The sequence below is a fragment of the Fusicatenibacter faecihominis genome (genome assembly GCF_020686945.1).
GTDB classification, from domain to species: Bacteria; Bacillota; Clostridia; order Lachnospirales; family Lachnospiraceae; genus Limivivens; species Limivivens faecihominis.
Window position 1 is genome coordinate 1 of sequence record NZ_JAJEPR010000016.1, and the last position, 57,671, is coordinate 57,671.

At 49.3% G+C, this 57,671-nt stretch carries 48 protein-coding genes, 2 tRNA genes and 1 pseudogene (1 of these 51 running past the window's edge); 35 read left to right on the plus strand and 16 right to left on the minus strand.

Annotation, left to right across the window (positions count from 1 at the left end):
* Positions 1-89: 89 nt before the first annotated feature.
* Positions 90-1,493 (minus strand): AI-2E family transporter, encoded by a 1,404-nt coding sequence (locus tag LKD71_RS10285; protein WP_178045555.1) that lies wholly within the window; start codon positions 1,491-1,493, stop codon positions 90-92.
* Positions 1,494-1,732: 239 nt separating this feature from the next.
* Between LKD71_RS10285 and LKD71_RS10290 the strand changes: the two genes are divergently transcribed.
* Positions 1,733-1,805, plus strand: a tRNA-Lys gene (locus LKD71_RS10290).
* 344 nt (positions 1,806-2,149) lie between these two features.
* Here the strand turns inward: LKD71_RS10290 and LKD71_RS10295 are convergent.
* Entirely contained in the window at positions 2,150-3,505 is a 1,356-nt protein-coding gene (locus tag LKD71_RS10295; RefSeq protein ID WP_227615329.1) for an MATE family efflux transporter, read from the minus strand.
* Between the two features lie 279 nt (positions 3,506-3,784).
* Here LKD71_RS10295 and LKD71_RS10300 point away from each other — a divergent pair, with 279 nt between their 5' ends.
* The 9 genes from LKD71_RS10300 to LKD71_RS10340 all read left to right on the plus strand — a co-directional run bounded on the left by LKD71_RS10300 (position 3,785) and on the right by LKD71_RS10340 (position 15,983).
* A complete protein-coding gene (locus LKD71_RS10300; protein ID WP_227615330.1) occupies positions 3,785-4,705 on the plus strand; it encodes an ArsR/SmtB family transcription factor in 921 nt (306 codons plus the stop codon).
* A 549-nt stretch (positions 4,706-5,254) separates the two neighbouring features.
* Entirely contained in the window at positions 5,255-6,580 is a 1,326-nt protein-coding gene (locus LKD71_RS10305) for an ABC transporter substrate-binding protein (RefSeq protein ID WP_227615331.1), read from the plus strand.
* Between the two features lie 101 nt (positions 6,581-6,681).
* A complete protein-coding gene (locus tag LKD71_RS10310) occupies positions 6,682-7,572 on the plus strand; it encodes a carbohydrate ABC transporter permease (RefSeq protein ID WP_227615332.1) in 891 nt (296 codons plus the stop codon).
* Positions 7,572-8,399 (plus strand): carbohydrate ABC transporter permease, encoded by an 828-nt coding sequence (locus tag LKD71_RS10315; RefSeq protein WP_227615333.1) that lies wholly within the window; start codon positions 7,572-7,574, stop codon positions 8,397-8,399. Before LKD71_RS10310 ends, LKD71_RS10315 begins: the two co-directional genes overlap by 1 nt.
* A gap of 7 nt (positions 8,400-8,406) precedes the next feature.
* Positions 8,407-9,399, plus strand: coding sequence for an acyltransferase family protein (locus LKD71_RS10320; protein ID WP_227615334.1), 993 nt, complete (start codon positions 8,407-8,409; stop codon positions 9,397-9,399).
* Positions 9,400-9,437: 38 nt separating this feature from the next.
* Positions 9,438-11,252, plus strand: a complete 1,815-nt coding sequence (locus LKD71_RS10325) for a glycoside hydrolase family 2 protein (protein ID WP_227615335.1) — start codon at positions 9,438-9,440, stop codon at positions 11,250-11,252.
* A gap of 219 nt (positions 11,253-11,471) precedes the next feature.
* Positions 11,472-13,490, plus strand: coding sequence for a glutaminase domain-containing protein (locus LKD71_RS10330; protein WP_227615336.1), 2,019 nt, complete (start codon positions 11,472-11,474; stop codon positions 13,488-13,490).
* 174 nt (positions 13,491-13,664) lie between these two features.
* Positions 13,665-15,509, plus strand: a complete 1,845-nt coding sequence (gene ftsH, locus LKD71_RS10335; RefSeq protein WP_227615337.1) for an ATP-dependent zinc metalloprotease FtsH — start codon at positions 13,665-13,667, stop codon at positions 15,507-15,509.
* Between the two features lie 12 nt (positions 15,510-15,521).
* Positions 15,522-15,983: a MarR family winged helix-turn-helix transcriptional regulator gene (locus LKD71_RS10340; protein ID WP_227615338.1), complete on the plus strand. Its 462-nt coding sequence runs from the start codon at positions 15,522-15,524 to the stop codon at positions 15,981-15,983.
* Between the two features lie 83 nt (positions 15,984-16,066).
* On the opposite strand, the gene LKD71_RS10345 is transcribed toward LKD71_RS10340, so the two are convergent.
* A tRNA-Gly gene (locus LKD71_RS10345) sits at positions 16,067-16,139 on the minus strand.
* Positions 16,140-16,340: 201 nt separating this feature from the next.
* On the opposite strand from LKD71_RS10345, the gene LKD71_RS10350 reads away from it, so the two are divergent.
* The 8 genes from LKD71_RS10350 to LKD71_RS10385 all read left to right on the plus strand — a co-directional run bounded on the left by LKD71_RS10350 (position 16,341) and on the right by LKD71_RS10385 (position 23,359).
* Positions 16,341-18,050 carry a B12-binding domain-containing radical SAM protein gene (locus tag LKD71_RS10350; RefSeq protein WP_227615339.1) on the plus strand — a complete coding sequence of 570 codons (1,710 nt, stop codon included), beginning with the start codon at positions 16,341-16,343 and terminating at the stop codon, positions 18,048-18,050.
* Between the two features lie 18 nt (positions 18,051-18,068).
* Positions 18,069-18,782: a 3'-5' exonuclease gene (locus LKD71_RS10355; RefSeq protein ID WP_227615340.1), complete on the plus strand. Its 714-nt coding sequence runs from the start codon at positions 18,069-18,071 to the stop codon at positions 18,780-18,782.
* 5 nt (positions 18,783-18,787) lie between these two features.
* Positions 18,788-18,895 carry a synaptobrevin-B gene (locus tag LKD71_RS18535; protein WP_227615341.1) on the plus strand — a complete coding sequence of 36 codons (108 nt, stop codon included), beginning with the start codon at positions 18,788-18,790 and terminating at the stop codon, positions 18,893-18,895.
* Positions 18,896-18,916: 21 nt separating this feature from the next.
* A complete protein-coding gene (locus LKD71_RS10365) occupies positions 18,917-20,560 on the plus strand; it encodes a VanW family protein (RefSeq protein ID WP_227615342.1) in 1,644 nt (547 codons plus the stop codon).
* Positions 20,561-20,636: 76 nt separating this feature from the next.
* The gene (locus LKD71_RS10370) at positions 20,637-21,212 is read left to right on the plus strand and encodes an AIR synthase-related protein (RefSeq protein ID WP_227615382.1); all 576 of its coding nucleotides are present in this window, start codon (positions 20,637-20,639) and stop codon (positions 21,210-21,212) included.
* Positions 21,209-21,691, plus strand: a complete 483-nt coding sequence (locus tag LKD71_RS10375; RefSeq protein WP_178045570.1) for an Lrp/AsnC family transcriptional regulator — start codon at positions 21,209-21,211, stop codon at positions 21,689-21,691. Before LKD71_RS10370 ends, LKD71_RS10375 begins: the two co-directional genes overlap by 4 nt.
* Positions 21,688-22,857: an aminotransferase class I/II-fold pyridoxal phosphate-dependent enzyme gene (locus tag LKD71_RS10380; protein ID WP_227615343.1), complete on the plus strand. Its 1,170-nt coding sequence runs from the start codon at positions 21,688-21,690 to the stop codon at positions 22,855-22,857. The genes LKD71_RS10375 and LKD71_RS10380 overlap by 4 nt, the downstream gene beginning before the upstream one ends.
* Before the next feature lies 1 nt (position 22,858).
* A complete protein-coding gene (locus tag LKD71_RS10385; protein ID WP_227615344.1) occupies positions 22,859-23,359 on the plus strand; it encodes a tRNA (cytidine(34)-2'-O)-methyltransferase in 501 nt (166 codons plus the stop codon).
* A gap of 47 nt (positions 23,360-23,406) precedes the next feature.
* Here LKD71_RS10385 and LKD71_RS10390 read toward each other — a convergent pair whose 3' ends face one another.
* Genes LKD71_RS10390 through LKD71_RS10400 form a run of 3 tightly spaced genes read right to left on the minus strand, consistent with a single transcriptional unit; the run spans position 23,407 to position 27,924 of the window.
* A complete protein-coding gene (locus LKD71_RS10390; RefSeq protein WP_178045573.1) occupies positions 23,407-24,825 on the minus strand; it encodes a sensor histidine kinase in 1,419 nt (472 codons plus the stop codon).
* Positions 24,822-25,526: a response regulator transcription factor gene (locus tag LKD71_RS10395; protein WP_178045574.1), complete on the minus strand. Its 705-nt coding sequence runs from the start codon at positions 25,524-25,526 to the stop codon at positions 24,822-24,824. The genes LKD71_RS10390 and LKD71_RS10395 overlap by 4 nt, the downstream gene beginning before the upstream one ends.
* A 16-nt stretch (positions 25,527-25,542) precedes the next feature.
* Complete coding sequence (locus LKD71_RS10400) at positions 25,543-27,924, minus strand: endonuclease MutS2 (RefSeq protein WP_227615345.1); 2,382 nt, start codon at positions 27,922-27,924, stop codon at positions 25,543-25,545.
* A 203-nt stretch (positions 27,925-28,127) separates the two neighbouring features.
* Here LKD71_RS10400 and LKD71_RS10405 point away from each other — a divergent pair, with 203 nt between their 5' ends.
* From LKD71_RS10405 to LKD71_RS10440, 8 genes and pseudogenes are all read left to right on the plus strand, one after another.
* Complete coding sequence (locus LKD71_RS10405) at positions 28,128-29,360, plus strand: S1C family serine protease (RefSeq protein ID WP_227615346.1); 1,233 nt, start codon at positions 28,128-28,130, stop codon at positions 29,358-29,360.
* A 23-nt stretch (positions 29,361-29,383) separates the two neighbouring features.
* Complete coding sequence (locus LKD71_RS10410; RefSeq protein ID WP_227615347.1) at positions 29,384-30,331, plus strand: 3'-5' exoribonuclease YhaM family protein; 948 nt, start codon at positions 29,384-29,386, stop codon at positions 30,329-30,331.
* Entirely contained in the window at positions 30,328-31,686 is a 1,359-nt protein-coding gene (gene rlmD, locus LKD71_RS10415; RefSeq protein WP_227615348.1) for a 23S rRNA (uracil(1939)-C(5))-methyltransferase RlmD, read from the plus strand. Before LKD71_RS10410 ends, rlmD begins: the two co-directional genes overlap by 4 nt.
* 239 nt (positions 31,687-31,925) lie before the next feature.
* On the plus strand, positions 31,926-33,005 hold the full coding sequence (locus LKD71_RS10420; RefSeq protein WP_331466440.1) for an ROK family transcriptional regulator: 1,080 nt from the start codon (positions 31,926-31,928) through the stop codon (positions 33,003-33,005).
* A 363-nt stretch (positions 33,006-33,368) separates the two neighbouring features.
* Complete coding sequence (locus tag LKD71_RS10425) at positions 33,369-34,397, plus strand: zinc-dependent alcohol dehydrogenase (RefSeq protein ID WP_227615349.1); 1,029 nt, start codon at positions 33,369-33,371, stop codon at positions 34,395-34,397.
* Positions 34,398-34,406: 9 nt separating this feature from the next.
* Positions 34,407-34,799, plus strand: a complete 393-nt coding sequence (locus LKD71_RS10430; RefSeq protein WP_227615350.1) for a VOC family protein — start codon at positions 34,407-34,409, stop codon at positions 34,797-34,799.
* 19 nt (positions 34,800-34,818) lie between these two features.
* Positions 34,819-36,183, plus strand: a complete 1,365-nt coding sequence (locus LKD71_RS10435) for an MFS transporter (RefSeq protein WP_227615351.1) — start codon at positions 34,819-34,821, stop codon at positions 36,181-36,183.
* Positions 36,167-36,316 (plus strand): annotated as a pseudogene (locus LKD71_RS10440) (carbohydrate kinase); the annotation flags it as partial. The gene LKD71_RS10435 and the pseudogene LKD71_RS10440, both read left to right, overlap by 17 nt.
* A 605-nt stretch (positions 36,317-36,921) precedes the next feature.
* Here LKD71_RS10440 and LKD71_RS10445 read toward each other — a convergent pair.
* The 5 genes from LKD71_RS10445 to LKD71_RS18350 form a co-directional block, all read right to left on the minus strand.
* The gene (locus LKD71_RS10445) at positions 36,922-38,592 is read right to left on the minus strand and encodes a glycoside hydrolase family 13 protein (RefSeq protein WP_227615352.1); all 1,671 of its coding nucleotides are present in this window, start codon (positions 38,590-38,592) and stop codon (positions 36,922-36,924) included.
* A 230-nt stretch (positions 38,593-38,822) separates the two neighbouring features.
* Positions 38,823-39,788, minus strand: coding sequence for a helix-turn-helix domain-containing protein (locus LKD71_RS10450; protein ID WP_227615353.1), 966 nt, complete (start codon positions 39,786-39,788; stop codon positions 38,823-38,825).
* Positions 39,785-41,452, minus strand: coding sequence for a glycoside hydrolase family 13 protein (locus tag LKD71_RS10455; RefSeq protein WP_227615354.1), 1,668 nt, complete (start codon positions 41,450-41,452; stop codon positions 39,785-39,787). The genes LKD71_RS10450 and LKD71_RS10455 overlap by 4 nt, the downstream gene beginning before the upstream one ends.
* Before the next feature lie 313 nt (positions 41,453-41,765).
* On the minus strand, positions 41,766-42,269 hold the full coding sequence (locus LKD71_RS18345) for an MATE family efflux transporter (RefSeq protein ID WP_331466438.1): 504 nt from the start codon (positions 42,267-42,269) through the stop codon (positions 41,766-41,768).
* Positions 42,250-42,768 carry an MATE family efflux transporter gene (locus LKD71_RS18350; protein ID WP_331466439.1) on the minus strand — a complete coding sequence of 173 codons (519 nt, stop codon included), beginning with the start codon at positions 42,766-42,768 and terminating at the stop codon, positions 42,250-42,252. The genes LKD71_RS18345 and LKD71_RS18350 overlap by 20 nt, the downstream gene beginning before the upstream one ends.
* A 197-nt stretch (positions 42,769-42,965) precedes the next feature.
* Here LKD71_RS18350 and LKD71_RS10465 point away from each other — a divergent pair, with 197 nt between their 5' ends.
* Together LKD71_RS10465 and LKD71_RS10470 are read left to right on the plus strand one after the other, a co-directional pair.
* The gene (locus LKD71_RS10465; protein WP_227615355.1) at positions 42,966-43,214 is read left to right on the plus strand and encodes a M28 family peptidase; all 249 of its coding nucleotides are present in this window, start codon (positions 42,966-42,968) and stop codon (positions 43,212-43,214) included.
* A 197-nt stretch (positions 43,215-43,411) separates the two neighbouring features.
* Positions 43,412-44,761 (plus strand): MATE family efflux transporter, encoded by a 1,350-nt coding sequence (locus tag LKD71_RS10470; RefSeq protein ID WP_227615356.1) that lies wholly within the window; start codon positions 43,412-43,414, stop codon positions 44,759-44,761.
* 52 nt (positions 44,762-44,813) lie between these two features.
* Here the strand turns inward: LKD71_RS10470 and LKD71_RS10475 are convergent, their stop codons facing one another.
* Together LKD71_RS10475 and LKD71_RS10480 are read right to left on the minus strand one after the other, a co-directional pair.
* Entirely contained in the window at positions 44,814-45,467 is a 654-nt protein-coding gene (locus LKD71_RS10475; RefSeq protein ID WP_227615357.1) for an SDR family NAD(P)-dependent oxidoreductase, read from the minus strand.
* Between the two features lie 18 nt (positions 45,468-45,485).
* Positions 45,486-46,232 (minus strand): VUT family protein, encoded by a 747-nt coding sequence (locus LKD71_RS10480; RefSeq protein WP_227615358.1) that lies wholly within the window; start codon positions 46,230-46,232, stop codon positions 45,486-45,488.
* Between the two features lie 305 nt (positions 46,233-46,537).
* On the opposite strand from LKD71_RS10480, the gene LKD71_RS10485 reads away from it, so the two are divergent.
* The gene (locus LKD71_RS10485) at positions 46,538-47,032 is read left to right on the plus strand and encodes a nitroreductase family protein (RefSeq protein WP_227615359.1); all 495 of its coding nucleotides are present in this window, start codon (positions 46,538-46,540) and stop codon (positions 47,030-47,032) included.
* 219 nt (positions 47,033-47,251) lie between these two features.
* Here LKD71_RS10485 and LKD71_RS10490 read toward each other — a convergent pair whose 3' ends face one another.
* Positions 47,252-49,366, minus strand: coding sequence for a helix-turn-helix transcriptional regulator (locus LKD71_RS10490; protein WP_227615360.1), 2,115 nt, complete (start codon positions 49,364-49,366; stop codon positions 47,252-47,254).
* A gap of 299 nt (positions 49,367-49,665) precedes the next feature.
* On the opposite strand from LKD71_RS10490, the gene LKD71_RS10495 reads away from it, so the two are divergent.
* The 6 genes from LKD71_RS10495 to LKD71_RS10520 all read left to right on the plus strand — a co-directional run bounded on the left by LKD71_RS10495 (position 49,666) and on the right by LKD71_RS10520 (position 56,195).
* The gene (locus tag LKD71_RS10495) at positions 49,666-50,604 is read left to right on the plus strand and encodes an ABC transporter permease (RefSeq protein WP_227615361.1); all 939 of its coding nucleotides are present in this window, start codon (positions 49,666-49,668) and stop codon (positions 50,602-50,604) included.
* A gap of 12 nt (positions 50,605-50,616) precedes the next feature.
* On the plus strand, positions 50,617-51,516 hold the full coding sequence (locus tag LKD71_RS10500) for a carbohydrate ABC transporter permease (RefSeq protein WP_227615362.1): 900 nt from the start codon (positions 50,617-50,619) through the stop codon (positions 51,514-51,516).
* 52 nt (positions 51,517-51,568) lie between these two features.
* Complete coding sequence (locus LKD71_RS10505; protein WP_227615363.1) at positions 51,569-53,173, plus strand: extracellular solute-binding protein; 1,605 nt, start codon at positions 51,569-51,571, stop codon at positions 53,171-53,173.
* A 239-nt stretch (positions 53,174-53,412) separates the two neighbouring features.
* Positions 53,413-54,636 (plus strand): peptidase T, encoded by a 1,224-nt coding sequence (pepT, locus tag LKD71_RS10510; protein ID WP_227615364.1) that lies wholly within the window; start codon positions 53,413-53,415, stop codon positions 54,634-54,636.
* A gap of 2 nt (positions 54,637-54,638) precedes the next feature.
* On the plus strand, positions 54,639-55,124 hold the full coding sequence (gene ybaK, locus LKD71_RS10515) for a Cys-tRNA(Pro) deacylase (RefSeq protein WP_227615365.1): 486 nt from the start codon (positions 54,639-54,641) through the stop codon (positions 55,122-55,124).
* Between the two features lie 60 nt (positions 55,125-55,184).
* Positions 55,185-56,195: a helix-turn-helix transcriptional regulator gene (locus LKD71_RS10520; protein WP_227615366.1), complete on the plus strand. Its 1,011-nt coding sequence runs from the start codon at positions 55,185-55,187 to the stop codon at positions 56,193-56,195.
* 56 nt (positions 56,196-56,251) lie between these two features.
* Here LKD71_RS10520 and LKD71_RS10525 read toward each other — a convergent pair whose 3' ends face one another.
* Complete coding sequence (locus LKD71_RS10525) at positions 56,252-57,058, minus strand: ABC transporter ATP-binding protein (RefSeq protein WP_227615367.1); 807 nt, start codon at positions 57,056-57,058, stop codon at positions 56,252-56,254.
* A protein-coding gene (locus LKD71_RS10530) for a FecCD family ABC transporter permease (RefSeq protein ID WP_227615368.1) crosses the window boundary here: on the minus strand, positions 57,058-57,671 show its 3' portion. Its footprint extends 430 nt past the window's final position; 614 of the gene's 1,044 nt are visible here — the last part of the coding sequence; the start codon falls outside the window, past its right edge — the gene reads right to left on this strand; it ends in the stop codon at positions 57,058-57,060. Before LKD71_RS10530 ends, LKD71_RS10525 begins: the two co-directional genes overlap by 1 nt.

The window sequence follows — 57,671 nt, forward strand, 5'->3', positions numbered from 1 at the left end:
GCCCAGATGGGGGAGTTTGAGGGGGCCTGCGGGCTCGCTGACTCGGAGCGGGCCCCCTCAAGTTTGCCTCGTCCCGCTTTCCCAAAGCGTTAATCTAAATGAAACCGTTCAATATCTTTGACTTCCCGTTCCTCAAGTCTCTGCTTGAGTGTCCTCATCACGAGATATCGCAAAACGGCCATAATCGGCACTCCAAGAAACATGCCGAGCACTCCGGCAATGCTTCCGCCGATCGTGATCGCCACGATAATCCAGAGCGGCCGCAATCCCACGGACTGTCCCAGAATCTTGGGTCCAAGATACAGTCCATCAAACTGCTGAAGCGCGAAGATCATAATAATGAAGATCACCGCTTTCAGCGGACTGACCATCAGCATAACAATCGCTCCCGGAACGGCTCCGATGAAGGGACCGAAATAGGGAATCATATTCGTGATACCAACAATCAGGCTGATCAGTAGCGTATAAGGAAGCCGGAGAATCGTCATGACAATGAAGCACAGCACGCCGATAATCAGGGAATCGATGGCTTTTCCGATGACGAAACCACCGAAAATGTCATTACATTCCTTCAGAGTATCCATAATATACGGAATCCTTTTCTGGGGAAGGAAAGCGTAGATGCTTGCTTTCACCGTGCCCAGCAGAATCTTTTTGTCCATCAGAATATAAATGGAAACGATCAGCGCAATGACCAGATTCAAAAGAAGCTGCATGATGGACATGGACAGAGAATACAGGGTCGGGACGATGTTTGATGCAAAATCCCTGATATAATTGAGGATCGAGGGCAGCATGTTGTCCATGGCATCCTGAATGGCACTGATATCCAGGCTGGGGAACCGCTCGTGCAGCTGAGTCAGGAACTGGTTAAATTCCGACGCGGACTGCGGAATGACCGTGAGAGCGGAGTTGATGAGGTCTGTTAAACTGTTTACGATCTGCGGAACCACGCCGAAAACGGAAACCAGTACCAGACCCAGTAAAATGATATAGGTGATTGCAATGGCAATGCCCTTGATGACGCCTTTTTTCTTGATTTTCGTGTGCTTTTGCAGAAGCCGGCAGAACATTTTCACTGCGGGATTCAGGATAAAAGCAATCAGAAAGCCGATGATAAAAGGCATCAGGACGTTCAGCACATTTTTGATCCAGGTAATGGTCTGATCCAGAGAAATAATAGCCTTAAAGATCACGGCGGCGATGGCGACGACGGCGATCACATAGATAGCGATGGTAAAATACTGGCTGTTGGCTAGAAAACGGGTGGTTGCCTGACGGTTGGTCCTGAAAGTATTCGCACTCTCGACGGCTTTCGCCTGCTCCTGGGTACTTTCCTGCGTCTGAGAGCCCGCTTCTGCCTCGCCGGAAGCTTCTTCTTCATTCTGCTGGAGGCTCTTCCATTGGGAAGCGAGCTGTTGATTTTCACGTTGTTCTTCTTTTTTCCGGTTCTTCTGCTTCCGGACACTTACATTGCTGCGGCTGGGTGACAATTTTCTGATACTCCTTTTCAAAAAAATAGATAAAAAAGTTACGCTGTTTTTTATTATAATGTGTGGCAGGAAAGGAATCAAGGAAATAAGAGTCGGAAAGTTCTGAAAAAAATATAAACACTCATTGGGTCAAATGTCGTGGTTGTTAAAAAAATTTGAAAAAAATCGAAAAAACCTCTTGCATTTTGGGAGGAGCTGTATTATAATACTTTTTGTCTTGAGAGAGACGAACTGAATATGCGCTTTTAGCTCAGCTGGTAGAGCACCTGACTCTTAATCAGGGTGTCCAGGGTTCGAGCCCCTGAAGGCGCACTTAAAGGTACCATTTTTGAAGCCATAGGAGCTCCGGGGATGGTGCTTTTTTTGTGTAATAGGAAATTCTTTTGGAATTACCTATTACACAAAAAGCCTTCCGGGCAGGATTCTTTAAGTGCTTGCAAATCTGAAAAGCCTGGGCTACAATGATTTCAAATACGTTTCCCTATGGCGGTTACAGAAAGTCGGAAGATGCAGATATGATGGACAAAAAGGCAGCAGCAGAGTATCAGCAGGAAAAGAAAGATTTCACACGTTATCGCTGCGTGCAGTATACATTTCAATGGTAAGATAAAAAATAGCAGGGGGCAGGTTCAAAACGAACCTGGCCCCTGTATTTTTCAGGAATAAATCTTCTCTTTTTTCATAATCCGTATGTAGGAAAACAGCAAAAACAGCATGCACAGCAGCCAGGAAAACGGCTCGGCGACGGAGGCTCCCGCGTAGCCCCAGAGGGGGACAAAGACGAAAGAAGCAAGGATCTTGATGACAAGCTCCATGGAGCTGGAGATCAGCGGAATGGTCTTGTAGTTGATTCCCTGGAGGGTCATGCGGAGCGTCAGCAGGACACCTAAAGGGAAGAAAAAGATCATATTAATATGAAGGTTCATCAGGGCGTTGCTCATAATCACGGAATCGTCGGTTCCGGCGAGGGCCTTTACCAGCGGTTCAGCGAGAGTCAGGATCATAATCAGGAACATGGCAGACCAGATGAGGCAGAGGATGGAAGATTTCCTGATACCGTCCCGGATCCGGTCCATACGGCCTGCGCCGAAGTTCTGGCTGACGAAAGTAGCGTTGGCACTGGCGATGCTGGCAAGAGGCATGTTTCCAATCATGACGATTCTACGGGCTGCCGTGTGGGCGGCGATGATGGAGGTTCCCAGCGTATTGATGGAGCCCTGCAGGATGACGGAGCCGATGGAGAAAATGGAGTTCATCAGGCCCATGGAAAAACCGGTGGTGACAAGCTCGCTCACGAGTTTCTTATTATAGGAAAAATGTCTTCTGGAAGGAATCAGAAAACGGAAATTCCGGTAGAGATACAAAAAGCAGAGCACACTGGAGATCAGCTGGGCCAGAACGGTCGCTCCTGCGATTCCGGCCACACCGAAACTGAAGACGGTCACGGCAAGAAGATCCAGAAGAAGGTTAAGGCTGCAGGAGAAGATCAGGAAATACAGCGGGATCTTGCTGTTTCCCACGGCTCTTAAAAGGCCGGAGCCCATGTTATAGAAGAGGGCCGTGGCCATACCCGCCATGACGACGGTGAGATAAGTACGGGATTCGCTGAAAACATCCTCCGGCGTCTGGATGAGCCGGAGTACGGGCTCGGCAAAGAGCAGCGTCGCTACGGTGATGAGCACCGAGATGGCCACGTTCAGGATCAGAGTCCAGGCAACAACGGATTTCATCTGCTCCTCATTTTTCGACCCGAAGGCCCTGGCAAGAAGAATGCCGTAACCGCTGTTGATGCCGTTGGCAAAACCGATGACCAGACCGGTGATGGAGCCCGTAAGACCGATGGCGGCGAGAGCCGACTGCCCGAGATTGTGGCTGGCGATCATGGTATCCCCGATGTTGTAACATTGCTGGAAAAAGTTACTGATAAAAAGTGGGATGGCGAAGATCAGGATGTTGGACAGGGCACTTCCCTGCGTCATATCCCTGGTCTGCCCCTGTTTGGCAGAACTCATGTTGTAAAAACCCCCATTTCATTTGTTGGAATGCATATCGCTTGTCAGCATACACCTTGAAGCAGACTCAAAGTCAAGAAAAATTTTGCCGCATTTTTCCTTTTTATGAGCGCACATGTTCTTATTGTATTACCCCGCCGGGATCGTGTCAAACAGAGATTTCAAGTTGCAATCGCCGGGCCGGAATGTTATTATCAGTATAAGAGTTGGATCACAGGCCGGCAGAACCGGCAGCTGCTGATGGACGGGGAAAAACAGCAGCAGGGAGAGAAATGAAAGATGTCAAAATTTAAAGAATATGATGTGGAGGAGATCGATGCCCTCTGCAGTCTGGGGAAAGCTTTGTCTTCACCTATACGAATAGAAATCATGCAGCTTCTGTATGAAGAGGGAATGATCATCGGCGATATTGCAAAAAAACTGGATCTTCCTGCCTCCAGCACGGCGTTTCATCTGAAAATTCTGGAGGAAGCGGGACTGATCCGCATGGAAAAGCAGCCGGGAACGAGAGGAACTGTAAAATTCTGTATCCGGAAAGTGGACTATATTACAGTCAGTCTGATCAAGAAAAATACGGACGTTTCGGAGATTTTCAATGCAGAGATGCCTGTGGGAGCCTTCAGCAGCTGCCAGGTGACGCCTACCTGCGGTATGTTCGGGCCGGACGGCTATATTGGAAATGAAGACACGGAGTACTGTTTTTATTATCCGGAACGGATGAAGGCCGGCATTCTGTGGACCTCCTCCGGCTATGTGGAATACAAATTTTCCAATGGCGTCCCAAGAAAAAGAAAGATCAAAAGAGCGAGCATTTCCATGGAGATCTGCTCGGAGGCGCCCGGTTATAAGGAAGACTGGAAATCCGATCTGACGCTCTGGGTCAATGATGTGGAGGTGGGAACCTGGACCTGCCCGGGAGATTTCGGGGGCAGAAGAGGACGATTGAATCCCCCGGCTTGGCCAAATGGAAGCACACAGTATGGGATGCAGGTGGTCTGGGAGATCCGGTCAGACGGCAGTTATCTGAACGGGGAAAAGATCAGTGAAGTGACGGTGAACCAGCTCAGTATCATGGATCGGGCCTTTGTGTCTGTGAAAATCGGAAATAAACCGGGAGCGAAATACGAAGGAGGGTTCAACCTCTTCGGAAAGCATTACGGAGATTACAATCAGGATATCGTCCTGACAATGGAATACTGAAAGCGAAGCGCTGTGGATAAAAACGTCCGCGGCGCTTTTTTGTGTGATTACGAAAACGTTTAAGACAAAAAGCACAGAAATTTTGAAGCCGTGTTTCTTGTCGGAATGCACAAAACAAACAAGATTGTTGGAATATAAATGGCGAAGAATGTAAAACAAACAGCAAAACTGTTACAATAAAGAAAAATAATGGTAAATCTGCCCGTAAAATACAAAAAAACCATTGACAAATAGTCAAAGTGTGGTAGAGTATAGGTATCAGCAACAGGGATTGTGTTATAAACAACAAGTTCATTTGAAAGAATGGAGAGATTATAACAGAAAAACTGTTAGAAACTATCTCGGCCGGATAGATCAGAAACGAAAGCAAAAACAAACAAACAAAAGTGAATCCAACTACCCCGGAAAACAGAACGTGTACAGACCGTCAGAAGAAACCAGAATGAAGGGCGCGGCATACATAAAAGGGTCTGTTTTCACAAAAGATACGGGCGACCGTATCAGGCAGCAAGATTGAAAGAGCAGATTTTGACAAGGAGGATTTCAGGGATGAAAAGAAAATTATTGTGTGCGTTACTGACTGGTGCTATGGTACTTTCCGCTGGAAGCGCTGTTATGGCAGATGAAACAGAGAGCGAAACTTCCAATGTAAACGAAGATGGTTCTGTAAATGACCCGAGTCAGGTAGAAGTAGATGAGAACAAGCTTGTTATGTGGTCTCTGTTCACCGGTGGTGACGGCGAGTACATGACCAAGATTATCGATGACTATAATGCAACCAGCCCCAGCAAACAGGTTCAGTCCATTACCCTTGTATGGGCAGACTACTACACCAAACTGCAGACCGCAGTAGCAGCTGACAAAGGACCGGACGTAGGACTTTCTCATGTATCCAAACTTCCGGAGCTCGTTGATCAGGGCGTTGTAGAGCCGCTGAACGATTACCTGGATGAGCTGGGCGTAGACCTTTCCTCCATGTACACGCAGAACTCTCTTGATTCTGTAACCTTTGACGGTGAGATCTACGCAATTCCGCTGGATACTCATGCTGAGGTTATGTACTACAACAAAGATATCCTTGAGAAAGCCGGCGTTGAGCTCAATGCAGACGGCAAACTGGATATCAGCAGCCTGGATGATTTTAAAGCAATGCTGGATAAGGTAAAAGCTGTTATGGGCGATGGCGAGTCTCCCCTTTCTCTGCCGAATACCGGTGATGATCCTTACCGTGTATGGTGGGCAACTTATTACCAGCTGGGCGGAACTCCGATCGTTAACGATGACGGAACAGAAGTTACTCTGGATAAAGACAAAGCTGTTGAAGCAGCTGAGTTTGTAAAATCTCTCTATGATGACGGCTATGTAGCAACCGGTATCGATGACCATCAGAAACTCTTCCAGTCCGGAAAAGCAGGCTTCCTGTTTGGCGGAACCTGGGCAGTAGGCGTTATGGAGTCCACCGATGGACTGAACTTCAACGTTCAGAGCTTCCCGCAGCTCTTTGATGAGGATCACTGCTGGGCAGATTCCCACACCTTCATCCTTCCGGTAAACGGCGACAGAGACGAGGACGAGACCAAAGCAGCTGTTGAGTTCATGGTTGCAGCCTGCAAAGACGGCGGTCTGACCTGGGCAGGTTCCGGCCAGATCCCGGCAAATACCGAAGTTACCGGCAATGAAGAGTACGCAGCACTTCCGTACAGAAGCAACTATCAGGATGAAGTTGAAAAGGCTGTTCTGCCGGCTAAGAACCCGCACTTCTACGCTATGAAGGATGGCATGATCCAGAGCCTGGATACCATCTGGACCGGCACTAATGATGCAGCAACCGGTATTGATGCACTTGTTGACGAGCTGTCTTCTAACCTGGAATAAAGCATAGTCAAGAAAGGGGGAGCTTTTCAAAGCTTCCCTTTTCTTTTTAAAAAAGCTCATAGAAAACTGTCTGGTTTCAGGCAGAAAAAGGAGGTAAAACGATGAGCAAACAGAGAAAAAGAAAACTGTTTTTTACTGCCCTGGCTTTCATGCTTCCCTTCTTGATTCTCTATACAGTTTTTACCATTTGGCCTGTTATCCAGGGATTTTATGTGAGCATGCACAAATGGGGACTGATGGGAAAGCAGAAGTACATCGGCTTTGACAACTATATCAAATTCGCAGGAGACAAGAAATTCTGGTCGGCTCTTGGAAACACCTGTAAATTTGTAGTGATCACAGCTCCCATGCTGGTGATCATCGCCCTGATCCTGGCGCTTCTGGCCAACCGGCAGACAGTCATGAAAAAAGGGTTGCGGATTTCCTATTATCTTCCCAGTATCCTCTCCGTTTCCGTGGCATCCTTCATTGCGAAGAACACCTTCAGTCCGTACAATGGACTCTTAAACGGCGTACTCCATCAGCTTCATATCCTGCCGGCAAATACGGAACTGCAGTTTCTCCTGGATCCAAAACTGGTCTGGGTGGTGATCTCTGTTATGACCGTCTGGTGGACCATTGGTTTTACCATGATGCTTTACATATCGGCCTTACAGGATATTGATATGGGGATCTATGAGGCAGCCTCCATCGACGGAGCAACCTCCACACAGCAGCTTTTCCGTATCACACTTCCGCTGCTTCGTCCTACCACAGAGCTGGTCGTTCTTCTTCAGCTGATCGCCTGCTTTAAGGTATTCGGACAGATCCAGCTGATCACCGGCGGCGGCCCGGCAGGAAGCACAAAACCCTTGATCCAGTATATTTATGAGACTGCATTCAGCAAGAATAACCTGGGTTATGCGGCAGCCATGTCCTATGTGCTCTTTGGAATCCTGCTGGTACTTTCACTGGCACAGCTGATCATGCAGAAACGGGGAGGTGACAAGTGATGAAAACAAAGAAAACCGCAGGGCGTATTGCTCTTGATATTCTTTCCATCTTTTTTGTTGTGGTCTTTCTTGCCCCTGTGATCTGGGCACTGTTTGTATCACTGCAGCACGAAGGAAAACAGATCTCCAGTATCGTAAGCTGGTTTACGCCTCCTTACACCATCAGCAACTACTCTGACATTATCAAAAACTCATCCGTTCCGCTCTGGTTCATGAACAGCCTTTTTATCGCTGTGATCGTGACGGTTGCAACAGTTCTTGTGACCGGAATGGCAGCTTATGCGCTGGCACTGATCCCCTTTAAGGGAAGTCAGCTGTTTATGATCTATGTACTGATCGGTATGATGGTTCCCGGCGAGGCAACGATCGTTCCGCTGTTCATCACCGTAAAGGATCTGAAGCTCATCGACAGCTATGCCGGTATGATCCTGCCAAGCATTGCGGGCTCTATGAATCTGATCATCATGACAACGTTCTTTAAAGGACTTCCGAGAGAACTGATCGAAGCAACCGAGATCGATGGCGGTGGAAAACTGACGGTATTCTTCAAGATCGTTATGCCGTTGTCAAAATCCATCATTGCAACGATCTGTATCTTCTCCTTTGTTGGAAGCTGGAACAACTACCTGTGGCCTCTGCTTTGTGCCATGAGCAATGAGATGTTTACGCTTCCGGTAGGTATTCCGACGTTTACCAGTACATATACGGTGGACTATGTAAAGCCCATGACGGCAAGTATGGTGGCTTCTCTGCCCATGATCATTCTCTACATTATCTTTGAGCGCCAGATCGTGGCAGGTATCACCCAGGGTGCTGTGAAAGGCTGAGTTTCCTATGGTAAAAAAGGAAAGAAATCAGGAAATCGATATTATGAAGGGGCTTCTGACCCTGGCTATGATCCTCTGCCATTGTCTTCAGTTCTTCGGAAAAGAGGATGCCGGGATCGAGAAGATCCTGGTAAATGTGATCAACCTCACGACCTTTTCCGGTTTTCTGTTTTGCTTTGGCTTTGTGTGCTGTCTGGCTTATTTTCAGGGGGACACAAGGCGTGGAATCGTCCATATGCTTCGGAATATGATCAGGCTTCTGCTGGCGTTCTATATTTCCGGTCTCGCTTATATGGCATTTAAGGAGCAGAAGATCTTCAGGAAGGATTTTATCCGGGAGGTCCTGACTCTCCGCCGTTATCCTGGCTGGTCGGAATTTCTGGCTTCCTTTGCGGCGGTGCTCCTGGTGGGAGCGCTCCTGCTCCCGGCTCTCCGGAAAACGAACGGCTGGGTGGTGATAGGGGCAGCAGTGGTCAGCCTTGCGAGCTGCTTTATCCCTTATGAAAAAATCACCAACCCCTGGCTGGCTCTTTTCATCGGTTCCGGAAGCTATACGACTTTTCCGGTATTGCAGTACGGTGTCTACTTTGTGGCGGGCGTCTGGGCGGCCAAACGAAAAAAATGGCCGGACTGGAAGCTGTTTTTCGGAGCAGCGATCTTAAGCACCCCTTGTATCTGGTATTGCTGGAAATATAACGGTCTTCCTGGCCGTTTTCCTCCGACGGCTCTTTTCATCGGAGGTGGAGCCCTTGGAGTGTGGATCTATCACCTGCTGGCCGGGGCGCTTGGAAAAATCAAAAGCGTCACGATCATCGGAAAGCCGGTGGAGGTCCTCTCTTTTATAGGAAGAAACTCGTTATACTATCTTCTCATGAGCAACATTCTGATCTTCGCTGTGGCAGGAAGCAAATTCAGCTACCGGGCAAACGGATATGCCTATGGTTTCTACATCGTGCTTCTGGTAATCCTTACCTATCTGGAGCGGCAGATTAGAAAATAAATAAAAAAAACACACTACATAACATGGAGGACAGAGATATGAAATGTTATAAGAAAGATTATCCGAGACCGCAGTTTGTCCGCGACAACTGGGTAAACCTCAATGGAACCTGGGATTTTGGCTTTGACGATGCAAACCAGGGCGAGAAAGAAAAATGGTATGAGAAATTCCCGGGCGAGCTGAAAATTGAGGTGCCCTTCACCTATGAGACGAAACTCAGCGGAATCCAGGATGAGAGACGTCACGACAATATCTGGTATCACAAGACCATCACCGTAGACGCTTCCAAACTGACCGACAACCGTCTGCTGATCCATTTCGAGGGCAGCGATTTCCACACCAAACTATGGGTGAACGGCGCTTATGCCGGAGACCACAAGGGTGGCTATGCACGTTTTTCCTTTGATATCACAGAGCTTGTGAAGGATGGCGAAAATGAGCTGACCGTCAAGGTCGAGGACTCCTTCAACACTCAGCAGCCCCGTGGAAAACAGCGCTGGATTGACGAGAACTTCGGCTGTTGGTACGTTCAGACCACCGGTATCTGGAAGACCGTATGGACCGAGTATGTGCCCGACATCCGTCTGGATTATGTGAAAATGACCCCGAACCTTCATGATATGGCACTGGAGATCGAGTATCAGATCGACGCTCCGGAAAGTGCAATGGCTGGAGGAAATCTCATGGTAGTTGCCACTGTTACCTTCGGTGATATGCTCATCAGCAAGACCATGACGGTTATGACTTCTGACCATACAAAGACGAAAATCGACGTTTTCCACAAGACCAATGGCCAGGCCAACTGCGGCATGGAGTGGGGCGTTCGTACCTGGAGCCCGGAGAGCCCGGATCTGTACGATATCACTTTTGAGGTTGTATCTGACGGCAAGATTCTCGATACCGTTGGTTCCTATTTTGCAATGAGAGAGATCCGCATTGACGGCTCCAATATCCTCTTGAACGGCCATCCGCTGTATCAGAGACTGATCCTGGATCAGGGCTACTGGAAAGATTCTCATCTGACACCGCCCAGCGAGGAGGCTTTGATCGAGGATATCGACAAGATCCATGCCCTGGGTTACAACGGCCTCCGGAAACATCAGAAGATTGAGGACGAGCGTTTCCTGTACTGGTGCGATGTGAAGGGCATGCTGGTATGGAGCGAGATGGCTGCCGCCTATGAGTATTCCGATTATGCAGTAGAAGAGTTTACCAGAGAATGGCTCGAGATCGTTCATCAGAACTACAATCATCCCTGCATCATCACCTGGACCCCGTTCAACGAGTCCTGGGGCATAAGCCAGGTTGAGACCGAGCCCATGCAGCAGCATTTCACCGAGATGATTTATCATCTGACCAAGAGTATAGACCGCTATCGTCCGGTTATCGTCAACGACGGCTGGGAGCATACTGTTTCCGATATCATTACTCTTCATGATTATGAAGAGGTTGGCGAGACCTTCTATAAACGTTACATGGAGTTCAAGGAGCAGATCCTGACCACTGAGGTTTACCACAGCAGCAGTAAATCTGCTTTAGCAAACGGCTTTGCCTACAAAGGACAGCCGATTATCATCAGTGAGTACGGCGGAATCGCCTTCAACAACGATGATTCCGGCTGGGGCTACGGAAATAAAGTAAACACCAAGGAAGATTTCATCCGTCGTTTCGATGAGATCACGACCGCTGTCAAAGAAGTTCCCTATTGCTGCGGATTCTGCTACACCCAGGTATCCGATGTTCAGCAGGAGATCAACGGCCTTATGGACATGGACCGCAACTTCAAAGTTGACCCGAAAGTGATCAAAGAGATCAATGAGCGGAAAGTAGGCTATTGGAGATCATACATGTGATACCAGGGTCAAAAGCCAGGAATGCCTTATTCTGCAAGCAGATAAGGCATTTCGGCTTGGGACCCGCCCGGACATGAGGAAGAAGCGATTTACAAAGTAAATCTGCGGATTCTGAATGGCTGAAGGTTTGTGAGAGCTGCGAGGCAGCGGAGCAAGCCGGGGGGTTAGCGGCGTGTGCCTGACGTCCGGTACCACAACATTCGAAAGGAGCATAATGCAATGGCAGCGAAAGATTTTCTTCCCAGAGCGATCCCTCTGGTAACGGTAGACCCTTATTTTAATATCTGGTCGTTTTCAGACCATCTTTATGATGACACACCGCGCCACTGGACCGGACATCAGAATTCCATGACGGGAATCATCCGCGTGGATGGAAAAAATTACCGTTTTATGGGACTTGTGGAAACGGAGCGGGAGATGTATTATCTGGAGCCGGAGCCGCTTAGGCAGCTTTCCGTAAAGCTTACTCCCACCCGGACGGTCTATACGTTTGGAAATGAAACAGTTGAACTGAGGGTGACCTTCACCGGTTCCCTTCTTCTGGATGATCTGGATCTTATGAGCCGCCCGGCTTCCTATGTTTTTTATGAAGTGCGGTCTGTGGATGGACAAGCGCATGAGGTAACGGTTTATCTGGATATTTCTTCCCAGGCAGCAGTCAACGAAAGCAGTCAGACCGTACTCTTCGGAAAAGACGAAAACGGTATTTACTGCGGCCGCGGCGAGGAGGGCATGCTGACCAGATCCGGTGATGATCTGCGCATCGACTGGGGCTGGCTCCACCTGGCAGCACCGGATCATCAGTATGTGATCGTAAATACAAAAGATAAAAAGAATGCACTGAGCGGCAGTCCTTATCTTCACCTGCCGAAATTTACAAAGCTGGACGGGTGTTTATCCGACCGTGTTCATCTGGAGCAGGAAGTCCGTGAGGGCATCCCGTGTCTTGGCTGTCTGAAAACTTCCGGAGTAGATGGAAAAGAAACGATGACCGGGCTTGTGATCCTCGGATATGACGACATTCATTCCATCGAATATTTTGGAAAACAGGCAGATGCTTACTGGAAAAGAGATGGCAGGAGCTTTGATGAAGTATTCAAAAAAGCCATTGATGAGTACGAAGCCGTTTCAGCCAGAACGCAGGCTTTTGACGAAGAGCTGAAAAAGGAAGCGCTCGTTTACGGAGAAGAGTACTATGACATTCTCTGTGTTGCCTACCGGGAGTCCATTGCCGCCCATAAGCTTATTGAGGTGGACGGCGAGATCAGATTTTTCTCCAAGGAATGTTACAGCAACGGCTGCATCGGTACGGTGGATGTGACCTATCCGTCCATTCCTCTTTATCTGAAATATCAGCCGAAGCTGGTGGAGGGGATGATCGATCCCATCTTCCATTATGCAGCAGGAGATGACTGGAAATTCCCCTATGCACCTCATGATGTAGGGCAGTATCCGCTGGCAAACGGACAGGTTTATGGTTATGACCGGAAGACACGGGTGATGCAGGACTATTATCAGATGCCTGTGGAAGAGTGCGGAAATATGATCCTCTGTGTGGCAGCCCTGTGCAAGGCAGAAAATTCTCTGAAATATGCGAAAAAGCACAAAGAGGTCCTGAACGGCTGGACCGACTATCTGGTAAGCGTGGGCTGGGATCCGGAAAATCAGCTTTGTACAGACGACTTTGCCGGTCATCTGGCACATAACTGCAATCTGGCGGTCAAAGGAATTTTAGGAATTGCTGCCTGGGCAGAGCTCTTAAGAGGACTGGGAGAAACGGAAAAAGCGGATTCTTATCGGAAAACAGCTCTTTCTCTGGCAGAAACCTGGAAAGAAAAAGCTTTTGACGGCGACCATTACCGCCTGACCTTTGACGGGGAGGGCAGCTGGAGTCTCAAATACAACCTGATCTGGGACAAACTGCTGGATCTTCGCATTTTTGATCCGAAGATCGCGAAGACGGAGGTGGCTTATTATCTGACCCGCATGAATCCTTACGGCATCCCCCTGGATTCCCGTTGCGATTACACCAAGAGCGACTGGGAGATGTGGACCGTTATGCTGGATGACAATGAGGAATACCGTAATCAGATCATCCACACAATGTGGGAGGCTCTCTGCAGCCTGGACCGCAGAGCTCCGTTCCCGGACTGGTATCACACGGAAACGCCCGTCGCAGAGTGCTTCCAGAACCGGACCGTTCAGGGCGGTCTCTTCATTCCTCTGTTAAACTGGTAAAAATCAATGCTTTTCATGACCTCCCGTATCGGAATTTTCCGGCAGCGGGAGGTTTTTTATACAAATTTTATGACCTTTACAGACTCTCTTTATTGTATTTTCCGGCATTGGGGATATAATAGTTGAAAAAGAAACAGTTTCAAATGGAACTTACTTTTACAGGAGGAAAAATCTATGGAAGTGAAAAAACCAAACAAATCATTGCTTTTCTATGCTTTTGTAGTGATGATCATTCTGATTCTTCTCAATGCCCTAGTCATTCCTAAAATTTCAGAGAGAAGCGTCACAGAAACTACCTACGATGAGTTCCTGGCTCTTCTGGATGCCAAGTATGTCAAGCAGGTAGAAATTGATAACAGTTCTGAGGTTATCTATTATGAGGCCTCTAAGGACGGCATGACCCGGATCTGCAAGACCGGTCTTATGAACGACCCGGATCTGGTCAATCGTCTGCAGGCAGCAGGCACAAAATTCGGAAATGTGATTCCCACCACTCAGTCGCCGCTGATTACATTCCTGGTAGGCTGGATTCTTCCCATCGCGATCTTCGTTGTCCTGGGTCAGTGGCTCAGCAAACGGATGATGAAGAGCATGGGCGGACCGGGAGCCATGTCTTTCGGAAAGAGCAATGCAAAGATCTATGTAAAATCTTCCACAGGTATCAAATATTCAGATGTAGCAGGTGAGGATGAGGCGAAGGAGCTTCTGCAGGAGATCGTAGATTTCCTTCACAATCCCGAGAAATACCGTGAGATCGGTGCTGAGATGCCTAAAGGAGCCCTTCTTGTAGGCCCTCCGGGAACAGGTAAAACCCTTCTTGCAAAAGCTGTAGCCGGTGAGGCGGAGGTTCCCTTCTTCTCCATTTCCGGTTCTGAATTCGTAGAGATGTTCGTTGGTATGGGCGCCGCCAAGGTTCGTGATCTTTTTAAACAGGCCCAGGAAAAAGCGCCCTGTATCGTATTCATCGATGAGATCGATACCATCGGTAAAAAGCGTGACGGCCAGATCGGCGGAAACGACGAGCGTGAGCAGACCCTGAACCAGCTGCTGACCGAGATGGATGGTTTCGACGGTTCCAAGGGCGTTGTTATTCTGGCAGCCACCAACCGTCCGGATTCCCTTGACCCGGCTCTTCTTCGTCCGGGCCGTTTCGACCGCCGGATTCCAGTAGAGCTTCCGGACCTCAAGGGCCGTGAGGAGATTCTGAAGGTTCATGCGAAAAAGATCAAGATCGCAGATAACGTAAACTTCTATAACATTGCAAAAGCTGCCTCCGGAGCCTCCGGAGCAGAGCTTGCAAACATCGTCAACGAGGCAGCGCTTCGTGCAGTCCGTGACGGCAGACGTTTTGCCACTCAGGCAGACCTTGAGGAGAGTATCGAGGTTGTCATCGCCGGCTATCAGAAAAAAGACCGCGTCCTTTCCGAGAAAGAGAAACTCATCGTTTCCTATCATGAGATCGGACATGCCCTCGTGGCAGCCAAACAGACCGAATCTGCACCGGTTCACAAGATCACGATTATTCCCCGTACTTCCGGAGCTCTGGGCTACACCATGCAGGTGGAAGACGGTGAGCATTATCTGATGACGAAGGAAGAGCTGGAGAACAAGATCGCTACTCTTACCGGCGGCCGTGCAGCTGAGGAGCTGATTTTCCACAGCATCACGACAGGAGCCTCCAACGATATCGAGCAGGCCACGAAGCTTGCCAGAGGCATGATCACCCGCTACGGTATGAGCGATGACTTTGATATGGTAGCCATGGAGCAGATGAGCAACCAGTATCTGGGCGGCGACAGCTCCCTGACCTGTTCCTTTGAGACCCAGACCCTCATCGACAAGAAGGTTGTGGATCTGGTGCGCCGGGAGCATCAGAAAGCCTACAAGATTCTGGAGGACAACATCGGCAAGCTTCACGAGCTGGCCAAATATCTGTACGATCATGAGACCATCACCGGAGAAGAGTTTATGAAGATTCTCAACAGCGCTCCGGCAGAACTTCCGGAACAGGAACAGTAAAAAGGAGATAAGATGCTGAAAGCAGCGGAGTTTTTTGTGGGCGGACAGCAGCTTGTCCGACTGAATGAAAAAGTGATCGGCGAGGTGTCGAGGGATCACGGGATCAACGCCACGGAGATGAGTATCCTTCTTTTCCTCGCCGGAAATCCGGATCTGAATACGGCAAAAGATATCGTGGAGAGCCGGCTTATGACAAAATCATCGGTTTCCCGGGCCGTGGATTCCCTGGTGCGCCAGGGCTATATCCACACCCGGGAGGATGATTCTGACCGGCGGATCACCCACCTGGTTCTGGAGGAAAAGGCTTCCCCGGTCATCGAGCTGGGAGTTCAGGCCCAGCAGGAAATGCTCTGCTTTCTCTGCCAGGGCATTTCCGAAGCCGAGCTGGAAAATTTCTGCCGCATCCACACCCGGATCCGGGAAAATGCCCGGGAAGCCATGAAGGTTTATGGAACAAAAAATGAAAAGTTGTGAAAAAGACGCTGCGAAAGCAGCGTTTTTTCGTGTGATAAAAAGACAACAAAAAAGCCCTGGAACCAATTCCAGGGCATAAGAAAAGCGCGAGACGGGACTCGAACCCGCGGCCTCGACCTTGGCAAGGTCGCGCTCCACCAACTGAGCCACTCGCGCATTTGTTTTTGAGACGTTTTCGCTTTCTTTAAGCCGTTGTCTCAAGCACAGGTCATATATTACAATATAATTTCCGTTTTGTCAACAGGTAAAATGAAAAAAATTGAAAAAATTTTTAAAGTGAGATATAATGGGCCTCGACGATGTGGAAAGCCCCGTGAAAACGGGGGCAAAAGCGAGAAAGGATTCATTTAACGATTTATGAAAACATTACTGATTGCAATCAATGCGAAATACATTCATTCCAATCTGGCGGTTTATAGCCTTAAGGCCAGCGCCGGCCAGTGGAAGGATGAGGTGGAGATTGCAGAATATACGATCAATCATTTGCGGGAAGATATTCTGGCGGATATTTACAGGAGGAAACCGGATGTGGCGGCCATTTCCTGCTACATCTGGAACATGGAATACGTCCAGTCTCTTTTGAAGGACTTAAAAAAGGTCCTGCCGGAGGTCGATATCTGGCTGGGAGGCCCGGAGGTTTCTTACGACTGCGAGGAGGTCCTTGTCCGGGAACCTAGCGTGCGGGGAATCATGGCCGGAGAAGGGGAGACCACCTTCCGGGAACTTCTGGGCTGGTATCACGGGGAGGGCAGTCTTGCTGAGATTAAGGGACTGGTCTACCGGGATGAGGCGGGAAAGTTCTGCCGCACCGGCGTGCGGGAGTATGAAAAGCTCGATGAACTGCCTTTTGTCTACGGAGACATGACAAAATTTCAGAACCGGATCATATATTATGAAAGCAGCAGAGGCTGCCCTTTTTCCTGCAGCTACTGTCTTTCCTCGATTGACAAACGGGTGCGCTTCCGGAGCCTGCCTCTGGTGAAAAAAGAGCTGGCCTTTTTCCTGGAGCAGAAGGTTCCCCAGGTGAAATTTGTGGACCGGACCTTCAATGTGAACCATGCCCGGACCAAGGAGCTTCTCCGTTTCATAAAGGAGAACGACAACGGTATCACGAACTTCCATTTCGAGATCTCGGCGGATCTTCTGGATGATGAGGAGATCGGGCTTCTGAACAGCCTCAGGCCGGGTCTCGTGCAGCTGGAGATCGGCGTCCAGTCCACCGACGGGCAGGTGCTGACGGCCATTCACCGGGCGGTGGATTTTGATGTGATCGTCGATAAGGTGAGACGGATCCAGAAGGGCAGAAACGTGCATCAGCATCTGGATCTCATCGCCGGCCTTCCCTATGGCACGCTGAAAGAGTTCCGGAGCTCCTTTAACGATGTCTACAGCTTACGGCCCCAGCAGTTCCAGCTGGGCTTTCTGAAGGTCTTAAAGGGCTCGGAGATGGGCAGAAGAGCCGAGGAGTTTGGCGTGGTGAGGACGGACCGGCCTCCCTACGAGGTCCTTTCTACCGACTGGCTGAGCTACGGCGAGGTGCTGAAGATCAAAGGCATCGAGGAGATGGTGGAGGTCTATTACAACAGCTGGCAGTTTGCTCGGACTGTGGAGCTTCTGACGGAGGAGTTCGAGGACTATTTCGGGCTCTATGAGGCGCTGGCGGACTTTTATGAGGAGCAGGGCTACAATGGACGGAGCCATTCGAGGATGGAGCGGCTTCTGATCCTCCGGGAATTTGCCCTTTCGCTTAATCTGGCCCGCCAGGCCGCCTTCGACCAGGCCCTTCTCATGGACCTTTACGCCCGGGAGAAGAGCAAGAGCCGGCCGGCTTTCGCTCCGGATCTTTCCGGCCGGAAGAACGAGATCTACGAATTTTACAAAAAAGAAGCCGGGGAGCATCAGTATCTCACCGGCGATACCTACGAAGCCATGAACGCCCGGCAGCTTCTGAACCAGACCCACCTGGAGATCCTTTCCGAGGAGACGGAAAAATGGTATCTTTTCGATTATCAGAAGCGGGACCCGCTGACCGGGGACGCCAGAATCATTCAAATACAGAACATCTAAAGAGATAAGGAGACGAAAATGACAGATGAAATCATAGCCCTGGACCTTGAGACCACAGGCCTGAATCCCCGTACCGACTCCATTCTGGAGATTGGCGCGGTCCGGATCAAAAATGGCCGGGTGGAGGACACCTATGCGGCTTTTATCAATATCGGAAAAAAGATCCCGGAATTTATCGTAGGGCTCACCGGCATCACGGACGAGATGGCGGCGGGGGGCCTTTCCCTTCCGGAGGCCCTGGAAGGCTTCCTTGATTTTGCCGGGGAGGCGCCGGTTCTGGGCCACAACATTACCTTTGATTACAGTTTCCTGAAGCAGAATTTTGCAAACCTCGGCCGGAATTTTGACCGGGAGGGCATAGATACTCTGGCCATCGCGAAAAAGTTTCTGCCGGAGCTTCCGAGCCGTTCCCTGGAGGCCCTCTGCCTTCACTATGGCATCGGTCAGGAGAAGAAACACCGGGCCTATGAGGATGCGGTTTCGGCCTACCGCCTGTACGAGTGTCTGGGCCGGGAATTCCAGAGTGTGAGCCCCGCAGCCTTTGACCCGAAGCCCCTGTTTTATCAGGTAAAGAAGGAAAGCCCCATCACGATTTCACAAAAACGGTACTTGAATGATTTGATAAAATATCATAGAATAGAAACGGACGCTGTCCCTGAGAAACTGACCAAAAGCGAGGCGTCCCGGATGATCGATAACATTATTTCCCGGTACGGAAAAATCAAGAGGTGAAAACTATGATGAATTTTAACAATAAAAAAACACAGAAAACCATTGCAGCAGTGATCTGCGTTCTTCTGGTGATCGCTATGATTCTGCCCATGGTTTTGAGTTATCTGGAGTAAGTCGGCAAGAGGAGTGACTGAATGAAAAAAAGTAAGAAAGCAGGCCTGATCCTGACCGTCGGCGCGGCTCTTTTTCTGGTAGCAGGAGCCCCGGCCCTGGCGGATGAGACAGACACCATCAGCAAGAATGTCTACATCGGAGGCGTGAACGTTTCCGGGATGACGGAGGAGCAGGCGACAAAAGCAGTAGAAGAGAAGCTGGGAAAAGGAACCGGCGGAAATTATACCGTAAAAATCGGAGATGAGACCACCACTGCCACGGCGGAGAATTTCGGTATGGAGTGGACCAACCGCGAGGTGGTTCATGAGGCCATGGAAGTAGCCAAGGGCGGCAACCTCATCAAACAGTACAAAGACAAAAAAGATCTGCAGGTGGAACCGAAAAACTTTGAAGTGGCCTACGCTCCCAACGAGCAGGCTGTGAAAACCTATGTGGAGAAGCTTGCGGAAGAATATAACAGAGATGCAGAGGAAGGCGATATCACCTTTGCCAACGGTTATCCGGAAGTGACCGGCGGAGAGACCGGCATCGCCGTCAACGTGGACCAGTCGGTTTCCTCCATCATGAAAGCGCTGGAGGGCGACGGTACGGAGCTCACAGTCGTGGCGGAGGTTCAGAAGCCTTCGGTGACAAAAGAAGAACTGAGCCAGGTAAAAGATGTGCTGGGAACGGCCACCACCTACTATGGTTCTTCCTACGAGAGAAATACAAACGTGGAAGTGGGAGCATCCAAGATCAACGGCACTCTCATTATGCCGGGAGAGACTTTCTCCGTGACGGCGGCGGTAACGCCTTTCAATGCGGACAACGGTTATTATCCGGCGCCCTCCTACGAGAGCGGCCAGGTGGTGGACACCTACGGCGGCGGTATCTGTCAGGTTTCCACGACCCTCTATAACGCGGTGCTGAAAGCGGAACTCCAGGTGGATGAGCGTCATAACCATACGATGCTGGTTTCCTATGTGGACCCTTCCAAGGACGCAGCCATCGCGGAAGGTCTGATGGATTTCATTTTTACCAATAATACCGATGCGCCGATCTATATTTACGGCGTGGGGTATCAGGGAACGCTGAACTTCACGATTTACGGTCATGAAACGAGGGATCCGAACCGTTCCATTTCTTTCAGAAGTGAGACTTTAAGCCAGACCGATGCCAGCACAAACGTCAAGCTGGTGGCAAAGTCTGACCAGAACATCGGTTATCTTAATCAGACCCAGAGCGCGCATCAGGGACTGGAAGCGGTACTCTGGAAGGATATCGTCAATGCGGACGGCACCACCGATACGGTTCAGGTCAATTCCAGCAGCTATCAGGCGTCACCGGCCATCTACGAGGTAGGTATTGTTTCACCCAATACCCAGGCTTCAGCGGCGATCCAGACTGCCATCGCCAACAACGATCTGGCGACGGTTCAGGCAATCATCAACGGAAGCTACGGTTCCACGAGCACAGCTCAGACAGAAGCGCCTGAGACCAGCGCTCCCGAAACGAATGCACCGACAACCGATACGCCGGAAACCAGTGCGCCTGAGACGAATGCTCCCGAAACGGATGCACCGACAACGGACGCACCGACAACGGACGCACCTGTCCAGGATCCGTCAGGAGACATGGATGATAATATACCTGCGGATTCAGGCGAAGTAACGGTTATCGGGTAAACATAAGGGCGCCGTATGACAGCGAAAGCGTACGGTGCCCTTTCTGTATATAAAGGAGGATGAAGATTTGCATACCATGGTGACAGACGGCAGTTCCCGTCTCAAACCGGGCATGGAACTGGTGCTGACCAGATGGATTGCCCTTTCGGGAACGGCGAAGCTGGCCGAAGAGAAGGAAGCGGAGCTTCTGAAACGCTTTCCGGAGACTTTGGTGCGGGAAGCCCGGCATTTTTCCGAGCTGGAAAACACGGAAGAGACGCTGAAGCTTGCCAAAGAGGTGGGAACAGATCCGAAGACCGGCGAGGATGAGAATGAATATTACCCCCTGGGGGAGGGCGGCATCTTAAAAGCCCTCTGGGAGATCGCGGACCGCGCAGGCCTGGGCTTAAGCGCGGAGCTTCGCAAACTTCCGATCCGCCAGGAAACCATAGAGATTACGGAACTTTTTGACATTGATCCCTACCGGATGGACTCGAAAGGAGCCGTACTCATCGGCACCTTCCACGGCATGGAGCTCACGGAAAGACTGAACCGGGCCGGAATCCCGGCGGCAGTGATCGGAAGAGTCAGCAAAGGGCCGGAGCGGATCCTCTACAATCAGGAAATCAAACGATACATCGAAAAATCAGTAAAAAAGGAGAAAGAAGCATGAGAGAAGCAATTTTAACATTTCTGGAAAAAAACAGCCGGATCGATCTTCAGGAATTGGCAGTGATCCTGGGCACCGACGAGGCTACTGTGGCCAATGAGATCGCAAAAATGGAGCAGGAGCACATCATCTGCGGCTATCATACCCTGATCGACTGGGACAAAACCTCAGCAGACAAGGTGACGGCTCTTATCGAGGTGCGGGTGACTCCCCAGAGAGGCCAGGGCTTTGATTCCATCGCGGAGCGGATCTACAATTATCCGGAAGTCCGTTCCGTCTATCTGATCTCCGGCGCTTACGACCTGATGGTGATCCTCGAAGGAAAAACCCTGAAAGAGGTTTCCGGCTTCGTGTCAGACAAGCTTTCCACGCTGGATTCTGTCTTAAGCACAGCGACCCACTTTATTCTGAAAAAATACAAAGACCACGGAACGATCTTTGAGAGAAAAACAAGAGATGAAAGGATGCCTGTGACCTTATGAGAGACCCTCTGACAAAAAAAGTGGTGGATATTGCACCCTCCGGAATCCGGAAATTTTTTGATATTGTAAGCGAGATGGATAACGTGATCTCCCTCGGTGTGGGCGAACCGGACTTTGACACGCCCTGGCACATCCGTGACGAGGGTATCTACAGCCTGGAAAAAGGCCGGACCTTCTACACCTCCAATGCGGGCTTAAAGGAGCTCCGGGAGGAGATCTGCAAATACCTCAAACGGCGTTTTGCGCTGGATTATGACCCGATTACCGAGACACTGATTACGGTGGGCGGCAGTGAGGCCATCGACCTTGCGATGCGCGTCATGCTGGATCCCGGCGATGAGGTGCTGATCCCGGAGCCCTGTTATGTTTCCTATGTTCCCTGCTGTATTCTGGCTGGCGGAAAGCCCCATGTCATTGAGCTTCAGGCGAAAAATGAGTTCCGTCTGACGAAAGAAGAGCTCCTGGAACATATCACGGAAAAGACGAAGATTCTCGTCCTTCCTTTCCCGAACAACCCCACTGGCGCCATCATGAGCCGGGAGGATCTTAAGGCTATCGCGGAAGTGGTGGAGGAAAAAGACCTCTTTGTGCTCTCTGATGAGATTTACGCAGAGCTCACCTACGGCGGAAACCATGTTTCCTTCGCTTCCCTGCCGGGCATGAGGAAGCGGACCATCACGATCAACGGTTTTTCCAAGTCCCATGCCATGACAGGCTGGCGTCTGGGCTATGCCTGCGGACCGGCACCCATCATCAAGCAGATGACAAAAGTTCATCAGTTTGCGATCATGTGCGCTCCCACCAACAGCCAGTATGCGGCTGTGGAGGCTCTCCGGAACGGCGATGTCGATGTGGAAGAGATGCGTCAGGCTTACAATGGCCGCCGCCGCTATCTCCTTCATGCCTTTGAGGAGATGGGTCTGCCCTGCTTTGAGCCGAAGGGCGCGTTCTATGTGTTCCCCTCCATCCAGAAATTCGGCCTCTCCTCAGATGAGTTTGCCGAGCGGCTTCTTAGGGAAGAACGGCTGGCTGTGGTGCCCGGAACGGCTTTTGGAGAGTGTGGAGAAGGATTTTTAAGGATTTCCTACGCCTATTCTCTGGAGGACCTCAAGAAGGCTCTGGAGCGCCTGAAACACTTCATCAGGAAACTGGAGGCGGAAAAATAAAATGGCAAACTTAAATATTGTACTTCTGGAGCCGGAAATTCCCTCCAATACGGGAAATATCGGCCGTACCTGCGTGGCCACGGGCACGAGACTTCACCTCATCGAACCCCTGGGCTTTCGCCTCACTGAGAAGAACCTCCGGCGGGCCGGCATGGACTACTGGAAGGACCTCGATGTGACCACCTACATCAACTATGAGGATTTCCTGGAGAAAAACCCCGGAGCCAAGATCTATATGGCTACCACGAAAGGCCCCCAGGTCTACACCGACGTCTCCTACGGGCCGGACTGCTATATCATGTTCGGAAAAGAGAGCGCCGGCATCCCGGAGGAAATCCTCCTGGAAAATCAGGAGCGGGCCGTGCGGATCCCCATGATCGGCGACATCCGCTCCCTGAACCTGGCCAACTCCGTGGCCATCGTCCTCTATGAGGCCCTCAGGCAGAATAATTTCGACCACATGCGCCTGGACGGGCATTTGACGAAATACGACTGGAAATAAAAAAACGGCAGAAAACAGACGGTTAAAAATCTGTTTTCTGCCGTTTTTTATTTTCCTGCGCTCTGCAGTGTGAAGGTAAACTCAGTGCCTACTCCTTCGGTGCTCACAACGTTGATATTTTCGCCGTGGGCCTGGATGATCTCTTTTACGATGGCAAGGCCGAGGCCTGTGCCTTTCTTGTCTTTTCCGCGGGAGAGGTCCGTCTTATAGAAACGTTCCCAGATCTTCGGGAGGGAGTCCTGGGGGATTCCAAGGCCGGTGTCCTTGACAGAGACGAAGATTTTTTCTCGTTTCTGCAGGGTCTCAATGTAGATCACGGAATCGTCTCTGCTGAATTTCACCGCGTTGTCGATGAGGTTATAGAGCACTTGCTGGATTTTTTCCATATCCGCGTGGACTGGAAGGCTCGCCTCGTCGAAAAGCAGGGAAAAACGGATGCCGCGTTCATTGCAGCGGCCCTCGAAAGTTTCCAGCGTCCTGCGGATGACTTCGTTGATGTCAAAATCGCTCATCTCCATGAGATAGCCGTTATCGTCGAAGGTGTTCAGAGTCAGAAGACCTTTCGTGAGTTTTTCCAGGCGTTCCGTCTCCGAGAGGACGATATGGAGGTACCGATCCTGGATTTCCACAGGAATCGTTCCGTCGAGAATCGCCTCCACATAGCCTTTGATGGAGGTCAGGGGCGAGCGGAAATCGTGGGAAATGTTGGAGATAAATTTTCTCTGGGATTCTCCACCCTTTCCGGCCCGGCCGGCCAGATACTGGAGGCTGGCTCCGATGTATTCAAGCTCGTCAGTGGGCTCTTTGATGAAGGTATAATCGAGGTTTCCGGCGGCATATTTTCCGGCAGCGTAGATGAGCCGGTCTAAGGGGCGGCTGATGAGACGCCAGAAGCCGAAGACCGGAATCAGGGAGAGGCCTAAAATCACCAGAAGCGTGAAATAGGAAATATTCAGGACGGAATTGCACTCCCGCTCGATCTTCGAGAGATAGCAGTGAATGACGATGTAGCCTTTCACGGCATCGCCGGAGGTGACAGGGCTGACCACACTCAAAACGTCTTTGGAATAATAGTCGAAAAAGGTCCCAATCTGATAGTAGCTCCCCGTAAATTCTCCGGGATCCATCTCCGGAAGTTTCTCCGGGTCCTCGCTCTCCTCAAAAGGAAGAGAGGTGTTGATGAGGATATTTCCGCTGGTGTCCATGAGCCAGATGGTGGAATTCTGATAAGCTGCCGCGGCGGAAAGGAAGTTGTAGAGATCCTTCCGGGAGCTTGAGGATTTCGTGTAGGACTGGATCAGGGAGGCGGAGGCGATGCGGCTGGCATCCTGATAAAGGCTGTCCGCCACCTTTTTTGTCTCATATTTTCTCGTGAGAGACATCGTAAAGGTGGAGACAGCGATGAAGCTTAAGAGGGCAAACAGGCCGTAAAGGACTGCAAATTTCACGCGGAGGCGTTTTTTCATGGATGTTTCACCTCAAATTTGTAGCCGATGCCCCAGACAGTGGAGATGGCCCAGTCCTCGTGGTCTTTGATTTTTTCACGGAGGCGCTTGATGTGAACGTCCACCGTCCGGGTATCGCCCATGTATTCATAGCCCCAGATGTGATCCAGCAGCTGCTCCCGGGTGAAAACCTGATTGGGAGAGGCTGCGAGGAAATAGAGAAGCTCCAGCTCCTTTGGAGGCATATCCACGGTCTTGCCGCGGTAGATTACGGAATAGTTGGTCTGGTTGACGATGAGATCCGGGTACTCCACGATCTTTCCTTTCGGTTTGTCCGCGCCGTTTTTGTCCGGCTGGAAACGGCGGAGCACCGCCTTGACCCGGGCTACCAGCTCCTTGGAATCAAAGGGTTTGATCATATAATCGTCCGCACCCAGCTCCAGTCCCAGGACCTTGTCGAAAATCTCGCCCTTGGCGGAAAGCATGATGATGGGGACGTTGGAGCGCTGGCGGATTTCCCGACAGACCTGGTAGCCGTCCATGCCGGGAAGCATCAGGTCGAGAAGGATCAGGTTCGGGGCGAAGGAGTCGAAGCTCCGAAGAGCCGCCTCGCCGTCGCCAACGATCCGGGTGTCGAAACATTCTTTGGTGAGATATAGGGAGATGAGCTCTGCGATATTGCTGTCATCGTCCACAATCATGATTTTCTGTTTTGCTGCCATTTTCCTGCACCTCGCTTTACTTCTTGAAGGTTACGATGGTAACGCCTGCGTCTCCCTCGCCAAACTCGCCCAGATGGTACTCATCCACGATCTTGCAGCGGCGGAGATAGTTGTGTACGGCTTTCCGGAGGGCACCGGTGCCTTTTCCGTGAACGATCCGCACAGAGGGAAGGTGGGCAATGTAGGCGTCGTCCAGATACTTATCCAGCTCGGAAATCGCCTCGTCGGAGGTTTTTCCCAGAAGGTTCAGCTCGATGCCGACGGAAGAAGACTTTGCCATCTTGATTTTTCCGCTTCCTGTGCGGTTGAAGTTGGAAGCGGTGATCACAGGCTCGTCGATGGGCTCGATATCCCGCAGGTTGACCTGGGAGCGGAGGATACCCATCTGTACGAAAAGGTTTCCTTTGGCATCCGGCAGGGTGCTGACGGTTCCCTTGAGATTCAGGCTTAAGACCTTCACACTGTCACCCACGCGGAGCGCTTTGGGATCGACGGCCTTTTTGACTTTGGCCGGGGTCTTTTTCGCCATATTTTTCTCGGCGGCGTTCATTTTTTCACGGAGACGGGTACGCTCGCGTTCCATATCGCTGATGGAGACGCCGGCGGCCTTGCCGTATTTGTTGAAATTCTTGATTGTCTCGTCTGCGTATTCCTTGGCTTCCCGGAGGATGGTGTGGGCCTTCTCGTTGGCCTCGGCCAGAATCCGCTCTTTGGCGGAATCGAGGCGCTCCTGTTTCTTCTCCAGCTGAGCCTTGAGTGAAGCGGCCTCTGCCTTGTAGCGGGCCAGTTCTTCCTGCTCTTTTTCGATGGTGATGCGGCTGTGCTCCAGGTCGCTTAAGAGATCCTCGAAGCTCTCATCCTGCTCGCTGATACGGCTCCTGGCGTCCTCGATGATGTGTTCCGGAAGGCCGAGCTTGCCGGAAATCGCGAAGGCGTTACTTTTTCCGGGAACGCCGATCAGGAGGCGGTAGGTGGGACGAAGGGTCTCCACGCTGAACTCGCAGCAGCCGTTTTCCACACCGGGAGTCGTGAGGGCGAAGACCTTCAGCTCGCTGTAATGGGTCGTGGCCATCGTGCAGGTGCCGCGGCTGTGAAGCTCGTTCAAGATGGCGATGGCGAGGGCTGCTCCCTCTGTCGGGTCCGTACCTGCACCCAGCTCATCGAAGAGCACGAGGGAACGGTTGGTTGCCTCTTTTAAAATAGAAACCGTATGGGTCATATGGGAAGAGAAGGTACTCAAGGACTGCTCGATGCTCTGCTCGTCTCCGATATCGGCGAAAACCTCGTCGAAAACGGAAAGCTCCGAGTGGTCGAAGGCCGGAATGTGAAGACCTGCCTGGCCCATCAGGGTGAAAAGGCCGACAGTTTTCAGGGAAACGGTCTTACCTCCGGTGTTCGGTCCGGTGATGACCAGAAGGCGGAAATCCTTTCCGAGCCAGATATCGATGGGAACCACGCTTTTCTTGTCCAGCAGGGGATGGCGGCCTTTTTTGATGTTGATGTGGCCTTTTTCATTGAAGATCGGCTCGGTTCCGTTGTAGGATTTGCTGAGCATGGCCCGGGCAAAAATGAAATCCAGTTGGGTCAGGATCCGGAAGTTATCGGCGATGTTTTCATTTTCCGCAGCGGCCATATTGCTAAGTTCGGCAAGAACCGCCTCGATGGCTTTCTGCTCCTGAAGCTCCAGTTCGCGAAGCTCATTATTGAGTTTTACGATGGCCATGGGCTCGATGAAAAGGGTGGAACCTGTGGAAGACTGGTCGTGGATCATGCCGGGAACCTGTCCCTTGTACTCCGATTTGACAGGAACGCAGTAGCGGCCGTTTCTCATCGTGATTACGGCGTCTTGAAGGTAAGTTCTGGAAGAGCCGTTCACCAGGGAAGCCAGCTGGGTGTGAACCCGGTCGTTGGTCTGGCGGATGGAGCGGCGGATCTTGGCGAGAGCCGGGCTTGCGTCGTCGGCGATCTCATCCTCGGAAAGGATACAGCGGTAGATCTCGTTGTAGAGGTTCGCAAGGGGCTGGAGGCCGTCAAACATATCGTCCAGGGAGTCTTTTTCCCGGTCGGAATTTTCCAGCCGGCCAAAGGATTTTACCCGGGAGGTAGTCTCGAGAAGCTTGGCGATCCGAAGGAGTTCCAGGGCGCTTAGGGAACCGCCGATCTCCAGGCGTTTCAGGGAACCGCGGACGTCCTGAACGCCGGAAAAGGAGATGCTTCCTCTCTGATAAATCCGGCTTAAGGCGTCAGAGGTCTGCTTCTGGGCAGCCTCGATCTCGGCAAGGTTGGAAGAGGGCTTTAAGTTCCGGCAGAGCTCTTTTCCGATGGAAGAACCTGCCAGCTCCGTGAGCCGTTCGATGATTTTTGTATATTCCAGTGTGCGTAATGCTTTTTCGTTCATGATAAATCTCCGTTCTTAAAGATACAGCGATCCAGGATTCGCTGCAGGCACGCCCGGAACAGTGGGCGGGGTGCGTTATTCTTTGCCCCTCCATTCTATCCTATATTCCACGGATTGCAAAGAAGAAATTCATAAAATGTTCATATCTTTCTGATAAACTATTTTCCAAAACTGCGCTAACTTTTGACGAAGGAGTTGTAAGGATGTCAGAAGACGAAAAGAAAAAAGATTCTTTTATTCAGGAACAGATCAGAAAAAAGCCTTTTTACCGGAGAAAAAGTTTCCGGCGGACGGTGCGCGGCGTGGCGGTCACCGTGATTTTCGGCGTTTCCGCCGGCGGAACTTTTGCGTTTCTTCAGCCTTTTGCATTGCATTATATGAAGGAAAAGGATAAAATGGTCGTTGTGGGCGGCGAGACAGAGAGCGAAACCGCCGCGACGGAGCGGGAAACGGCAGCGCCTCTTGAGGAGGCGGCGGCCCAGAAACCGGATCTGAATGATTATGAGCAATTTTATACGGAGATGGCGGAGATCGCCGACGAGACGAAGCGCTCCATCGTCACTGTCACCGGCGTCACCAGCGAGCTGGATCTTTTTAACGATGTCAGCGAGAGCCACAGCAGCACGGCGGGCGTTATCATCAGCAAGACGGAAGGGACGCTTCTGATTCTCACGGAGAAAAATACCATTTCCGACGCGGACAGCATCAAAGTGACTTTTGAGGACGGCTCTATTGCGGACGGCTGGCTCCAGGCTTCAGATGAGATCTCGGATCTGGCTGTGGTAAAGGTTTTTTCGAGAGAGCTTGGCGAGACGACGGCGGCCTATGTGGAGGCGGCGGAGTTTGCGGATTCCGGCGAGACGAAGATCGGCGATCCCATCATTGCCCTGAGCGCGGGATATGTCTCCTTTGGCATGGTGACGGCCCAGCCCTATCTCTATCTCTGCGACGGCAGCTATCAGCGGATCAATACGGATATCATCGGAAAAAACGAGAACGGCGGTATCCTCATGAACCTTGACGGACAGGTCGTGGGCATTCTGGGACCGGATACAAAAAATGCCGATTCTTCCACCTTAAATGGCGTGGGAATCTCCGAGATCGGCGGTCTGGTCAATGCGCTGGCGAGCCGGACGAGCCTGCCTTATTTTGGCATCCTCGGGAAAGACGTGACGGATGCGCTCTCGAAGGAGCTAAATATGCCGAAGGGCGTCATCGTCATGCAGGTGGAGGAAGGTTCCCCTGCCATGGAAAACGGCATTCAGGCCACCGATGTGATTACGTCCCTTGACGGCAGCGAGGTGGAATCCATGCAGGACTATATGGCCATCCTACGGGACAGGAAGCCGGGAGACACCATTTCCGTGAGCCTTTGGCGGAAAGGGAAGAGCGAGTACAAAGAGACAAAGGTAAATATTACACTGGCAAAACGTTGAATATAGAAAGACGAGGAAAAAGAATGAAGTATATTGAAACATTGAGGGAAGGCGAGAAGCTGGGAGATATTTATCTCTGCAAATCCAGACAGTCAGCCCTGACCAAGAGCGGAAAATCCTACGAAAACGTGATCCTGCAGGATAAGACGGGCACGCTGGACGCCAAGATCTGGGATCCGGGTTCACCGGGAATCGGCGATTTTGACGCTCTGGACTATGTCTATGTGGTGGGCGATGTGACGAGCTTCCAGGGTTCCCTGCAGCTTTCCATCAAACGCGCCACCCGGGCGGAGGAGGGAGAGTACGATCCGGCGGATTATCTTCCCATGAGCCGCAAGGACATCGACGAGATGTACGAAGAGCTCCTGAAATATATGAGAAAAGTCAAAAATCCGTACCTTCTGAAGCTGGCGGAGAGCTTTTTCGTGGAAAATGAGGCCTTCATCCGTCTTTTCAAAAAACATTCCGCGGCAAAAAGCGTTCACCACGGCTTTGTAGGCGGCCTTCTGGAGCACACCTTAAGCGTGGTAAAACTCTGCGATTTCTATGCGGACCAATATGATTTCCTGAATAGAGACCTCCTCATCACGGCGGCCATGTTTCATGACATTGGAAAAACCAAGGAACTTTCCGCCTTTCCGGCCAACGATTACACCGACGACGGCCAGCTTCTGGGCCATATCGTGATCGGTGTGGAGCTTGTGGGCCTGGGGATTCGTCGGATTCCGGATTTCCCGAAACGTCTGGCCAGCGAGCTCAAGCACTGCATCGTGGCTCATCACGGCGAGCTGGAATACGGTTCCCCGAAGAAACCGGCTCTCGCAGAGGCAGCAGCCCTGAATTTTGCGGACAACACGGACGCGCGGATGGAGACCTTCCGCGAGATTCTGACGGGCTCCGCTACTACCGACGAGTGGCTGGGCTATAACCGCTTTGTAGACTCCAACGTGAGGAGGACCACAGAATTTTGAAAAAAGATGATCTGATCGAAGTTACCATAGAAGATCTCAGCGAAGAAGGCACCGGCATCGGAAAATTTGAAGGAATGACCTTCTTTATCAAGGACGCGGTCATCGGCGACCGGGTTCGGGCCAAGATCATGAAACTGAAAAAGACCTACGGTTTCGCCCGTCTCATGGAGGTGTTGACCCCCTCCCCTGACCGGGTGGAGCCCCTCTGCCCGGTGGCCCGCCAGTGCGGCGGCTGCCAGATCCAGGCCATGAGCTACGAGGCCCAGCTGGCCTTCAAGACCAGAAAAGTCGAGAGCAACCTCAAACGGATCGGCAAATTTGAGGAGATCCCCATGGAGTCCATCATCGGCATGGAGGATCCTTTTCATTATCGGAACAAGGCCCAGTTCCCCTTTGGAAAAAACCGGGACGGGAAAATCATCACCGGCTTTTACGCCGGTCGGACCCACAGCATCATCGAGAATACGAGCTGCCATCTGGGAAAAGAAGTCAACGAGGAGATTCTGGAAAAAATCCTTGCCTGGATGAACGCTTTCCATGTGGAACCCTACAATGAAGCCACCGGAAAAGGCCTCATGCGCCACAGCCTGATCCGCTGCGGTTTCCGTACCGGGGAGATCATGGTCTGTCTCGTCATCAACGGCCGGAAAATCCCGGGAGAGGAGGCTCTTGTGGATTCTCTGAAAATCATTCCGGGCATGACCAGCATTTCCCTCAATGTAAATAAGGAAAAGACAAACGTGATCCTCGGAAGAGAAGTCATCAATCTCTGGGGCCGCCCCTACATCGAGGACTATATCGGAGAGGTCAAATACCAGATCTCCCCGTTATCCTTTTTCCAGGTGAACCCGGTCCAGACCGAGCGTCTTTACGGAAAAGCCCTGGAATACGCCGGCCTTACCGGCGAGGAGACGGTCTGGGACCTCTACTGCGGTATCGGCACGATCTCCCTCTTCCTGGCCCGGAAAGCCAGAAAAGTCTACGGCGTGGAGATCATCCCCGACGCCATCGAAGACGCCCGTCGAAATGCCTCCTTAAACGGCTTTACCAACACCGAGTTCTACGTCGGCAAAGCCGAAGAAGTCCTCCCTGAAAAATACGAAAAAGAAGGCGTCCGCGCCGATGTCATCGTCGTCGACCCACCCCGCAAAGGCTGCGACGAAACCCTCCTCTCTACCATGGTCAAAATGCAGCCTGAGAGGATTGTTTACGTCAGCTGCGACAGCGCGACGCTGGCGAGGGATCTGAGGTATTTGTGCGATAACGGGTATGAACTCAAGAGAGTCTGCCCAGCGGATATGTTTCCGCAGACGGTGCATGTGGAGACTTGTGTTTTATTGTCCAAACCAGGATAAAAGCTGGCTGATTGGTAAATGGTATTCGTAATATTGCAGAAGAGATTGTGTTAAAAGAATTGGTGTATATCTAAAGCGTGGAAAGCTCCTTCGGGAGTTTTTTGCTGTTTATAAGATAAATTCTGTCGGAGATTTATTATAAAACGTTACTTTACAAGAAGAATAAAAAAGCATATAATTCTTTTATAATATATTTAATAAAAGAGGGTAAGAAAACGGAAAATAAAGATAAAAAAAATATAACAAGAAAAAAAATAATTAATTATGTGCTAAACAATCATGTTACATCCAAGGCGGGAATCGCAAAAGAGTTAAACTTGAGTATGCCGACTGTGTTAGCAAATGTGAATGACTTGTTAGAAAAAAGGGTGTTGAAAGAAACTGGGGAATATGCTTCAACCGGTGGAAGGAAGGCAAAAAGTATAGGGATTAATAAGTCATACTGTCATGCAATGGGAATTTTGATTACAGCGAATCATATAGAAATGGTATTAGTAAATTTTGGAGATGAGATTATAAAAAAAGATCGCATCCGTTTAAAATTTACGGCTGAATTATCTTATTGTACAGAGGTGGCACAAAAGGTCAAAACTTTTCTTGAAGGCGAAGTAGCGAAGGACACGCTGCTTGGGATTGGAGTGGCGATTCCAGGAATTATTGATCAGAAAGAACGGATTGTTTTAAAATCCCATGCTTTAGGTATAGAGAATTATAGTCTGCGCTTTTTAGAGCAGGCGCTGGAAATTCCAGTATATTTTGAAAACGATGCTAATGCTGCAATGCTTGCAGAAAAAAAGCAAAAGTATCCAAATGCGATATATCTGTCTTTGAACCACACCTTAGGAGGTGCATTCTGCATAGATGGAAAGCTGTTTCGAGGGCAAAACCAGAAAGCAGGGGAGTTTGGTCACATGATACTCGTTCCCGGTGGAAGAAAGTGTTATTGTGGTAAATCAGGATGTGCAGATGCATATTGTGCTGCAAGTGTACTGACACAAGATAACAGGCAGTCACTGGATGCATTTATGGAAAAAATTGAAAGTGGTAATGAAAAAATTTTGCAGACATGGAATGAGTATCTGGATCATCTTGCTGTTTTGATATCAAATCTGCGGATGGCATATGATATGGATATCATACTAGGAGGTGATGTGGGAGGTGTATTGTCAGATTATATGATATCACTGGGAGAAAAAGTGATGGCATATAATGGCTTTGAGCACGATGTTTCATACTTGAAAAATTGTTCGTATAAGAAAGAAGCGTCAGCTGTTGGAGCCGCGAAATACTTTTTTACAAAACATATAGTAGAATTGTAGTAACTGTTCACAGGTAGGAATTTTCTGAACTGAAAATTCCGTACGGTACAGCTCCCACTGACAGATTGCAAAGCGAATGCGGACGTTCGGCTTGATATGTGTGAAAAACGAGAAGTTGTGTAAAATTAAAAAAAGATATTATAGTAAAAAACGGAAAGAAAACTGTAACTACGGTTTTCTTTCCGTTTTTTTTGCGTGTTAATTGTGAAAAATATACAAAAAATATGTTTTGAAATTATGAAATATATAAAAATATGAAAAAACATATTGACAAATTGTGTTTGTATGGTAATAATATAATTGCTTTAATAAAACATTTTATAAAACATAAAATAAAACAACATAGAAAAGGAGGAAACAATTATGTTACAGCAGGTAATGACAAATCCAGGAGAAATTATTTTCAGAGAGGTTCCAGTTCCGGAGGTAAAGGAAAATCAGGTGTTGGTAAAGATTATGAATATTGGTGTTTGTGGATCAGATATTCATGTTTATCATGGAAAACATCCGTTTACAAAATATCCGGTAACACAGGGACATGAGGTTTCCGGTGAGATTACAGAACTTGGAAAAAATGTCACAGAGTTTCATGTGGGACAGAAGGTGACGATAGAGCCTCAGGTATATTGTGGGCATTGCTATCCATGTCGTCATGGAAAGTATAATCTCTGTGAGGAATTAAAAGTAATGGGATTTCAGACGACAGGAACAGCATCTGAGTATTTTGCAGTGGATGCATCTAAAGTAACACCTATTCCAGAAGATATGTCCTATGAAGAAGGAGCTATGATCGAACCTCTTGCTGTGGCAGTTCATGGTGTAAAACAGATGGGTGATGTGGCTGGCATGAATATTGCAGTCCTTGGAGCAGGACCGATTGGAAATCTCGTGGCACAGGCAGCAAAAGGAATGGGGGCAGCGAAAGTGATGATCACAGATATCAGTGATCTTAGACTGGCAAAGGCAAAAGAATGTGGAATTGATGTGTGTGTGAATACCAAAAATAAAGACTTCAGTGCGGCAATGCTCGAAGCATTTGGACCGGACAAAGCGGATGTGATCTACGACTGTGCCGGAAACAATATCACAATGGGACAGGCAATTAAATATGCAAGAAAAGGAAGCACGATTGTACTGGTGGCTGTTTTTGCAGGAATGGCAGAAGTAGATCTTGCGGTGGCAAATGACCACGAACTTGACATTAAGAGCACGATGATGTACCGCCATGATGATTACATAGATGGAATCAGATTGGTAAATGAGGGCAAAGTTCATTTGAAACCGCTCATCTCAAAGACATTTGCTTTTAAAGATTATCTGAAGGCATACCAGTATATTGATGATAACCGCGAGACAACGATGAAAGTAATTATCAACGTCAGTGAAAAGTAAGGAGTTCGTATGGAAAATAAATATGGAATTGTCGGAGTTGCCCATGTCGGGCTTCCGACAAACGATTTACAGAAAACAGTTGAGTTTTATAAGGGTCTTGGATTTGAAGTGATTATGCAGTCTTATAATGAAAAAGCAGGGGAAAAAGTGGCATTTTTACAGATAAAAAATTACTGTATAGAGACTTTTGAAAATGGACAGGCGGCAATGTCAGACGGCGCATACCAACATGTTGCACTTGATGTGGAAGACATTGAAAGTATGTATCAGAAAATCTGCAATGAAAAATACACAATTATTACAGACGGAATCGAAGAACTACCATTTTGGGAAAATGGTGTGAAGTTTTTTATGATTAAGGGACCAAATGAGGAAAGAATAGAGTTCTGTCAGAAACTCTGATAAAAATAGGAAGGGACATATGGGAAGCGAAAACAAAAATGGAAAAGTACCGCTGATCAGTAAGATTGCATATGGGTTTGGTGATGTTGGATGTAATTTCAGCTGGATGTTCGTCAGTAATTTTCTGATGATATTTTATACAGACGTGTTCGGAATCAGTATGGCGGCTGTGTCAGCACTTATGCTTTTTTCAAGATTCTGGGATGCAATCAATGATCCAATCGTCGGGGGACTTACGGATAAAACAAAATCGAGATGGGGACGGTACCGTCCATGGCTGTTAGTAGCGGCACCAATTACAGCGATTCTTCTTGTTATGACATTCTGGGCAAGACCCGACTGGCCGCAGAATGGAAAGATCATTTATATGGTAATTACATATTGTCTGCTGGTTTTGGGGTATACCTGTGTGAATATTCCATATGGAACCTTGTGTGGTGCTATGACACAGGATATTGATGAACGTGCAAAAATAAATACATCCCGTTCGGTTGCAGCGATGATTGCGATTGGTGTGTTAAATATTATCACAGTTCCACTGCTCAGCAAATTTGGCAGTCATAGTGCAAAGACAGGATATCTGACGGTTGCGGTCATATATGGATGTATTTTTACAGCCTGTCATTTCTTCTGCTTTGCGAAGACGAAAGAGGCAGTGATTACTCCGGAAAAAGAAAAAATTTCTGTAAAGATACAGTTGAAAGCAGTCATGCAGAACAGGCCATATCTTCTTGCATTGGCAGGACAGATATTATTTGGATTTACATTGTATGGTAGAAACGCAGATATTCTGTATTACTTTACATATGTGGAAGGGAATGTCTCCTACTACACAACTTATTCGATGTGCATCATTATTCCTTCTATCATCGGGGCAGCTTGTTTTCAACCATTATTCCGCAAGCTGAATAACAAAGGAAGAACAGCATCTCTCTTTGCTTTATTTACAGGAATTTCCATGTTGTCTATGTTTTTCTTCAATGCCAAAGAATCACCGGCTATTTTTTATGCATTATCTGGTCTCACACAGTTTTTTTTCTCTGGATTTAATACCGCAATCTATGCAATTATTCCAGACTGTGTGGAATATGGAGAGTGGAAAACCGGACTTAGAAATGACGGTTTTCAGTATGCATTTATTTCACTTGGAAATAAAATCGGAATGGCAGTTGGAACAGCACTTTTAGCAGGATTACTTGGAAAATATGGTTATATTGCAAATCAGACACAAAATGCAATTGTACTTTCAATTATGAAACATGCATTTACGACGATTCCAGGTGTACTGTGGATTGTGACTGCGGTTGTATTATTTTTCTATCGGTTAAATAAAAAACGTTATAACGAGATTGTGGAGGAACTGAAAAATGGAAGAAAAAGTTGATATCGTGGCATTGAGTGAATTGTTGATTGATTTTACGGAAGCAGGACACAGTCAGGATGGGAGGAAATTGTTCGAACAGAATCCCGGCGGTGCTCCGGCAAATCTTCTAACCGTTGCAAGCCACTTTGGGTATTGTCAGCAGTGATAGTTTCTATCTGGGCAAGTGCATATTGAACGCAGATAAGCATTCCCCCGCTTCAAGTGCGCGGAGCACTAAGCGGCGGGTGAGGGGAGATGCTTATGTCAGTGGGAGTTGAAAGCTCCCACTGATAGATCGCGAAGCGACTGCGTTCATGAGCAAGTAGCGAAGCGGATTGCGAACGTCCGCTTTACATTGTTACAGAACCATATACAGATTTATGGCAAAGAACTATAAGCAGGTTGAGGATACAATTGTACTTATACCATTGATCAATGGATCGGCCGAGAAATTGGTGGTGTAAATGATTCTGTGTAAATCTTTCAGATGGATGATAGAATCGCAGATTTATAGAAAACAAATAGATCATGTGACGGGCTGAATGGCATTATTTCTTGCTGTTCAGCCCGTTGTTTGTGTAATAGCCAGGATTCCATGATGTAGAATTGCGTGAGCTGCTTTGCAGCGGAGCAGCTCGTAGGCATCGGTTGGGGGAAAAAGACCTTTTGACCCCAACATCATTTCAAGGAATCCTGACATCATCAGATAGAAAACAACAAGTTTGTGACACACGAGATAAGAATCGTAGTTGTTTCAGATCATACCTCCAGAACGACTGCCTGATATCCTTCCAGTGTAATCTCATTTTCATCTGTCTTAAGCTGCGGAAGATTGTTCAGCACGATATTTTTGATCTTTGACGGAAGCGTCAGGGTCTGCGGCTGTGTTTTGTAGTTGCCGATCACGAGCAGCGTCTGGTCTGCGGATTTCCGGTAGTATGCCATGACACGGTCCTGATCCTCAAAGACAGGAAGCAGATCGCCGTATACGACAGTTTTGCTATAAGCCGGATCCTTACGCAGCGCAAGCAGGCGGCGGTAGTACTGATAAACGGAATCCGGATCATTTTTCTGACTTTCCAGATTGATCTTTGTGTAATTGCGGTTTACCTTCAGCCATGGAGTGCCGGTTGTAAAACCTGCATTCGCGGAAGCATCCCACTGGAACGGAGTCCGGGCATTATCACGGCTGACACGGTTTACCGCCTTCAGGGCAGCGTCTGGTGTCAGACCGGCATCTAAAGCTACCTGGTACTCGTCGAGTGTTGAAATATCGTCCACTTCGCTGATCGACTGGAATTCTACATTTTCCATACCGATCTCCTGGCCCTGATAGATAAACGGAAGGCCGCGGAGCATGACATTCATTGTGGCAAGCAGTTTTTGGGCGGTGAGAGTACATTCACCCTCCGGGATATAGCGGGAAACGCCGCGCGGCTCATCATGATTTTCGATGATATTGGAGAGCATGCCGATATCGCCGATCTTTTTCTGGCTGGCGAAGCAACAGCTGCGGTAGTCATTCGGGGTGATTGGAGTCTGGTCATACCAGCCCTTCTCACTGCCGCCGAAGATGGCCTCATTGAAATCGAACATCGTTGAGAAATATCCGTTGTCACCGATGAAATCCGGAAGCTCCTCCGGTTTTTCATTAAAGACCTCGCCGGCAGTAAATGCACTGTGTGGAAGGAAAGTACGGTCACGCATTTCTCCCAGAAATTCGCCGACACCGACTGCGTGCTTGAGCATTTCACCCGGGCTGCACATGCCGTCTGCACGGTTCGCCGGATAATCCCGCCACGGAAGCGCCTTTTTGATGTTGATGATCGCATCGATACGGAAGCCGGCAAGTCCCTTATCCAGCCACCAGTTGATCATTTTATAGATTTCCTCGCGCAGCTTCGGATTTTCCCAGTTCAGATCCGGTTGCTTTTTGTGGAACATGTGCAGATAGTATTTGTCCGGATGACCCGGGAGCGGTTCCCAGACACTGCCGCCGAAGTAAGAACGCCAGTTGCATGGCAGTTTTCCGTCCGGACAGTCTTCAATGTAAAAATATTTTCCGTACTCGCCATCCGGATCCTCGCAGGCTTTTTTGAACCATTCGTGCTCATCGGAGCAGTGATTGACGACGAGATCCATTAGGATATACATATCGCGTTTTTTTGCTTCGGCGATCAGACGGTCCATGTCATCCATTGTGCCGAAGCGCGGGTCGATGTTGTAATAATCAGAAATATCATAGCCCTGATCTGCGAGCGGTGAGCAGTAGATTGGAGAGAGCCAGATAATGTCGATGCCGAGGTCTTTGAGGTAATCGAGTTTGCTGATAATGCCCGGAAGATCACCGATGCCGTCTCCGTTAGAATCACAGAAGCTTTTCGGGTAGATCTGATAGGCTGTTTTTGTGTGCCACCATTTTTTTTGCATAGTAAAATACCTTTCATTATTTAATAAGTGTGATACCAGTGTCAAAAGGTCAAAAAGCCGTTCATGCTTGCATGATAAGGCTTTTGAACTTGGGACACGCCAAATATGAGAAAGTAGCGATTTACGCAGTAAATCAGCGGATTTCGAATATTTGGAGGATTGCGGGAGCAGCGTAGCTGTGTAGCAATCCGGGTATCAAATGAGTGTCAAAAGACCTTTTGACACTCATATCATAAGTGTTTATTTTCGGAAAAAGTTTCCTCTATATTTTGCCTGCGGAACTGAAGAGGGGTAAATCCGGTCGCCTTTTTGAATTCCTTCATAAAATGCCCGAGATTATTGAACCCGCTTTCCAGACAGACCTCCGTGACCTGTAGTTCGGTCGTATGCAGTAATGTTGCCGCATGGCGGATACGGAAGTCGTTGATATAGGAAACGGGTGTTTTGCCGAGTGATTTTTTGAAAAAACGACAAAAGTACTGCTCATTCATTCCGGCAAGTGCAGCCAGTTCTCCAAGAGAAAGCGGATGCTGGTAGTTTTGGCGGATGTGACTGATCACAGTCTTAAGAAGTTCCACGCGCGGATTGCGTACCGGTTCATTTGAGGCAAGCTGAGCATGTTCTGCAAGAATTCCGAGAATATTCAAAAGCGCAGCCTTGATCCGCAATTGTGAAACAGGATTTTCGGTTGTAAACTGGTCCAGACAGATCCGGTTTTCCCGAAAGAAGATCGAGCGGATCCGAAAAAATTCCTGTTGTATTTCCGAAAAAGCCGGGTGCTCAGGTCCGAGAAAAGACGGAAAGGAAAGCTTGTGTTCTGATAACGGAAGCAGAAACTGTTCCTGTGCCGGGTCTGGAGCGGCGAATGTGAGCAGATCGGGAGAGAAGACGACTGCCTGTTCCCGATACTGATCAGAATCAGAGGTAAGTGCATGCAGTTCTCCGCTGTTGATAAAACAAAAGCATGGGCTTTTGAGATGAGTCAGTGTCATATTGATATCAACCTGATAAGAGTCTTGCTCAAGATAGATGATCTCGATGGGTTCATGCCAGTGATGTTTGACCGTAAATGGAAAAACAGGCGGATTAGTCTCACGCACCGCCTGATAAAATGCACATGGAAAACGGAAGCTTCCATGCTGCCTTGCTTCTTTTAAGAAAGAAGGAAGCCGGTTATATGGCGTCTCTGTCTTCATTTATGAAGAATGACGCGTGCCTCGTACGGCTGCAGTTTTCCAGCTTTATGTCCTTTGTAATTGGAGATCAGCTCTTCGGCAGTCGGATCTTCGCAAAGAACACAGTCCTGTTCCTGATCGGTAAAGTTGCAGGCAACGGTCAGTACCTGTCCGTCAAGAATACGCTTGTAAGCATAGATGGTTTCGCTGTCCTCGAGAAGTCCCTGGAATTTTCCGTAAACGATGATCGGAAGCGTGTGGCGTAGACGGATCAGCTCCTGATAATAATGGAAAACAGAATCCGGATCGGCGAGGGCGGCCTTGGCATTGATCTCTTTATAGTTCGGGTTTACGTTGATCCACGGGGTACCGTCTGTAAAGCCTGCATTTTTGGAATCGTCCCACTGCATCGGAGTACGGGCATTGTCACGGCTGATCTCTTTGAGATAACGCATCATATCCTCTGCTTTTACCAGTCCGTTGTCCACATACTGATGGAAAGCATTGATACTCTCAATGTCACGGTAGTCCTCCAGCTTGTCAAAGTAAACGTTTGTCATACCGAGCTCTTCGCCCTGGTAAATATAAGGTGTACCCTTGAGCATGTGCAGGCAGGTGGCGAGCATTTTTGCAGAAACAACGCGGTATTTTTCAGAGTCGTTTGCAAAACGAGAGACAGCACGCGGCTGATCGTGGTTATCGAGGAAAAGGCTGTTCCATGCCTTGCCTTCCAGCTCATACTGCCATTTGTTCATAATATGGCGGAAGTCAGCCAGCTTCGGTTTCTGATCCGTCCATTTCCCAATCGGGCCTCTTACGAGATCCACATGCTCAAACTGGAATACCATTCCAAGCTCGGTTCCTTCATTGTTCGCATATTTCTGGGCTTCTTCGATGGTAACGCCGGCGGCCTCACCGACGGTGAGCAGATCGTAATGGGAGAGTACGCGACTGTTCATTTCCTGGAGAAATTCGTGGACACGCGGACCGTTGCATACATATGGGGAAAAATTGCCATATAATCCGTCTTCGACCGTTCCGTCCGGGAAGGACTGATCCTTGGAGATCATGCTGATGACATCCATGCGGAAGCCGTCAATTCCCTTCTCGCACCACCAGTTCATCATATCAAAGACTTCATCACGGACTTTCGGGTTTTCCCAGTTCAGATCAGGCTGTTTTTTGGAAAAGCAGTGCAGATAGTACATGCCGGTACGTTCGTCAAATTCCCATGCGGAACCGCCGAAGCAGGCACCCCAGTTGTTCGGCTCTTTTCCATTCTTCGGGTCTTTCCAGATGTAGTAATCACGATAAGGGTTGTCTTTGGAACTGCGGCTTTCGATAAACCATGCATGCTCATCAGAGGTATGGTTAACGACAAGATCCATGACAATTTTGATATGATGACGGTGTGCCTCTGCAAGCAGACGGTCGAAATCTTCCATAGTACCGAAATCATCCATGATATCACGGTAATCGGAAATATCGTAGCCGTTGTCATCGTTCGGTGATTTGTAAACTGGAGAAAGCCAGATCACATCGATCCCGAGCGTCTCCAGGTAATCAAGATGTGCGGTGATACCATTCAGATCACCAATGCCGTCACCGTTGCTGTCCGCGAAGCTGCGCGGATAAATCTGATAAATAACGGCTTCTTTCCACCATGCTTTTTTTTCTTCTGCCATCGTTTTTTCCTCCTGTATGGTTGTTGTCATTTGAGCCGGAAAAGTGACCACAGGTAACACTATTCTGACTCTGAAATGTATTTTTTTCGGTTGATTTCGCAAAAAACTGACGGAATCATTTTGCTTTGTTATCTCCTACTATAACTGTGGCAGAGGAAAAAATCTACTGCTAATATGACAGAAACTTACGGTATTTTGACTTATTGAAAGCAGAATAAGAATTTCGCCGCGTCAAGTGCGCGGAGCACGAATGTCCGCTTTATGATGAAGCAGCTGTCAGAAAAGTATCTGCAAAAAAAACACCCCACACCTCTCAGGCCTGAGAGGAAGGGGGATTCATGTTTTTGGGACATTTTTTTATGATCCAGAAGAAGGTTCCGGTGAAAATAATTCCTTTTATAATAGTAGTGGAAGAAAATGCCCACCAGATACCGTTCAGACCCATAGAAGTATTTCCAAGGATCATAGCCAGCGGGATTCTTGCACTTGTAAAGAGGATGCTGATGATGCTGCACAGATTTGTTTTGCCAAGTCCGGATATGGCACCGATGGTAGTAAGCTCGATGCACAGAAAGGCTTCGCTGAATCCGATGATAACCAGATAGCTGACAGCAGTTGCAATGGCAGAAGGTTCGTGGAAGAAGATCGTGGCGATCGGGATTGGTGTAAAGATAAAGATCAGAGTGATCAGTAATCCCCAGATACCGATCTTGCAGATCCCGCTCAGATATTTTCCGGACATTCTGCCGATCAGATGGATACCTTTCAGCACATTTTCTTTTTTCTGCCAGATGATGTCAAGCACCATAATACTCATAACAATGAACTGGGCGGTAACGGTTGCGATCGCTGCACCGCTGAGTCAGCGTCATGGTCATAAAGGAAAAGACGATCAGACCATAGGCAATCCGTGTGTAGGAAATGGCAGCATCATAAGCTTCCACATCGGTCAGATTGAAAAAGCCTACCATCTGGTGTACAAAGACCAGAGAGAAAACGGCAAAAAGCAGTCCCATATATAAGGATAACTGCATAGCTGTCTGGGCATATTTATGGGCGCTTTCTTTGTCACCCCGTCCGATACACTGGGCTACCTGCACCTGTCCGCCCATTCTGGCAATGGAAGACAGCCCCTGAGAAAGCCAGGTAAACATGCCGCCGACACCGACACCGGCCACGGCCTTTGATCCCAGCAGTCCGATCCATGCCATATCTGTGATATTATACAATGTTGCAAGGAATGACGATGCCATGATCGGGATCGCCAGCTTTATCAGGGACTTAAGAATCGGCCCTTTTGTTAAATTACTTTCCAAGATGTTTAACCTCAAATCTTTTATTTTTATGCTCATGTATAACCTATCATAACATTTTCATTCTATAAAAACAATCCTTTTGATCCATACATCTGTCGATACCGATCTGACATTGACATTTTGCATGCTTTTGGTATAATTCAGCCAAACGGGATAATAAAAACGCAAAAAATAATAAGAAAAGGAGTATTGGGAAAATGGATTTACAGCAGATTTTTGACAACACGGATTTTGTCCATGCAAGTGGAACAAAAGAGGAATGGATCGTGTTGACCGCACACTATGATACAACTTCTCTTTCACATGGTGCTTATGATAATATGAGCGGCTGTGCAGGACTGCTTGGGATCATGGAGTACATGAAAGACAAAGAGCGCAATTATGGTCTTCGGGATGTTAAGAAGCAGCTGGATGAGTATCTTTTCCGTAAAAGAAAAGAAGCATAAAAGGAATTTTCCGATTCAGATCATGAACCAGATAAGACCGTGTTGTCTTATCTGGTTTTTTCATGGAAAAGAGCGCCAGCAGCATTTCTTTCAATGGAAATTAACCGGTTGACATCTTATCATTTGCAGTCTATTCTGAGTGTAAAGAAATCGCAGCGTATCTCATTGCTGAGAAATAAGGAGGAACAGAGAAAAAAATGAAGAAAAGAACGTATGACAAAGCATTCTATCAGAAACTCTGGGGTCTGATGATTCCCATCGTCCTGCAGAATCTGATGCTGGCACTGGTGGCGGTAGCAGATGCGTTTATGCTTGGGGGAATGAATCAGAACTATATGTCTGCCGTTTCGCTGGCAACCCAGATCCAGTTCATCCAGAATATGTTTCTGGCGGCAGCAACCGCGAGTCTCGGGATTCTGGGAGCGCAGTATTGGGGAAAAGGCGATATCAAAACGCTGGATGAAATTTTCTGCATGGCTCTGCGCCTGTGCGGGCTGGTATCAGTGGTATTTTTTGCGGCCTGCGTGTTCGCCGGAAAATATCTGATGCTGATTTTTACCAATGAAAGTGTGCTGATCGAGCATGGAGTCAGCTATCTTCGGATCGCGGGCTTTTCTTATCTGCTGACCGGAATTTCTCAGTGCTATCTGATCATTATGAAGGTCAGCGAGCACGCGAAGACAACGGCAGCGGTCAGTTCCGCGACTGTCTGCATCAATATTGTGCTGAATGCGGTATTTATTTATGGGGCTTTCGGGATTCCTTCGATGGGGGTACGCGGTGCGGCTCTGGCAACGCTCATTTCGCGGTGCATAGAGCTGGCGGTTTCCGTGATCATTTCTTATCGGAAGGGCTATATTCATCCTCAGATGAAGTTCCTGTTTTACAGAAATAAACAGCTTTCCAGAGATTTTTACAAATGCGGAATGCCGCTTCTGGGCGCCAGCCTGTTCTGGGGAATCGGTTTCACTTCCTATTCTTCTTTTATGGGCCATTTGGGAGCGGATGCTGCAGCGGCCAATTCCGTTGCAGCGGTCGTAAGAGATGTGGTTTGCTGTCTGAGCGGAGGAATTTCCGGCGCGACCGGTATTATGGTGGGAAATGAGCTCGGAGCAGGCAATCTGGAGCAGGGGAAAAAATATGGCATCCGCCTGATGAAAATTTCCTGTGTGTGCGGAATTGCGGTAGCGCTTCTCATGTGTCTGGCAGCGCCGGTCATTCTGCATTTTGTAAAGCTGACGCCCGAGGCCTCCGGTTATCTCAAAGGGATGTTTGGCGTGATTGCTTTCTACATGATCGGCCGTGCAATCAATGATGTGACAATCAATGGAATTTTCGGCGCTGGCGGCGATACTCTGTTTGACATGTACAGTCTTGCCGTCTGCATGTGGTGCATCGCCATCCCGCTGGCCGCCGCCGGAACCTACTATTTCCACTGGCCGGTGGTCGTCGTGTATGCATGCACCTGCGTGGATGAAGTAGGAAAACTGCCCTGGGTACTCCACCATTTCCGGAAATATAAATGGGTGAAGGACCTGACGCATTGAAAATAAAAAATGAGGGGCGAAGTTTTGGCTAAAAACTCCGTCCCTTAAAATATTACTCCGGCCACACGAAATGTGCGTTCCCGGCTTCGAGGCCGTCTATGAGGATATTCTGGCCGGTGCAGAAGCGGTTGGTCACGGTCATGAAATAGGCCCAGTCAGCCGTTTCTTCGACAGTCATCCAGCGCTTTAAAGGGGTTACATCCATAATCTGGTTCCAGAGAGCTTTGTCTTCCATGACCGGTTTGTTCAGTTCGGTCAGGACACCGCCGAAATCCAGGCTGTTGCAGGTAGCGCCGTATCTGGCGATGCGAAGGGCGACGTTTTTGGCGTAGGAGAGGACGCCGCCCTTGCTGGCTACATATTCCGGAAATTCGGAGCCGTTGTGGCCGCTGGCAGAGCCGATCATGAGAACTGCGCGGATGCCGGGATGGATAGCGTAGGTTTCTGTGATCGCGATGGTTCCTTTTAAGTTTACATCGATATCTTCTTCGTTTTGCACGCCGGCGTTGTTGATGACAATATCAAATGGCTCTAATGCCGGAAAGTGTGCTTTGTCACGGATATCCATGCGGATATGGGTATAAGCCGTATGCTGAATGGTCGCTTCTTTGCGGTCGAAGCCGGTGACACAGTGGCCTTCACTCAAAAACTTCTCTGCGATTCCTTTTCCAATTCCGGAACTTGTTCCCGTGATCAGTATTCTCATGCTCAGATCCTCCAATAATTATTCTTTTACAGGGTACTTGGCGAGATATTCGTTTCCGACACCCTCTTCTTTCCAGCGATTGGAAATCCGATAGCCGATGGGAGAGAAAACGATCTCGCAGAGCAGCTCGACAATAGCGCCGGTGAAGGCACACATGATGCACTGTGTCAGAGTCCAGCCGAAGAAGTTATGGCTGACAATGAGGGCGAAAATCAGATTGTCCACAAACTGGCCGATTCCTGTGGAAATGTAGGTTCTGCAGGCATAGACGGCGAAGCCCTGGTCTTTCCTGATGGTTCTGCCGATGTACCAGTTTACGAAGTTATTTACGACAGCGGAAACGAAGAAGGCGATCGTGCTTCCGAGAAGCACATACCAGGTTCCGCCGAAGGTGTGGTTCAGGGCGGTGTTTATGACTGTTTCGGACCCGTCTACATAGGATTCGCCCCAGATTCCCGGGATCAGGCTGCCGAGATAGAAGACCAGACACATCCCGAGATTGACAGCGATGGAGACCACGCTGAGCATCGTGGCCGCTTTGGGCCCGAAACGCCGGGTGATCATGTCCATGCACAGGAAGATGATCCATGAAACAATAATGCCACAATCCAGAGCGAGCCACGAAAAGGGTAGATTGATACTCTTATTCGCCAGCAGGTTCATGGAAATTGTGGCAACAATAAATACAGTTACAGTGAGTGAGGGCACGCTGCGGAGCAGAAGCTTCAGCTCTGCCAGGAGTCCCTGGTTCTTTCCTTGATTCATTTTTTGTTCTCCTTGGTTTTCTTATTTTACGAGAAGGATTTAGAGCCCGAACTTCTCGGTTTGCCGTTGGCAGTTTTATAATATAGCGCATTTTTGGGGAAAAGGCAAGTGGATTAAAAAGAAAGAAGAAAATCATTGTTTTTTACAAAAACTTTGATTATACTGGGATTGACAGCTTTACAAAAAATATTGTTTTCCAGGCCGACTTATAAAGCGTGAAATCCGGGTATGCTCAGACCCAATGATTTCGCGCTTTTTCTGCAAAATGGCGGGTTTGAGGGAAACAGGAAAAGGAGATAAAAATTATGGATGCAATTTTTCACAGAACAAGTATCAGAAAATATCAGGAAACGCCGGTAGAGGCGGAGAAGATCGAGACTCTGCTCCGGGCGGCGATGGCAGCGCCCTCCGCCTGCAATCAGCAACCCTGGGAGTTTTATGTGGTCCGCAATAAAGAGAAGATCAAGGAGCTGTCCGAGGCAAGTCCTTATGCAGGCTGTGCCAAGGGAGCGCCGGTGGTCTTTGTTCCCTGCTACAGAAAGAACTGCCAGGTGCCGATGTATGCCGAGATCGATCTCAGCGCCGCAGTGGAAAATCTTCTGCTGGAGGCCGATTCTCTGGGGCTGGGCGCTGTCTGGATGGGCATTGCACCTCAGAAGGACCGTATGGTTGACGTGCGGAAGGTCCTGGATATTCCTGGGGAGCTGGAGCCCTTCGCTCTCGTTCCCTGCGGCTACCCGGCCCAGGAGCGAACTCAGGAGGATCGCTATGAGGTGGAGCGGGTCCACTATGTAGATTGATTTAACTATTCTATTCAGCAGCCACTGTTTCGCGAGATGTTTTGGCATGAATATGCCAAAATCCCATCGCCAAAGGCGAGTTTCATTGGATTTTTGCCTGTACTGTGGAGGTACTGAACAGTTACAGACTGATCTGATTTGTCTTAAATAAAAGGTGTTGCCAGGCCCTTCATTTGCCTGCCAGCACCTTTTTCAGCCCTTCGGGCCGGATTCTATTTTTTATGATAATGTCTTCCCCGTCAGAAGAGCACCCTGCTGTTTCTGAATCATCCGTTCCTTCTGATACTGAGACGGGGTGAGACCTGTGTGTTTCTTGAACTGCCGGATAAAGGTCGCCGTGTTGTCAATGCCCACCGCCAGGGCCACCTCGTAGATTTTGGGCGGATTGGGTTGGCAGAGGAGTTCGCTGGCCCGCTCCATACGGGCGGCAGAGATGTAATTCAGGAAATTTACGCCGAGATTCTTCTTAAACCAGCTGGAAAGATAAACCGGCGTGATGGAGAAGGCCTCCGCTACCGTGTCCAGGGTCAGCGGCTCACTGAGATGGTCGGCAATATATTTCACCATGCATTGCTGCATATTCTGGGGCTGCTCCCGGCGGGAGGGGAAAGACTCCGTGGCAATACGCGCGAGTTGTTGGTAGAGATATTCCGGATTGTAGAGAGGAATCTCGTCGGACAGATGCGGCATGGCTTTCTTTTTGGCGAGGCAGGCCTTCTCAAAGACGGCCCAGATTTCCTGATAATGGAAACGGAAATCCGAGAGGCTGCAGCCGCCTGCCGGATAAAAAATCTCCTTCAACTCCGGCAGAAGCTGGTCCAGAGCGCCGTTTCGGGCATATTCGAAGAGACGGTTCTGCACCTCCTGACCCAGCCGTTTTCTCGGAAGAACCGCTGCATTTTCCTGGAAGGCGAAATTTTCCATGGGGAGGACCTGGGCAGAGAGAAGACAGTTTTCAGCCAGCCTGTATTCGGTCTGAAGTTCCCGGATATCCGTACAGTATTCGCGGATGCCAGCGAAAAGCCGGGTGGTTTTCGAGGCTTCTTCGGCGGCTTCCTGGAGGACGGCCAGGATTTCCTCCTTGTCCTCGGGCCGGGCCAGGACCGCGAAGCTGAATTTGTCCAGACTGATGAATTTCAGGGCAAACTGGGAGGTCAGTGTTTTCTCCAGAGAGGAAGTGAAGAGCAGGTCCTCAATACCGCTGTCCTTCTGAATAGCCAGAGCCATTATCATATAATAAGGATATTTCTCTTCCAGAAGCTTCAGACTCTCCTCGTCCAGCTGGGAACCGCCGCAGAGAAGATAGTGGAGGGCGATTTTCTCCGGAATCTGCTCTTTGGAGTGCTGGCTTAAGGTGTTGATCTCTGAGAGAAGGTCGTGAATCTCGTTTTCAATGATGGAGATCTCATTTTCCCTGGAATCGGAAAACTGGGAGGTAAATTTCCTTAAGGGCAGGTAAATCTTATAGTTTAAGAGCACCAGAAGGAGAGAGCTTGCCAGCAGCACGCCGAAAGCGATCACCATCACAAGATACATATAATGAAGGGGAAGCATCAGGGCGTCGTTGTTGATGAGTACCAGGCCGGTGTAGGGAAGAATGTTCATGGGAGCGGAAACACAGTAATATTTGGTTCCGTTCACACCGATCAGGCCTCCGTCAAGAGCGGCGGAAAGCTGCTCCTCCGAGAGGGGAACGCTGCTGTTTTCGAGGATGCAGCGGCCGTCTTTCTGCTGGATCACATAGCCCAGAAACTGATCTCCGATCGTCTTGTTGATGTTGGCAAATTTGGAAAGGTCCAGTTCGACTGCTACATATCCATGGCTGTAGAGATTCTTTACATAGAGGGCCGTGGAATCCTGGAAAAAGGAAAGGCCGTCGGGAAGCTGGCTGATATCCTCCACCGTCTTGTTCAGAACGATCCGAGAAAAATCCTCTCCTTTATAAAGGGAGCCGTTGTCCCGGACTACCTTGTCTGAATTATGAGTGTATAAATATACAAGTTTTGCATAAGGAAGGGACTGTCGGATCAGAGACAGGCGGGAAGCGGCATCCTCGGCATTGTCGAGGAAGAAGCTGGTGTCCAGCCGGTCGGAGATGCTGAATACCAGAGAGGAATCCTGGAGGCACAGAGTCAACAGGGAATCCAGCCGGTTCATTTCGAGCTGAAAGTCGGTATTGACTTTGGTGAGCGTTGTGCTGGCCAGGTTGTATCGCTCCCGGGTGAGCTGTCTGGCATAGAGTCCGCTGGTGCAGAGAAATACTAAAGTCAGCACAACGGCCATCGTCAGATTCAGGTACAGGACCCGGTTTAAAATACTTCGCTTTGATGACATGTCAAAAACTCCTTCCCAAAACACAAAAAATATGGTCAATAATCAAGCTGCCTTTATCTTAACACGAAAACTTTTGGGCGAAAAGCATTAAAACAGGATAAAACGTTGCTATTTTTTAACATCTTTATCAAAACTTCAGATAAAAATTAAAATAAGAGAAGAGATAGAAAAACGAAAATTGCGTAATCTCCCATGATCCGCTATAGTGAGGTCAGGCAGGCGGACAGCGGTTCCGCAGGTCAGACAGGCGGACAGCGGTTCCGCCGAAAACGAAAAAAACGGAGGGAGAGAAAAAGCAAATGGCAAGACAGAACAAAAAGCCAGTGCCGAAGCAGAAGAGCTTCTGGAAACGTTGCGTGAAGTACCGTTCCCTGATCCTCATGTCTCTGCCGGGACTGATCGCAGTATTCATTTTCTCCTACATTCCCATGTACGGTATCCTGATTGCCTTTCAGGATTACAACCCCGTAGAAGGAATGTTTGGACACAACAACTGGGTGGGATTCAAATATTTCAAGCAGTTTTTACAGAATCCCTATCTGTTCCGACTAATCCGAAATACATTGTTATTGGGTATTTATACATTGCTCTGGAGCTTCCCGGCCCCGATCATTTTTGCTCTTCTGATGGATCAGCTGACCAACGCGAAGTTCAAAAAGACCGTGCAGTCCATTTCCTATCTGCCCTACTTCATTTCAACGGTGGTAATCGTAGGTCTGGTAAAAGATTTCTGCAGCGTGGACGGTGTGATTAATGGAATCCGTGAGTTCTTCGGACTCAATGCGGTTTCCTTTATGACGGACCCGAAATATTTCCGGACGATCTTCATCGCCAGCAACATCTGGCAGGGACTTGGATGGGGAGCCATCGTTTATCTGGCAGCCCTCTCCGGTGTGGACCCTCAGCTTCATGAGGCAGCGACTCTGGACGGAGCCAACCGCTGGCAGCGTATCCGTTACGTCTCCTGGCCGGCCATCGTTCCGACCACAACCATCATGCTGATTCTGGAGAGCGGAAAAATCATCTCCTCTGACTTTACGAAGGTTCTGCTTCTTTATAATGAATCTACCTATGAGACGGCAGATATCATCGGAACCTACGTCTACAGAGAAGGTATTCTGGGCGGAAAATTCGAGTACACGACGGCCATCGGCCTTCTGACCTCACTCTTTTCCTTCATCCTTCTGATAACTGCAAACTTCCTGAGCAAAAAGATCAGCGAGAACAGTCTGTGGTAAGGAGGAAGAGCGATGAATAAGAAAACCAAGATCAAATTAAGTTTAAGCGACCGGATCTTCAATGTGGTGAACATCTTTATCATGCTGGTCATCATGGCGGTCATGCTGGCTCCCATTATCCATGTGGTCTGCGTATCCTTTTCCCTGGGATCTGAGATCCAGAAGGGCGGCCTTTTCCTCTGGCCCCACGGCTTTACGCTGGAAGGCTACAAGAAAGTGCTGCAGGACCATATGATCGTCCGTTCCTACATTAACACTGTGATTTACGCCTTTTCCCATACGGCTCTGGTAATCATCCTCACGGCTCTGACGGCCTACCCGCTGACCATCAAGGATTTCCCCTTGAGAAAAGGAATCACCATTTTCATCACCATCACAATGTTCTTCAGCGGCGGTGCAATCCCGACTTACCTTCTGATGAAGGAGCTGCATCTTATCAACAACCCGCTGGTTATGGTAGTTCCCTTCGTGGTGACAGCCTATAACCTGATTCTTTTCAGGACCTTCTTCGAGGGAATCGACCCCTGCATGAGAGAGTCCGCCCGGATCGACGGAGCAGGAGAGTTCCGTATCCTGATCCAGATCATTATGCCGCTTTCCAAAGCGATCATCGCGGCAGTTTCCCTTTTCACGATCGTTGGAAAATGGAACGACTGGTATTCCGCTCTGATTTACTTAAACTCTGAGGCCTATTATCCGGTGCAGATGATCCTCAGAAAGATCCTGTTCAACTCTACGGTTTTTGCTCAGATGGACCCTTCCGTCATGCAGATGTTCCGTAACAGCACGATCACCCCGGCAAACATTCAGATGGCGACCATCGTTGTCATCATGCTGCCCATCATGTGTATCTACCCCTTTATCCAGAAATATTTCGCCGCAGGCGTTATGGTCGGAGGAGTAAAGGGCTGATGAATAAAAAAATGTTCAGGTGCGCCTGAACCCATAAAAGGAGGAACCCAATATGAAGAGAAAAAACGTATCCAGAATCACCGCGCTGGGACTGTGCGGAACCATGCTGCTGAGTGGCGCCGCAGGCCTTACCGCTCACGCTTCTGAAGAAGAGCCCCTTTCTTTCAAAGTGACTACCGTATATTTCGGTGATCAGTCTCCGGAGAACACCAAGATTCAGGAAGAATGGATCAAACTCTGCGAGGAAAAACTGGGAAGAAAGCTTGACATTACCTTCGAGTACATTCACACCGGCGATTACACAGAGAAACTGCAGGTAATCAACGCAGGCGGCGATCTGCCTGACATTCTGACCTGCTACAGCACCAACAGCAACGCAAAACTCATGGTAGATGAGTACGGTTCCAAGGGACTTTACCTCGATCTCGCCGAGCATCTGGATGATATGCCGAACTACAAGAGCTATCTGGACAAGGACCCGCAGAGCCAGAGCACTCTGTTCACTCCGGAAGGAAACCTCTACGGTGCATACAACTTAAGCATCGTTCCGACTGGTTCCGCTCACGGCGCTTTCTCCACGATGATGGCTGTGAAAAACAGCGTGCTGAAAGATCTGGGCCTTGAGATCCCGACCACTCTGGATGAGGTTTATGATGTAGCCAAGGCAATCAAGGATGCCGGCGTTTCCAAATATCCCATCGTTCAGCTGGAAGAGTGGCAGAACCCCGAGGATGTGGTATTCAACGCTTATCACACCGCTTCCAACCGTTACTATGATGGAACCGAGTTCAAATATGGCCCGCTTTCCGATGATTACAAACAGGCTCTGCAGTATCTGAACAAGATTTACACCGAAGGACTGATCTCCCCGGATTACTTTACTTACACTACTGATATGGGTAATGCCGATCTGGAATCCGGCACCGCCTGCATCCTGCCCTCTGCATGGGAAGGTTATCCCGGAGCCTGGGCTGATGAGCGTCCGGACGACGAATGGGTAGCAGTACCGCTTCCGACCTCCGATGCTTATCCGGATGAGGCATGGCAGTTTGAGAGAGAGTTCACCAGCGAGTACGAGTTCAACCCGAGATACAGCATGGTAATCTCCGCTCAGTCTCCGATCGCTGACGAGCTCGTGAAATTTGTGGACGCTCAGTATGACGAGGATGTCATCAACCTTCTGAACTGGGGAATCGAAGGCGAAACCTATGAAGAGAAAGATGGCAAGAAGAGCCTGATCGTTACCAAAGATCAGTATGCAGAGTATGGTATGCCTGTATCCGGTTCCATGCGTTCTGGCATCTTCCCGCAGCCGCAGGATATGGATCTCTGGAGAATCGAGATCTCTGAACCGGCTCCGATCTACTGGGATGGTGAGATCGTAACAGATAAACTGGTTGCTTTCTCCAGCAGCGTGATGAACGAGAGCAACACCGCCCCGAGAGACGGCCAGCCGAATCCCTCTATCTCCGCAGATGAGTCCAGTGAATATGCAAATATCATGACTCCGGTAGAGACCTATGCGAAAGAGCAGAAGGTAAAATTCATCAAGGGCGACCGTTCCTTTGACGAGTGGGATTCCTACATCGAAGAGATCAACAAGATGGGCGATATCCAGGCAGCAATGGATATCTACAACAGCAAAATCAGCAAATAATAAAGAGTAAAAAGACCGGGGCGGCGTGAAGCTGCTCCGGTTTTCTGCTATTCCCGCGAGCAACGAGCCAAGTAGCCATGCTTGCATGGATATTTGGCGACTGCCGCGAGGGTTAAATACCCCGCTGCTTGCAGCAGGGTATTTAATTGAAAAGAAAACTCGTTGCCAGAAAAGAAAAAGGGGCGTATAGTGGTTATCAGCAAGGGCGGAAACGCCTTGAAGTAAAGGAGAATATAAAAATGAGAGCTTACGAACGTCTGATTAAATATGCCATGGTTCCCACGGCCAGTAATGAAAATTCCGCAGCAGTTCCCACCACCGAGTGCCAGTTCAACCTGGCTCATATCCTGGTAAACGAGCTGCAGGAGATGGGTGTAAAAAATGCCAGAGTCGATGACAAATGCTATGTTTATGCCAGCATTCCCGCTACACCGGGCTGCGAGGACAGCAAAGTCCTGGGCTTTATTTCCCATATGGATACCGTGTCTGATTTCGCCGATCATATGGTGCAGCCCATCGTTCACGAAAACTATGATGGAAAGGATCTTCCCCTGGGAGAGAGCGGTCGTACCCTGGAGGTAGCCCTTTTCCCGCATCTGCCGTCCCTGAAAGGCCGTACGCTGATCACCAGCGACGGAACCACGATCCTCGGAGCGGATGACAAGGCTGGTGTGGCAGCGATCATGTGTATGGCAGAGCGTCTGATGAAGGATGATATGCCTCACGGAAAGATCTGCATCGGTTTTACACCGGACGAGGAAGTGGGAGGCGGAGCCGATCATTTTGATGTGAAAGGCTTCGGCGCAGATTTCGCCTACACCGTGGACGGCGGAGCCGAGAGCGAGATCGAGTACGAAAACTTCAATGCGGTGAGAGCCGATGTGGATTTCAAAGGCTTCAACATCCATCCGGGTTCAGCCAAGAACACGATGATTAACGCCGCTCTGGTAGCAATGGAATTCAACAATATGCTTCCGGCCGGGGAGACTCCGAGGGACACCGACGGTTACGAAGGTTTCTATCATCTGACCCGCATGAGCGGAAATGTGGAAAAAGCAAACCTCAACTATATTTTAAGAGACCATGACGCGGACAACATCGCCAGAAGACAGGAGATCATGAAGGAGATCGCGAAAAAGCTCAATGAGAAATACGGAGCAGGTACCGTGAACCTGACCCTCAAAGAGGAGTACCGCAACATGGCTGAGAAGATCAGAGAGAACTTCCACCTGATCGAGAATGCGAAAAAAGCTGTCAAGAAATCCGGCGTGGAGCCTCAGGTGGTTCCGGTCCGGGGCGGCACCGACGGCGCGCGCTTAAGCTTTATGGGTCTGCCTTGCCCGAACCTCGGCACCGGCTCCTATGCCTGCCATGGTCCTTACGAGCACGCTACTGCAGAGGGCATGGACATCGTGGTAGATACTCTGACTGAGCTGGTACGTCTTTACGGAGAGATGAAATAAGAATGGGAAAAGAAGTAAAAACAAACGCAATGCGGATCCTCGACCGGAATAAAGTTCCCTATGAGATCCTCAATTACGAATGTGATGAATTTATCGATGGTCTTCATACCGCACAGGCCACAGGGGCGCCGGTAGAGCAGTCTTTTAAAACGCTGGTGGCGAAAGGGAAGAGCGGTGGTTATTATGTCTTTGTGATCCCCATTGCGGAGGAAGTGGACTTAAAAGCCGCAGCAAGATCGGTAGGTGAAAAATCCGTGGAGATGATCCATGTGAAGGATATCACCGCCATCACCGGTTATGTCCGGGGCGGCTGCAGCCCTCTGGGCATGAAGAAACAGTTCCCGACCGTGATCCATGAAAGTGCAGAAGCTTATCCGGAAATCTATGTCAGCGGAGGCCGGATCGGTACTTCCATCAAGGTAGAGCCCCAGGCGCTGGCCAAAGTTGCTCGGGCGAAGTTTGATGATATTATCCGGAAAGCAGAATAACAGGAAAACCGGACGCTCTGCTGCTTTCAGCGTGGCTTTGATTCTGAAGGGAGGACAGGAATGATCTACCATCAGGCGAAGGATCCGACCGCTTACCAGACGATTTTCTACCGCCAGATCGGTCTGAAGAAACAGGAAGAGGAGACGGGAAACAGCTGGAGAGACGATGAAGGGGGATATATCTATACCTTTGGAACGATGGATACGATCCAGATGGGAATCGGAGAGTATACGGTTCCGGTGGATTTCCTTTCGGAGTTTCAATACGATACGGAATATCTTCATGCAGGGATCATCTATGAAGGGATTACCTATTCACTGGTGGATAACCATATGAAGGAATTTGCCACACCTTCTGCGTTCCTGGCGATGGAACAGGCGGCAGGAGGCATCAACTGCTGGAAAAAAGGCCAGCATTTCAAAGGAGTGGAGATCTCCGTGGAACTGGGATATCTCCGGGAAACACTTCTTCCTTTCCTGGGTCTTTCCGCAGAGGCTTTGGATTTTCTGGAAAAAAACGTTCGTTATCTTCATTTACCGGAGGAACTGCAGGATCTGATCTTTCGGGCAGAGCAGCTTCTTCGGAAACAAGAAATGACGGAGAGCCTTTTAAAATCTCTTGCAGCAGAGTTTGTATCCCAGCTGGTGCGTCCGGAAATCCGTTCCGTTTTTGCGAATGGAGAGGCGATGCTCACCGGAAAGATCAAAGTAGGGAAAAAAGAGATCCGTATGAAGAAAGAGGATTTTCAGAAAATCATACAGGTTCATGACCGGATACGGGATCATGCGGAAACCTTTGTGACGATCTATGCGCTGAGCCAGGAATTCAGTATCGGAGAACAGAAGCTGAAAGCAGGTTTTCAAAAGCTGTATCAGCAGACGATCTGGGATTATGCCAATCAGGTACGAATGAACCGTGCGGCAGTCCTTCTGAAGGATCCGGAAAAAAGCATTGCGGAGATATCAGCACTCACCGGTTATCAGAGTCAGGCGGCTTTTCGGAAAATGTTCAAGAAATGGAGCGGGACGACTCCGGGAAGATTCCGGGCCTTTATCAGAGAAGAAAACTGATACTTCAGGAGGCCGGAACTCATTGCTTTTTACAATGGGCTCCGGCCTCCAGTTTTTTAAGGCTGTATGGTTTTGTGATGACGTCCCTCGGGAATGACAAGAGGTGTACGGGAGACCGGATCGGGAATGATCTGACAGTCCAGTCCGTAGATTTTTTTGATCAGACCGGGTGTGATGATCTTAAGAGGAGCACCCTGAGCCTCCAGTTGTCCCTGATACATGGCAAAAATATAGTTTGCATACCTGGCAGAAAGGTTGATATCATGAAGCACCATAAGGATCGTGGTGTTTCTTTTTTTATTCAGATCCGTGAGAAGATCCAGGATTTCCACCTGATAAGCAATATCCAGATAGGTGGTGGGTTCATCCAGCAGGAGAATATCGGTCTGCTGTGCGAGAGCCAGAGCGATCCAGACCCGTTGTCTCTGACCGCCGGAAAGCTCATCCACACTCCGGTCTGCCAGTTCTGTGATACCCATGAGTTCCAGCGCTTCTTCCACTGCGGCAAAATCCTCCGGACGCATACCGCCAAAGGCTCGCCGGTAGGGAAAACGCCCACGGGCGACCAGATCCGTTACCTTGATCCCTTCCGGAACAACCGGAGACTGGGGAAGCAGTCCCAGAGTTTTGGCTACTTCTCTGGAAGGAAGAGAAGAAATACTTTTTCCATCCAGTGTAATCATACCGGACTCTGGTTTTAAAAGCCGGGCAAAGGTTTTGAGAAGCGTGGATTTTCCGCAGCCGTTGGCTCCCAGAATGACACTGATCTTCTTTTCAGGAAGCGTCAGTGAGACATCAGAGAGGATTTTCCGACCGTCATAACCGGCGGAAATTGTTTCAGCAGAAAGTATGGGATTGTTCATCAGACATGTTCTCCTTTGTCATTCATTTGAAGCAGTAAAAATAACAGGTAAGGTGCTCCGAGGATGCCTGTGACCACACCTACGGGATAGCGGGAGGGGAGGGCGAACTGACCGATGAGGTCAGATGCCAGTACCAGTGTGCTTCCGGTGAGAGCCGAGGTAAGCATGCCGTTTTTTCCGTTTCCGGAAAGTCTTGTGGCGATGGGGCCGGAAAGAAAGGCTACGGAAGCCACCGGACCGGTCACAGAAGTGGCAAAAGCTACCAGAAGGAGCGCCAGAAGGATCAGTGTCAGCCGGATCCTTCTGACGCTAACACCCAGAGTCACGGCATGGGCTTCTCCCAGCTGAAGCATGGAGAGCTGTCGGTTCAGGAGAAGGATCGCACCTCCTGCTCCGAAGACGACAAGCGCTAAGCGGGGGATATTTTCCAGCTTTACGCCGTTTAAGCTTCCGCTGAGCCAGCGGAGTGCGTTGGCCACATCGTACTCGGAGGCTTTCAGAAGCATCCACGAAATGACTGCGCTCAGAAAAGCCTGCATGCCAATACCTGTGAGGATCAGCCGGGCGTTGGAAAAACCGCCGCCCTGGGAGAGAAAGTAGATCAGGACAGAAA

Coding starts and splice junctions, on each gene's coding strand:
- LKD71_RS10315 (WP_227615333.1), top strand. CDS start 7,572: ATGAAAACAAAGAAAACCGCAGGGCGTATTGCTCTTGATATTCTTTCC.
- LKD71_RS10325 (WP_227615335.1), top strand. CDS start 9,438: ATGAAATGTTATAAGAAAGATTATCCGAGACCGCAGTTTGTCCGCGAC.
- LKD71_RS10380 (WP_227615343.1), top strand. CDS start 21,688: ATGAGAGACCCTCTGACAAAAAAAGTGGTGGATATTGCACCCTCCGGA.
- LKD71_RS10505 (WP_227615363.1), top strand. CDS start 51,569: ATGAAGAGAAAAAACGTATCCAGAATCACCGCGCTGGGACTGTGCGGA.
- LKD71_RS10310 (WP_227615332.1), top strand. CDS start 6,682: ATGAGCAAACAGAGAAAAAGAAAACTGTTTTTTACTGCCCTGGCTTTC.
- LKD71_RS10340 (WP_227615338.1), top strand. CDS start 15,522: ATGCTGAAAGCAGCGGAGTTTTTTGTGGGCGGACAGCAGCTTGTCCGA.
- LKD71_RS10470 (WP_227615356.1), top strand. CDS start 43,412: ATGAAGAAAAGAACGTATGACAAAGCATTCTATCAGAAACTCTGGGGT.
- LKD71_RS10525 (WP_227615367.1), bottom strand. CDS start 57,058: ATGAACAATCCCATACTTTCTGCTGAAACAATTTCCGCCGGTTATGAC.
- LKD71_RS10430 (WP_227615350.1), top strand. CDS start 34,407: ATGGAAAATAAATATGGAATTGTCGGAGTTGCCCATGTCGGGCTTCCG.
- LKD71_RS10455 (WP_227615354.1), bottom strand. CDS start 41,452: ATGGCAGAAGAAAAAAAAGCATGGTGGAAAGAAGCCGTTATTTATCAG.
- LKD71_RS10370 (WP_227615382.1), top strand. CDS start 20,637: ATGGTGACAGACGGCAGTTCCCGTCTCAAACCGGGCATGGAACTGGTG.
- LKD71_RS10480 (WP_227615358.1), bottom strand. CDS start 46,232: ATGAATCAAGGAAAGAACCAGGGACTCCTGGCAGAGCTGAAGCTTCTG.
- LKD71_RS18345 (WP_331466438.1), bottom strand. CDS start 42,269: ATGAGTATTATGGTGCTTGACATCATCTGGCAGAAAAAAGAAAATGTG.
- pepT (WP_227615364.1), top strand. CDS start 53,413: ATGAGAGCTTACGAACGTCTGATTAAATATGCCATGGTTCCCACGGCC.
- ybaK (WP_227615365.1), top strand. CDS start 54,639: ATGGGAAAAGAAGTAAAAACAAACGCAATGCGGATCCTCGACCGGAAT.
- LKD71_RS10375 (WP_178045570.1), top strand. CDS start 21,209: ATGAGAGAAGCAATTTTAACATTTCTGGAAAAAAACAGCCGGATCGAT.
- LKD71_RS10385 (WP_227615344.1), top strand. CDS start 22,859: ATGGCAAACTTAAATATTGTACTTCTGGAGCCGGAAATTCCCTCCAAT.
- LKD71_RS10450 (WP_227615353.1), bottom strand. CDS start 39,788: ATGAAGACAGAGACGCCATATAACCGGCTTCCTTCTTTCTTAAAAGAA.
- LKD71_RS10365 (WP_227615342.1), top strand. CDS start 18,917: ATGAAAAAAAGTAAGAAAGCAGGCCTGATCCTGACCGTCGGCGCGGCT.
- LKD71_RS10305 (WP_227615331.1), top strand. CDS start 5,255: ATGAAAAGAAAATTATTGTGTGCGTTACTGACTGGTGCTATGGTACTT.
- LKD71_RS10295 (WP_227615329.1), bottom strand. CDS start 3,505: ATGAGTTCTGCCAAACAGGGGCAGACCAGGGATATGACGCAGGGAAGT.
- LKD71_RS10350 (WP_227615339.1), top strand. CDS start 16,341: ATGAAAACATTACTGATTGCAATCAATGCGAAATACATTCATTCCAAT.
- LKD71_RS10495 (WP_227615361.1), top strand. CDS start 49,666: ATGGCAAGACAGAACAAAAAGCCAGTGCCGAAGCAGAAGAGCTTCTGG.
- ftsH (WP_227615337.1), top strand. CDS start 13,665: ATGGAAGTGAAAAAACCAAACAAATCATTGCTTTTCTATGCTTTTGTA.
- LKD71_RS10300 (WP_227615330.1), top strand. CDS start 3,785: ATGTCAAAATTTAAAGAATATGATGTGGAGGAGATCGATGCCCTCTGC.
- LKD71_RS18535 (WP_227615341.1), top strand. CDS start 18,788: ATGATGAATTTTAACAATAAAAAAACACAGAAAACCATTGCAGCAGTG.
- LKD71_RS10410 (WP_227615347.1), top strand. CDS start 29,384: ATGAAGTATATTGAAACATTGAGGGAAGGCGAGAAGCTGGGAGATATT.
- LKD71_RS10465 (WP_227615355.1), top strand. CDS start 42,966: ATGGATTTACAGCAGATTTTTGACAACACGGATTTTGTCCATGCAAGT.
- LKD71_RS10330 (WP_227615336.1), top strand. CDS start 11,472: ATGGCAGCGAAAGATTTTCTTCCCAGAGCGATCCCTCTGGTAACGGTA.
- LKD71_RS10500 (WP_227615362.1), top strand. CDS start 50,617: ATGAATAAGAAAACCAAGATCAAATTAAGTTTAAGCGACCGGATCTTC.
- LKD71_RS10485 (WP_227615359.1), top strand. CDS start 46,538: ATGGATGCAATTTTTCACAGAACAAGTATCAGAAAATATCAGGAAACG.
- LKD71_RS10425 (WP_227615349.1), top strand. CDS start 33,369: ATGTTACAGCAGGTAATGACAAATCCAGGAGAAATTATTTTCAGAGAG.
- LKD71_RS10395 (WP_178045574.1), bottom strand. CDS start 25,526: ATGGCAGCAAAACAGAAAATCATGATTGTGGACGATGACAGCAATATC.
- LKD71_RS10490 (WP_227615360.1), bottom strand. CDS start 49,366: ATGTCATCAAAGCGAAGTATTTTAAACCGGGTCCTGTACCTGAATCTG.
- LKD71_RS10475 (WP_227615357.1), bottom strand. CDS start 45,467: ATGAGAATACTGATCACGGGAACAAGTTCCGGAATTGGAAAAGGAATC.
- LKD71_RS10435 (WP_227615351.1), top strand. CDS start 34,819: ATGGGAAGCGAAAACAAAAATGGAAAAGTACCGCTGATCAGTAAGATT.
- LKD71_RS10355 (WP_227615340.1), top strand. CDS start 18,069: ATGACAGATGAAATCATAGCCCTGGACCTTGAGACCACAGGCCTGAAT.
- LKD71_RS10445 (WP_227615352.1), bottom strand. CDS start 38,592: ATGCAAAAAAAATGGTGGCACACAAAAACAGCCTATCAGATCTACCCG.
- LKD71_RS10405 (WP_227615346.1), top strand. CDS start 28,128: ATGTCAGAAGACGAAAAGAAAAAAGATTCTTTTATTCAGGAACAGATC.
- LKD71_RS10320 (WP_227615334.1), top strand. CDS start 8,407: ATGGTAAAAAAGGAAAGAAATCAGGAAATCGATATTATGAAGGGGCTT.
- LKD71_RS10400 (WP_227615345.1), bottom strand. CDS start 27,924: ATGAACGAAAAAGCATTACGCACACTGGAATATACAAAAATCATCGAA.
- LKD71_RS10390 (WP_178045573.1), bottom strand. CDS start 24,825: ATGAAAAAACGCCTCCGCGTGAAATTTGCAGTCCTTTACGGCCTGTTT.
- LKD71_RS10520 (WP_227615366.1), top strand. CDS start 55,185: ATGATCTACCATCAGGCGAAGGATCCGACCGCTTACCAGACGATTTTC.